The following is a 54,981-nucleotide window of genomic DNA, read 5'->3' on the forward strand; positions in this document are numbered from 1 at the left end:
TGGGCGAAGGTTTTACCTGGGAGACACAGGACAAGGCCCGTGACATTGCTGCGGCCGAGGCAGGGTGGGAAAAGGCCAAATCCCTGATTCTGGACGACACCTTGCGGATGGTCCTGCTGGACGAGATTAACATCGCCCTGCGCTATGATTATCTGGATCTGGAAGAGGTGCTGGAATTCCTGGTGGAAGAAAAGCCCCCGATGACCCATGTGGTTTTGACCGGGCGTAATGCCAAAGAAGAACTGATCGAGATTGCCGATCTGGTCACCGAAATGGGCCAGATCAAGCACCCGTTCCGCGCTGGTGTTAAGGCGCAAAAAGGCGTGGAATTTTAAGTTCATATCAGCCCAGGGGGTGCTCTGGGCTGATACTGCCAATTGGTGTGGTTACCGCGCTTAGGTCAGTTTGCTGCGAATGTAGGTGTCTACCGCGACGCGCTGATCAGGATCCAGGCGCAGGTTCAGCTTGGTGCGGCGCAGTAGGAAATCGTCGCCTGTGCGCACCCATTCGTTTTTGATTACCCAGTCCAGCTCGCGCGCGGTGATGGTTGCGCCAAACTCCTGGCCCAGATCCTGCGCGGTTTTGGCATCGCCCAACACCTCCCAGGCCTCCAGCCCATAGGCGCGCATCAGGCGGCGGTTGGCATAGGCGGACAGGAAGGGATAATCGCTGGCCAGTTTTGCCGTCAGCCTGGCCACATCCGCGACCAAAAAATTGCCACCGGGCATGGCCACCCCGGCGGTCCAGTTGTCCGAGAGCCCCGGCAGGGCCTCGCCAATCTTGGCCAGGGCGGCCTCGGCCAGTTTGCGGTACGTGGTGATCTTGCCGCCAAAAACATTGAGCAGCGGCGCCTGGGTTTGGTCCAGCGTCAGCACATATTCGCGGGTTGCCGCCGTGGCCGAGCTGGCCCCGTCATCATAGAGCGGGCGCACCCCGGAATACGTCCAGACCACATCCGCGCGGCTGATCGGCTTGTCAAAATACTGCGAGGCAAATTTGACCAGATAATCCTGCTCTTCCGGGGCGCATTCCGGTGCGACCTGTGGGTTCGGGTGGTCCGCATCGGTGGTGCCGATGAGGGTAAAGTCTTCCTCATAGGGGATGGCAAAGATAATCCGGCCGTCCTCACCCTGAAAGAAATAGCAGCGGCCGTGGTCAAACAGTTTTGGCACCACGATATGGCTGCCGCGTACCAGACGCACGGTTTCGCGGCTGTTTTGGCCCAGGGTCTGGCGCAGCAGGTCGGCAACCCATGGCCCGCCTGCATTGACCAGCATCTTGGCGTGATGCTCTGCGGTTTCGCCGCTGGCGTGATCCTTGACGGTGATGACCCAGTGATCGGCGCGTCGCTCTGCATGCAAGACCTCGGTACGGGTCATGATCGTGGCACCACGGGCCTGCGCATCGCGGGCGTTGAGCACCACCAGCCGGGCGTCTTCGACCCAGCAGTCAGAGTATTCAAAGGCCTTTTTGAATTTCGATTTCAGCGGCCGGCCCGCCTCATCCGTGGTCAGATCCACCGTGCTGGTGCCCGGCAGGATGCCGCGCTTGCCCAGGGAATCATACAGGAACAATCCCAGGCGGATCAGCCAGGCCGGGCGCCGCCCTTTCATCCAGGGCATAAAGGTTGTCAGCAGTTTTGAGGTCGGCGTGTCGTTGTCGAACCGCATGTCCTTGTGGAAGGGCAGCACAAAGCGCATCGGCCAGGAAATATGCGGCATCGCCTGCAGCAGAACTTCGCGTTCAATCAGGGCTTCGCGCACCAGCCGGAACTCAAAATACTCCAGATAACGCAAGCCGCCGTGAAACAGCTTGGTTGAGGCAGAAGAGGTGGCCGAGGCGAGATCGTTCATCTCGGCCAGGGTGACAGTGAGGCCACGTCCGGCAGCGTCGCGGGCGATGCCGCAGCCATTGATGCCGCCGCCAATGATAAAGAGATCGGTGATTTTGGGCTCAGTCATTTTGGATCCGGTCATTTTCGCTGCTTTCGTTTTTGATCTCCTGCGATTCCGTGCACAAGATTTGCGTGCCCGCCGCACGGGCGGCTTCGCAGAAGGGGGCGGGGGGCCGTTGATCGGTGATCACCACATCCAGATCGGCCAGACCGCAGATCCGCACGGGCGCGGAGCGGGCAAATTTGCTGCCATCACAGAGCAGGATGGTGCGCCGTGCGTTTTTCAGGATGGCACGGGCGACGGAGACTTCACGGGCATCATGGTCCAGCACGGCGCCGTCCTCATCCAGCGCTGAGGCACCGATGATGGCGTAATCGACCTTGTAGCGAGAGATGAATTCAACCGCATCTTCGCCGATGATCGCCCCGTCGCTTTGCCGGACGGTGCCGCCAACCAGGATCAGCTCTTTTGCCTCGCCACCCATCATCAGATTTATAATGTTGATATTGTTTGATAATACGGTAAGGCCGCGATGGTTTTCCAGGGCCCGTGCCGCCTGTTCGGTCGAGGTGCCGATGTTGATCGCCAGCGAACAATTGTCGGGGATAAACTCGGCCAGGAGGGTTGCCATGGTCTGTTTTGCGGTGGCGTTTTGCTTGCGCCGGTCGGCATAGGCACGATTGGCGGCAGAGCTAACCCGCACCGCGCCCCCATGCACCCGCGACAACACTCCGCGCGCAGATAGATCCCGCAGGTCGGTGCGAACTGTCTGCAAAGACACCCCAAAGCGCGCCGCGAGGTCCTCAACCTCTACCCGTTCCTGGCTGTTCAGCAGGTCTAGAATCTTGCTGTGGCGACTCGTGGCGTCCATGGGCTTTCCTTTTTGTGGGAATGCCTATCGGATCATATGAGTTTTGTCACCATATGTTTTCGTTTTGCTTGCGATATATGAAATATCGAAAACACATGGGTGTGTATCCCTGCTTTCAGGCGGGGGCATCAGGTCAGGCGGATCAGGTGGTTGTCCCAGGCCAGATCGTGGTGCTGCAGTGGTTTTGCTGTGCCTTCGGTCAACGCCAAGATCTGGCCAAGCCCGGTGCTGGCGATCAACCCAGTGCTGGCGGTGGCCAGGCCGCAGACATCCTGCAGGGGATATTGGCGCATGATTTCACCACTGCGGGTGTCCAATACCTGCACCAGCCCGCCTCTGGGGGAGGACACCGCGATGGATTGGTCGTCGGCGGCAAAGGCAACAGAGCCGCCATAGCCGCGCATATTGCGCAGCCGGGGGTCGCCCTCTGCCAAAAGCTGCGGTGGGGAGCCGGGTTGATACAGCCCCAGCAGCGGCAGCTCCGCACCGGGATCCCCCTGCCATTGCATGGCAAAACCCAAGATGCCCGTTGATGACAGGGCAAGGTGGCGGATCGAGTTCAGGCGCAACTCTTGATTCAGCTCCATCACGTCCAGCACCTGACCCTCCAGGGACAATAGGCTGAGGTTCGGGCGCATCTGTGGCAGATTCAGCTTGGCGCGGCCGCTGTCGGGGTGCGTTTCAATGCCGCCATTGGCAATGGCCAGCTGGTCACCGCCCTGGCTGTGGCGCAGCAGCATGTCATGGGGGCCGATCCCGCCGGAGGCAAAACTGCCAATGCGGCGGTACCCCTGCGTGACCTCCCAAATGCCGATCACGCCACGGGTATTTTCATAGTCGTTCTCAGTGGTGAACAGGCGGCTGCCATCCCGCGAGAACAAGCCATGACCATAAAAGTGGTGCCCCTGCGGTGGCTCCAGACGGGCCAGATGGGTGCCATCCCTGCAGTCGATGACATCGGCAAAGCGACCAGGACGGCGGGCAAAGGCTACGGCCTCGGGGCGGAGGGGATGGGCGGCGGCGGCATGGCCGCGCCCCGGCAGCGGGCAGGTAAAACGCAGTGCCCCGGTTTCAGACAGGCCTGCCAGCAGGTAGCGCCCACCGGGATCTTTGGCAGCCGCCAGGAAGGCCGGCCCGCCAAGGTCAGCCCAGCTTGGGGCGGGGGCCAGGCCAGTGGCCAATAGGCCGGCGATAAAACCGCGTCGAGAGGTCATGGGCTGTCCTTTGTGCCGTGTGCTGTTCCGTGTTGACGGCTGTCAGTCGCCGTCCAGTGCGTTAAAGCCGGCCAAAACCCCCAGCGCGGGCCCCAGATCGCTCTCAATCAGCGCCTGCAGATCGTTGACCTCTTGCTGTAGCGCCTCGATGCGGAACCGTTTGGCCGGATCGGCAACCCCTGCGAGGCTGGGATCTTCCAGACGCAGGGCGCGCAGGATCGGTTTTTGAAAGGCGGCTTCCAGTCGCGCCACCAGATCGTCGTCATCCTGCGCCAGCGCGACGGCCAGCGGCTGCAGCGCTTGCAGAGCCAGGACGATATGGTGCTGGCTGCGGCCCGAGCGCCAGGCCTCGGCGCGTTTGGGGCGGGGTTTGTCAAAACTGCCCAAAGGGCGGCCCAAACGCATATCCGCCAGCATCTGCAACCCTGTGTGCAGCGACTTGAAAAGCTCTTGCTTGACCTCGGTGTTATCCTGATAGCGCCCGGTGGCACTGCGCATCTGCGCCGCATAGGATTGTTGCCAGTCCTGCTGAATGGCCTCAGCCGTGGCGGCAATATCGCGGGCCATGGTGGCAATCAGGGCGCAGCGATACTCCGAGGGTTCGGCGCTGGAAAAACTGGCATCGTAGAGCATGAACTCCAGCGCATAGAAGCCACGTCCGGCAATTGAGGACTGAGCAAAACCCTGCGGCGTCAGCAGGGCGGGATCGGCGTCACGCAGGTGTTTGGCCAGGGTTTTGGGTGTCTTGCCGCGACTGTCGGGCCAAAAAGCCAGGGCAAAGGCGCGATTGTCCGTCTCAGTAGGGCCAAAGCGCAGGTGGCTGACCCGAGTCCAGTCGTCAAAGGCCTGGCTGTAGGCGTTTTGCAGTGGGGCGGCATCGGGCTGGCATGTGCGACCGGCGGTTTCGGCCAGATCCTGGCTGCTGTCGACCAGGGCCTGCATGGCGGGCAGGATCTGATCGTCGAGGATTTCATCCACCACATCCGCGTGCGCGGCAGTGGTGACAAGCGCGAGGCTGGCGGCAAGCGCAAACAGAAGATGTTTCAAATCAGAGGCTCTCCAGAAAACGAATGAGGGTGGCGCGGTCATCGGGTGACAGCGAGATAATATGATCACGTGCGGGTTTTGCCTCGCCGCCATGCCAGAGAATAGCCTCCAGCAGGCTGCGGGCGCGGCCGTCATGCAGATAGGTCGCGTCCGGGTTTACCTGCTGGGTCAACCCGATCCCCCAAAGCGGGGCGGTGCGCCACTCGCGACCCGTGGCGCGGCCTTCGGGGCGGTTATCGGCCAGCCCTTCGCCCATGTCATGTAGCAGCAGGTCACTATAGGGCCAGATCAGTTGAAAGCTGTTCTCGGGCCGATCCGCCAATCGCTGGGTGACAAATTTGGGCGTGTGGCAGCTGGTGCAGCCGCTGGCGTAAAACAGCTCCTTGCCGCGTAGCACCTGAGCATCATCGCTGTCGCGGCGCGCAGGTACGGCCAGGTTGCGGGAATAGAAGGTCACCAGATCCATATTGGCCTGGTCAATTTCGCTGCCACGGACATCGCCATCCCCATGGGGGGCGCTGAGGCAGCGGGTTTGTGCTGTGGTGCAATCCCCCGCTGGGCTGGGGAACAGCGGTGTCGAGATGCCGATATCACCGGAAAAGGCCGCTGCCGATTGCTGGTGCAGGGTTGGCATGCCGGCCTTATAGCCAAAGCGCCCCAGCATGATCTGCTGATATTCGCGCGACCAGCTGAGGTTGGCACGCCCGGATATGCCGTCACCATTTCTGTCACCCTCATCGACATTAGCGAGGATATCCGCTGTCGAGATCGCCTCCAGCAATCCCAGACCAATCATTGGCGGTGCCATGCGGGGCGACAACATGGCGTCTGGGTGCAGCGGGCCATAGCCAAGTTCCGCGGCGCTGTAGCTGGGGATGCGCAGCTCGGCCGTTTCGGCACCTGCCAGGGGGATGGTCGATGTGCTGTAGTCCACCCCCAGCCGGTATTCCGGCGCGATGCCGGGTGGGGAAAAATCCTGCAACTGGCCGCCATAGGTGGGGTCAGGGGCGGTGCCGATGTAATCTGTCACCGCCTGCAGGTTCTGTGGCGTCTCGCCGGGGACGGAAATGCGCAAAAACATCGAGGCCGAGCGGTAGTCCGGGCCTTTGGGAACCGCGCCGCGCCCATCCTTGATGTGGCAGCGCTGGCAGCTGCGGGCATTATAAAGGGGTCCCAGCCCGTCGGAGGCCAGCGTCGAGGCAGGCGCGAACACCCAGATCTTTTTGAACAAGCCGTTGCCGAGCTTGAATTCCAGCTCTTGTTCAAAGGAGAGATTGGCGCTGTGCTGGGAAAAAGCCTCATCATCGCGGCGCGCCCGAACAGTGGCGCTGCCGCCGGGGTTGTCCTCAAACGCTTCGGGGGCGGTAAAATCCTGGGTCGCTGCGGTCACATTGGCCACGCGGGCCTGCTCTGCAGCGCTGCGCGGCAGGGTGTTTAGGTGGGGATCCCCCAGCGACAGGGCTGACAAATCCAGGGGTGGCGCAGGTGTGGGGTCCTGGGCCAAGGCGGGAGAGGCCGCCGCAAGCGCGGCAGCCAGAAGGAGCTTACTCTTCAACCGCTTCCATTTTGGTGGCGTTGAGTTGTGCATAGTTTTCGGCACCAATCCGGTCGTGGAGGTCAAGCTGGGTTTCGAGGAAGTCGATATGGCCTTCTTCGTCTGCCATCAATGTTTCAAACAGCTTCATGGTGACGTAATCGCCGGCCTCGTTGCAGACCTCGCGCGCCTCTTTGTACAGCGCCCGGGCGCTTTCTTCGGCGGCAAGATCGCATTCCAGCGTTTCCTTAGGCGTCTGGCCGATGCGCAGCGGATCCAGCTTTTGCAGGTTGGGGTGGCCGCCCAGAAACAGAATTCGTTCAATCAGATTGTCCGCGTGCTGCATCTCTTCGATGCTTTCCTCGCGGCTTTTCTTGGCCATGCTGCCCAGGCCCCAGTCGTCCTGCAGGCGATAGTGGAGCCAGTATTGGCTGACCGCTGTCAGCTCATGACGCAGCGCTTTGTTGAGATAGTCGATGACTTTGGGGTCGCCCTTCATTGGTGCTCTCCTGAGTTGTTCTGCGGCGTAGGTTCTGCAGCTCTGCCGGTACGTTCATTCTATCATTGCTGCGCATGGTGTCGAGGAAGAGCGGCATGCATCCGCCACAATCGGCCGCTTTGCCAAGCGCGTGATAGATTTTTCCAGGGGTGATAATGGTTTCCGGATCCGCGCTGCGCATCCAGTCAATGGCGGCATGGATATCGTGGTCCGAAATTGAAGTGCAGTGGCAGATGATCATGCAAAAGACCCCTGAGAATGTGTGGCACCGTGGTTCTATCGAGTCGATGCAATATCTGACTAAAACAATCAGAATACAAGGGTTAAATCTGATTGTTTCTATCGGGTAATAGGGGTTTGCAAAAAAATATGGGCCGCAAAGCTGCGGCCCATTTGCCGTGTGGCGATTCTGGCGGGGTCCGAGGGAAGGCGTAACCCGTCAGATCAGCTGCAATTGCGGTGTTGAGCCCGCAGGTATCCTCGCTATTAGCCGCCGAGTGGAATGATCAGGTTGAGACCAACAATGGTATCTTTTACGCCACCATCATCCTGCCGCGCCAAAGCGCCGCCCAGAACCATGCCGTTGCTGAACTCGCGCTCCAGCGCAATCGAGTGCAGGTCGGTTTTGCCGGAACTGTCCAGGTCACGCTGCGACAGGGTGCCCGACAGGGTCCAGTCGCCCATGGCATAGGCCGCGTTCAGGGTCACAAAAGTCGCGTCATCGGCTGTGCCGCCAAAATTGCTAAAGCTGGCAACCTCAGCAAAGACATCCAGGCCAGCGTCAAAAGAATGGCCAAGACCGGCAACAAAGCCCTGTTCGTCATCCACGTCGCCGACACTGGCGCTCAGGTGCCGCGCGCCGATGTGGAAACGGGTGTTGTCCACCTCGTGGTTCCATTGAATGGCAAAGCTGTCCAACTTACCGGTGTTGCCCGCGCCGCCGGTATCGGAGCGGTTGCGGCCGCGATCCGTGCCCCAGGAGCGGCTGAGCGAGGTGTCATCGGCAAAGAACAGGCCAAAGGACAGGGTGCCGGCACCGTTCAGTTCGACATCGGCCAGGATGCCCAACTGTTCTGTCAGCTCATAGTCTTCGGCAAGCGTGCCGCCAAAAAAGCCAGCGGTGTCATCCCAGGCGGAGCCAAAAACCGGGTGCAGCTTACCAATGGCGACGGTGGTGGATTCACCGATGCCAAAGCTAAAGCCGAGCTCTTCGACATAGAGCCCAAGGTCGTCAAAGGTGCGATCGGCGGTTGGATCGGTGACGCTCTCACCGGTCAGGGTCGAAAAGATCGCCATGCCATTGCCAAAGGTATAGGTGCCGGTGGCGGTGATGATGGCATAGGTGTTGCGGATTTCATTGGCGGCACATCGGAGGAGACAACCTGTTCGTTGCCAATTTCGATTTCACCTTCCCAGGTGAAGCCTTGTTCGGCAGCGGCAGCATTTGCGCACAGCAATAGGGGCGCGCTGAAAGCCAGCGCGGCTTTGGTCTTGGTATTCATGGACGGTCTTCTTTCTGGTGGGGAGGCCTGGCTGTTTGGATTTGCCAGGCCTCTTGGGTCTTAGCTCTGATGGAGTGTTATGATATTACGTTGCAGATCTTTATTCGAAGACCGCCGAAGGATTGTCAAGACTGTCTGAGCCTTCAAATTCCAAACCATTCAGATTGAGCAGTTTGACCACGCGCTCGATTGACCGGGTTTGATCCACCAGCCCATTGACGCCCCCCATGATCAGGGCCTCGCCTGCGGCATTGCCCTGTTGCAACATCTGGTCATAGGAAAAGCCGGCTTCGGCAGTGGATTTGATCCGCCCCAGGGCCCGCATGGTAGTGGACAGTTTGGTCTGCATTTCATGGTCCAGGCTCGGCTCGGCGGCGGCGACCAGATCGGACAGCGACGGGCCAGAGATCAGCGCGCCATTCACCCGTACATATTCACCGAGGTAGACGTTTTGCACGCCGAGGCCATCGTAGTAATGGCTGTTATGGGTATTGTCGGAAAAGCAGTCGTGCTCTTCTTCGGGATCATTCAGCATCAGGCCCAGGCGCATGCGCTCGCCCGCTTGTTCGCCATAGGACAGAGATCCCATGCCAGTGAGCATGGCAGAAATCCCGGCGCCTTCATTGGTCAGCAGGGTGGAGCGGGCTGCGCCGGTCGCGTCCCATTGGGCTGCCATCCATTGCAGATCAGAAACCAACAGGTCGGTGGCGGCTTTCAGGTAGGCGCCACGGCGGTCGCAATGACCATTGGTGCAGCTGTCACCTGTCGCATAGTCGGTCCAGGGGCGGTTGCCTGCGCCGTGGTCGGTGCCGTTCAGATCCTGACCCCAGAGCAGAAATTCAATGGCGTGATAGCCGGTGGCCACATTGGCCTCGACGCCATCGGCCTCGTGTAGCGTATCGGAGAGCAGCGCCGGGGTAATGGCACTGGTGTCGATGGTTTTGCCAGACAGATCAAAGCTCGGATTGGCGATCACGTTCAGCGCTGCCAGAGCGTTTTCATCGCTGGGGCCACCATAGGCGGTATCCACATAGTCGATCAGGCCTTCATCCAGCGGCCAGGCGTTCACTTTGCCTTCCCAATCGTCAACAACGGCATTGCCAAAGCGGAAGACTTCGGACTGCTGGTAGGGCACGCGGGCGGCCAGCCAGGCGTGACGGGCGGCGGTCAGGGCCTCGGCGGAGGGCGCGGCGACCAAGGCATTTACGGCACTTTGCAGCGTCTGGGCGGTGGCGAGGCTGTCTTGGTAGGTGGCTTCGGCGATATTGGCATAGTTGGCCAGAACCTCGGCCTTGCTCGCGGCCAGAACTGGTGCCGCGCCGAGGGCGAGACCTGCCAGGGCAGAGCCCGTCAAAAACAGATTTTTCATTGTGAAATCCTTGGATAGTGTCGCTTGAGGGGGTCTATGAAGGGTCACCGGAGCCGCGCCGGCAGGGGGCGCAGTGCTGCCACGTCTGCAGACCTGCGGTAGGCTCATTTGGTCAGAATCAGCTTTCCGGCGCGGGTGATGCGCAGGCTGTAGACCTGGCCGTTGAGCAGAATGCGGGCCTGAATGCCCCCACGGGTAAGATCCTCAGCGTGGTAGGTTGGGAATACTTCGGGAGATGCTGCGGTGGTTGGCACTGGGTTTGATGTCATCTGGTTCATGTGGGTCGCCCATTGTTGAATTCCGCCTTGTCCAAAAGCCATTCCAGGCACAGGCCGCTTAGGGCGCCGCTGGGGGCAAAAACCGGGGCCCAAATTGCCTCGCGCTCCACCGCCGTTTCAGGATTGGGGCAGGGGGAAGGCGTGCGGGTCTGGTGGTTTTTGATCGACATGGTGGCAATTTCTATTTGTGTGATGTGGCTCCGGGCTGGCCTGTCGAGTCAGGTTGGCTGCGGGCTTTATACCTGATTAAATCTATCAGAAAACCCTTTCTGACTATTTTTGTCGGAAAATATTACTTCGCGATGTATTATTCTACAAACGGGAAACAGTGTTGGTGATTTTCCCGGTCTGAACCAAGGGAGGCAGAAGCGGCGCTGCCAAAAGGAAAAGCCCGCCTTGAATAAGGCGGGCTTTGCAGGTTTTGGCGCGCTTGCGCGCGCCGGATTGGCACCTTGAGGAGGCGTTGTTAGTCGCGGGTCCCGGCGAAGCGCTCTTGCCAGTCTTCCCGTTGTTCGTCGGTGATTTTGGCAAAGAGATTTTCCGGTACGCTAAACCCATGGCCCACAGGCAATGTGGACAGCGCGGCCTCTACATCAGTCGGCCAGCTGCTGTCGTCGCAGTTCAGCGCCTGCATCAGCGCCTCGGAGGCGGTGGGAATAAAGGGCGCGCTCAGCACCGCATAGAGCCGGATCAGGTTGAGGCCAAGACGCACCTGGGTGGCAGCCAGTTCGGGGTTGGTCTTGAATGTCGACCAGGGGGCGGTGCTTTGCAGGTATTCGTTGCCGGCAACCCAGATCGCCCGCAGCTCCTGAGCGGATTTGCGCACTTCCATGTTTTCCATGTGCTGCTCATAGGCACGAATGCGGCTGGTAAGGTCCGCAATCAGCGCCTGCTCTGGTTCGCCATAGGGGGCGGATTCGGGAACAGCTTCGCCAAATTTGGAGCGGCAGAACTTGGTGATGCGGCTGACGAAGTTGCCCAGCACATCCGCAAGGTCCTTGTTCACGGACTGCTGGAAATTCTCCCAGGTGAATTCGGCGTCAGAGCTTTCGGGGGCATGGCTGAGCAGCCACCAGCGCCAATAATCGGCCGGCAGGATTTCCAGCGCCTGATCCATGAAGATTCCGCGCCCCTGGCTGGTGGAGAACTGGCCGCCGTCATAGTTCAGGTAGTTGAAGCTTTTGAGGTGGTCGACCAGCTTCCAGGGTTCACCAGAGCCCAAGATGGTGGCCGGGAAGGACAGGGTGTGGAAAGGCACGTTGTCCTTGCCCATGAACTGGACGTATTTCACATCGTCGGCGCCCATGTCGGTGCGCCACCAGCGTTGCCAATCGGCATCCGTTTTGCCATTGGCCTCGGCCCATTCGCCAGCGGCGGCGATGTATTCGATGGGTGCGTCGAACCAGACGTAGAACACCTTGCCTTCCATGCCGGGCCAGTCCTCGGTGCCTTTTTTGACCGGGATCCCCCAGTCGAGATCACGGGTGATGCCGCGATCCTGCAAGCCGTCGCCGTCATGCAGCCATTTTTTGGCGATCGAGGTGGTCAGCACGGGCCAGTCGGCTTTGCTGTTGATCCAGGCGTCCAGTTGGTCCTTCATCTGGCTTTGGCACAGGAACAGATGTTTGGTGGCGCGGACTTCCAGATCGGTAGAGCCGGAGATCGCCGAGCGTGGATTGATCAGATCGGTGGGGTCCAGCTGCTTGGTGCATTCTTCACATTGATCGCCGCGCGCCTTTTCAAAGCCGCAGTTGGGGCAGGTGCCTTCGACATAGCGGTCGGGCAGGAAGCGGCCATCGGCGTGAGAGTAGATCTGGCTGTCGTCCACTTCGCGGATCAGGCCTGCCTCGGCCAGCTTGCCGGCAAAATGCTGGGTCAGCGCGTGGTTCTGTGGGCTGGAAGAGCGGCCAAAGTGATCAAAGCTGAGGCCAAAGCCCTTGGCAATTCCGGCCTGGACCTCATGCATTTCGGCGCAGAATTCCTCGACGGGCTTGCCCGCCTTGGCGGCGGCGAGTTCGGCGGGGGTGCCGTGTTCATCGGTGGCACAAAGAAACAGCACCTCGTTGCCGGTGGCACGCTGGAACCGGGCATAAAGATCCGCTGGCAACTGACTGCCTACCAGATTTCCCAGGTGCTTGATCCCGTTAATGTAGGGAATTGCCGAAGTGATCAGAACGCGTGCCATGCCATCCACCCATGTGTAAAGTCAGAGCTCCGTCTACCCCATGCGGCGCGACACGAAAACCCCGGCTGGACCTTTCAGAGCATTTTTGAAAGCGCTCCTGGGGTCAGGCCCCATTTACACCGCTTTTACATGTCTTTGCGATTTGTTACGGCGCAGCTATAACGTGTGTCATTCACCGGATGTCTTGAAATATCCCTGATAAAATACCAGATACACTGCATACCATTGCATACTGAACGATTTTTTGCTTCGAGGATCTTGCCATAGATGTTTGACTACCTGCTTGATCCCGGGTTTTTGCCCTTCACCTTTGCGCTGGCGCTGCTCTTTGGCCTTGCCGGGTTGGAACTGGCGGCCCTGCTTATCGGTGCGAGTTTCCTTGGCAGCGGCGAGGCCGAGGCGGGGCTTGATGGCGCTGAGGGGCCTGAACTGGGTGACATGGGTGATGTGGCGGGGGATCTGGCCCTAGACGCGGATGCACTGGGCGATCTAGGAGATCTGGGCGATCTTGATCTTGCGGATATTGATGGCGTTGACCTGGCCGAAGACCCGCTGCCGGTTGATGCCTCTGGCGGGGTCGGCAGCTGGCTGGGGCTGGGAAAAATGCCGATGCTGATCTGGCTTGCCGTGTTGCTACTGGGTTTCGGCCTGAGCGGTATCGGGCTGCAACTGGGGGTGAAATCCCTGTTGTCCGCTACGCTGTCGGCCTGGTTGGTTGCGCTTCCGGCGGGGGCCTTTGGTCTGTGGTTTGCCCGCAGCTTTGGCGCTGTTTTTGCGCGGGTTTTGCCGCAGACCGAAACCGAAGCCCTATCAGATCGTAGCCTGGGGCGGCGGCGGGGGGTCATCACCCAAGGCACTGCTGCCACAGGGCGCGCCGCCGAGGTGCGGGTGATGGATCGTTATGGCAATGCGCATTATCTGCGCGCCGAACCCTTTGCCAAGGGCGAAGAGATTACACAGGGCACCGAAGTGCTGGTGATCCGGGACAGGCGGCAGGATGCCTATGTTCTGATCCCATTGTCGGAATGACGCCTATTGCAGCCATTCATCTGCTGACACAAAGGCGGGTTTGATATGGCCAAGAAAACAACCGAACAATTACTCGAACAAACAGCTGAACAACCGGCTGAACAAACAACCGAACAAACGGCTGAACAAACAACCGAACAAACGGCCGAAATTTTATTGGACGATGGAGAAATTCAAATGGATTTTCTGATTATTGGTGTGCCCAGTGTACTGGCACTGCTTCTTGTTATTGGCCTGGTGCTTGGGCGCTTGTATCGGCGCTCAACCCGCGAAGTTAGCCTTATTAGAACCGGTTCAGGCGGTAAGAAGGTTATCATGGATGGTGGCGTTCTTGTGGTGCCTTTGCTGCATGAAGTCAGCCCGGTCAACATGAAGACCCTGCGCCTGGAAGTGAAGCGCGACGGCGAGGCGGCCCTGATCACCCAGGACCGGATGCGGGTTGACGTTGGCGTGGAATTCTACGTCTCGGTCATGGCGACCTCTGAGGGGATTGCCCGCGCAGCCCAGACATTGGGGGATCGCACCTTTGATGTGGAGCAGCTGCGCGAGATGATTGAGGGCAAGCTGATTGATGGTCTGCGCGCGGTTGCAGCACAGATGACCATGGATGGATTGCACGAAAACCGGGCTGATTTTGTCCAGGAGGTGCAAAATGCCGTTTCCGAGGATCTGACCAAAAACGGTCTCTCACTGGAATCCGTGTCACTGACAGCGCTGGACCAGACCCCGTTTGAAGCGCTGGACGAAAACAACGCCTTTAACGCTGTTGGTATGCGCAAGCTGGCCGAGGTGATTGCGACATCAAAGATGGAGCGCGCCCAGATTGATGCGGATGCTGACGTGTCGGTGCGCCGTGCGGCGATGGAGGCCCAGCGTCAGAAACTGTTGATCGAACAGGACGAAGAGCAGGCCCGCATCGAACAGAAGGAACGGGTGGAAACCCTGCGCGTGGCCCAGGAGGCTGAGATTGCTGCCCGGACTGAAGATTCTGTGCGCGAAACTGAACGCTCTCGTATTGCGCGGGAAGAGGCCATTCGTTCCGCCGATATTGAGCGTGAGCGCAAGATCCGCGTCGCTGAGATCACCAAAGAGCGCGAGCTGGAGGTGACCGAGCAGGAACGCCAGATTATCATTCAGCAAAAATCGGAAGAAGAAAGCCGCGCCCGTGCCTCTGCCGATCTGGCCCGCGCCGAAGCGACCAAGGCAACCGAAGCCGTGGCAACCGCCCGTCAGGTGGCTGAAGCCGAGCGTGAAAAGCAGATTGTGCTGATCCAGGCCACCCGCGAAGCCGAGCGCCAGGCCACAGGCATCCGGCTTGCGGCCCAGGCAGAAAAAGACGCCGCCGCCGACCGGGCGGAGGCCCGCCGCGAGGAAGCCCAGGCCGAAGCAGATGCGCTCAACATTCGCGCTGAGGCGAAAAAGAACGACATGTTGGCCGAGGCCGAAGGGAAGCGCGCCATCGTTGACGCTGAAAATGCGCTCTCGGCTGAGCTGATCGGCATGAAGATTGACCTGGCCCGTCTGGAGGCGATGCCTTTGATCGTCGCTGAGATGGTGAAACCTGCTGAAAAGATCGACTCGATCAAGATCCATCAGGTTGGCGGTATTGGCCCAATGGGCGGCGCTGGCGGCAATGGCCAGGCCGTGCAGGGTGGTAGCGGTGAAAAGCCGGTGGTGAACCAGGCGTTGGACTCGATCATGGGGATGGCGGTGCAGATGCCGGCGCTGAAAAAGCTGGGCGAAGAGCTGGGCCTGTCAATGGAAGATGGCGTCAGCGGAATCGCCAGTACGGCACTTGGGGTTGAGGCACCCAAACCCTCCTCTGCTGATGAACCATCTGAGGGGGTGGCTGAGGCATCAGAGGTCGAGCCGGGCTCCGCCGCCTGATCAATCTAACAGATTTTGGAAAGAGGGCCGGGAGTTTCCGGCCCCTTTTTATTTGCGCTCCCGCGCCCGTTTCAGCAATCGCCCAATGGTGAAAGAGGTGCGCGGCGCATAGACATAGCGGGTCCGGTCTTCGACATTTGGCGCAGGCCGCGCTTGCATCCGGGTCAGGCCAAATATCATCAGCAGAATATGACCCACAGCGACAAAGGCAAACAAGGCTGATGGCCCATAATTGCTGATCAGGCTGGAGGCCACATAGGGGGCCGCAATTGCGCCAAGGGCAAAAAAGAACATCAAAGCCGCCGAGAGCTCAACCCGTTGTTCAGAGGTGGCAAAATCATTGGCATGTGCCGAGGAGAGCGAGAAAATCGGAAAGGTGGTGAGGCCAAAGAACCCTGCTGCCAGCATCACCCCAAGGGTGCCGGTTTGACTGGCCATCATGGTGATGAGGCAGCTGATCACCGCCGCCGCCGACAGCCAGATCAGCACCCAGCGGCGATCATATTTGTCGGCCAGCCAACCCATTGGATACTGCGCCAGCGCACCACCCAAAACGAATGAGGCCAGGAAAAAGGCAATCTGGTCGATTTCCAGCCCGACCTCTTGTCCATAAATCGGCCCAACCATCCGAAAGGAGGCCGAGCTGAGCGCCGCGACAATCACCCCGGCGACCGCCAGCGGGGAGCACTGCCAGGCCAGTTTAGGCCGCAGGCGCGGGGCCTTGGGGGTCTCGGGCTGGCTGGCGCGTGTCAGGGTGAGCGGCAGCAGGGCGGCACAGCACAGCAGCGCCAACAGGTTGTAAGAGACATAATAGGCAGGCGGCAGCACCGCGATGAACAGCTGCGCCCCCAGTGACCCGGCCATGTCCACCAGCCGGTAGGTGCCCATGGCGCGGCCGCGGGTTTCATTGGTGACCTTGGCGTTGAGCCAGGCTTCGATCACCGTATAGCTGCCAGCCACACAGACCCCGGAGGCGATCCGCATGGCGGCCCAGGCATAGGGGTCGTTGGTCAGCGTATGGCCAATCAGCCCCATGGCTCCCAGCGCGGTGCAAACGGCAAAGCTGCGCGAATGGCCGATGCTGCCCAGCAGGCGCGGCGCCCACCAGCAGCCCACAAAAAAGCCCAGAAAATGCGCCGAGCCCAACAGGCCGATCTGTTCTTTGTCAAACCCCAGGGCAAACCCGGACAGCGCATCAAGCGGACCGACGCCTCCGGTTGCAAACTGCAACAGCACGACCGACAGGAACAAGGCAGCAAAGGAAATGATCATACGCATAACAGGCACTCAATGCTGTATGCCGGGGGCGTTGCAAGAGGTTTTTCGCCGCAAATGTCGTATCCAGCCTGTTGGGGACACTTTAAGCGAGCTGATGCAGACCGGCGCGAATGTCCAGACGCACAGTGTCGCCAACCAGCCCCGCATAGCCCGATGCGCCATAGGCGGCACGGCTCAGGCTGCCCTGGAGGGTGACATCCAGACGGCTGAGATCATCCACTGCGCTACCGGTGCGACGAAACAGGGCGATCTGCAGCGAAAGCGGCAGGGTTATCCCGCGCAGGGTGAGGTCACCGATGAGCTCAGCGCCATTGGACAGGCGCCCTTCGGGGCCGAGCAGGACGCGGCGGGTGACAAAGCGGATGGTCGGAAAATGCGCGACATCCAGAATTTTGGGGCCGGTCATGGCCTTGGTGGCAAAGATCAGACCAGTTCTGGCGGCCCTTGCATCCAGCGAAACCGCAACCCGGGTGTCGGTCAGCTGTTTGGGGTCCAGCGCCACCTGGGAGCTGGAAATAGGCATCGTGCCGTTTTGCCAACTGCCATTGAGGCGAAAACCAAATGTTACCTTTGTGGTGGCAAGATCCAGGGCATAACCCGGAGTCTGGGCCCGCGTCTGGCTGGCCGCCACGAGCCGCCCCGGCACCGTGGAGAGCCCGGTGCCTGCAGCCAGGCTCACCAAGGCCAGAAGGATTTGTCGGCGTGACGGCACGATATGGTCCCTGCTCTGTCTGGGCCGTGAGGGCCGTGGTTCAGTTTGAAACAAACCCCTCCTTGAACCCATAGCAGGTTCTGCCACCAGTGCTAGCAGTCGCGTGCGGCCGGGTGTAATTGCCGGGATGGCTGGGACATCAGGTTGTCCGTGGCACGATAGGCCCGCCGGCCTTCTCCCAGGCGGTAAAGCCGCCTTCGAGATGCATCACAGGTTTCAGCCCCATTTCCATGGCGATCTTGGCACTCAGGGCGGACCGCCAGGCGCTGGCGCAGTAAAACACATAGGTCTTGTCCTGATTGAACACCGGCTTGTGATAGGGGCTGTCGGGATCAATCCAGAACTCCAGCATGCCGCGGGGGCAGGAAAAGGCGCCGGGGATCAGGCCAGAGCGTTGCAGTTCGCGGATGTCGCGCAGATCGACAAAGACATAGGCGGGGTCTTGCGCCTTTTCCTTGGCTTCAGAGATCGACATGGTGGTGACGGTCTCATTGGCCTCGGCCAGCAGGGCCTTGACGCCCTTGGTGATGTTTTGTGCCAATCCGGCGCCCTCCAGTTCCTATAGGTCGCTGTAAGGGTGGTCCATTTCGGCGGGATCTACAAGGGAGGCTTAGTCTGCGGTGGCGGTCCAACGCAGGGGTTCGAGCCGACGTCCGGCCTCAAGCCAAGCTTCAAGCCCACCAGAGAGGCAGAGCACGTTCTGCAGGCCGAACTGCATTGCCAGTTGCGCCGCAAGGGTGGAACGCAGGCCGTTGTCACAGTAGAAGATGTAATTTTTGTATTGTGTAAACACCTCCCGGAAATAGGGGCTCTCGGGGTCCATTGCGAATTCAAGCAGTCCACGTGCGCAGCAATGCGCCCCTTGGATGCCACCGAGACGTTCAATTTCACGGACGTCGCGCAGATCAACAAACAAAGTGTCAGGATCGTCCAGAAGGTTGCGTGCGTCTGTCACTGAGATTTGAGTGATCACAGCCTCTGCTTCGGACAGGATCTGGCTAAGGCGTTTGGGTGAAATAACGTTCATTGCGCGTCTCCATTTGTGTCTCGGTATATCTTTGCATACCATTGTATGCGCGTTCGAAATACGACCAATTTAAAAGATAGTTAACATAAAGATTGTTAACATAGCGGGCTGCGAGGTATCTGCTTGAATTGGTTCTTCAGTCGCATAATCTGGCGTTGATTTTGGACATTGGATGAACGCGCGATGAAAATGAACCCACTTGGAACCACCGGGATGGTCGTCTCAGAACTCTGCCTGGGTACGATGACCTATGGCACCCAGACACCGGAAGATGACGCGCATAGGCAGATCGAAACCGCGCTGGCGGCCGGGGTGAATTTCATCGACACCGCTGAGATGTATCCGGTCAACCCGGTGCGGGCGGAAACCACAGGGCGCAGCGAAGAAATCCTGGGGACCTGGAACAAAAAGACCGGACGGCGGGGTGACTATATTCTGGCCACTAAACATTCCGGCGAAGGTCTGGCAGCGGTGCGGGACGGGGCGCCGATCTCGTCCAAGACCATCGCCAGCACCGTGGAAGGATCCTTGAAGCGATTGCAGACAGAGTACATCGACCTCTACCAGTTTCACTGGCCCAATCGCGGCAGCTACATGTTTCGCAAGAACTGGAATTTTGACCCCTCAACCCAGAACCGTGAAGAGACCCTGGACAATATGCGCGACTGCCTGGAGGCGCTGCAGGGGCAGGTGGACAAGGGCAATATCCGCGCCTTTGGACTGAGTAATGAAAGCGCCTGGGGCACCGCGCAGTGGCTGCGTCTTGCCGAGGAGGGGCTGGGGCCAAGGGTTGCTTCGATCCAGAATGAGTATTCGCTGATTTGTCGGATGTATGACACCGATCTGGCCGAGCTGAGCGTCAACGAGGATGTGGGGCTATTGGCCTTTTCACCTCTGGGCACCGGGCTGTTGACGGGCAAGTATCAGGAGGGCGTGGTGCCGGAGGGGTCGCGCAAATCCATCGTGCCAGAGCTGGGCGGGCGGCATTCGCCACGGGTTTATAGTGCGGTTGCGGCCTATCTGGACATCGCCGCGCGGCACGGGCTGGACCCGGTGCATATGGCCCTGGCCTGGTGCCGCACCCGGCCCTTTATGGCCAGCGCCATCTTTGGCGCCACAACGCAAGCACAGCTGGAACATGCGCTCAAATCAGTGGCGCTGGAGCTTTCGGCGGAGGTGCTGGAAGAAATCAACCAGGCCCACCGCGCCCATCCCATGCCGTACTAACCCGGCAAGGGGGCGCTCCCGCCTGCGCCAGAGGCATTAATATGCCTCTTTGCAGTTGGGCCGGGCGCCGCGCTTCGCGCGGCGGAAACAGGCAGTAAATTTGCTGAGATACCTCTCAGGAGCAGGTGTGCCCCTGAGAGGCCATAACGAGTCTATTGCCACAGGCTCCGCCTCAAGGGTGAACCCTGCTGCGCAGGGCCGACAAGCGGCCCTTGACCCGGAACCTGCGGGGACAAAAGGTCAATGAGTGGTGGGCCGGGGCGATTCCGGGCGGGACTGGCCTGAACCACCAAAGCTGGCCTTTTCAGGCGTATTGCGCATTTGGCGCAGCTCTCGCGCCGAGGTGCCATGGGCCACACGAAAGGCGCGGGCAAAGCTGGAGGGCGAGGTAAAGCCGGTGGCCAGAGCCACCTCCATCAGTGACAGATCGGTGTCGCTGACCAGACGGCGGGCCTCTGCCAGGCGCAGGTGCAGGTAGTGGTCCTGCGGCGTGGTATTGAGCCGCAGGCGAAACTGCTGTTGCAGGCTGCGCGGGCTGGTGCCCAGGCGTTCGGCAATTTTGGTCAGGGTCAGGGGCTCATCCAGGGCGGCTTCCATCAATGCGTTGGCCTTGGCGGTGAGGGCGTTGTGTTTGTGCCCACCCAAGCGGCTTTGCGGGCGGGTCGGAACTGCGGGGCCATCATAGAGGAACAGGCCGGCCACACGGGCGGCAAAGCCGGCGCCATGGCGGGTGCTTATGATATGCAGCATCATTTCAATCGCCGGGGTGGCACCGCCTGAGGTCAGGCGTTCGTCCGAGACGGTGAAGCGGTCATTGCGGCAGTCCACCTCGGGAAAGCGGCTGGCAAAATTCTCCAGATCCTCCCAGTGGGTGGTGGCGGGATGGCCCTGCAGCAGGCCGGCCTCGGCCATCAGCCAGGGGCCGCCATCGATGCCGGCAATCGTCGTGCCTTGCGCTGCGATGCGCCGCAGACCGGCCAGCAGACTGGGGGTGGCTTGCTGGGCCAGTTGGAAGCCGGCCACGACAATCAGCAGCTCACAGTCTTCGAGCCGGGCCAGGGGAAAGCTGGGCACCGAAAGGCCACTGGTCAGCATTGGCTGGTCTTCGGTGGCACTGACATAGTCCCAGTCAAAGACGCAGCGCCCGGCCAGCCGGTTGGCGGCGCGCATCGGATCGACGGCGGCCGCAAAAGAGAGCGTGTTGCATTCATCAAGCACCAGCACCGCTGTTTTCAGCGGGCGATGTTCGGGTTGCAGGATGTTTTTTGCGGATTTCATCAACTTCGATTCGCTTAGTGTAAACTGTCTCTGCAAAGGCTGAGGCACAGTAGGCCGTGACGCAAATAGGAATCTGGGGAAGAGCCTGGGGATAACTCTAGGCACAACCCTGTACATTGCCGGGAAAACCAAAATGCCTCTGAAAATGAACAAAAACGTCTTTATTACCTGCGCGGTGACCGGCTCTGGCACCAGCCAGGATCGCAGTCCGCATGTGCCGCGTTCCCCCCAGCAGATCGCCGACAGCGCCATTGCCGCCGCCAAGGCCGGCGCCGCTGTGGTGCATTGCCATGTGCGCGATCCCGAAACCGGGGTGCCGAGCCGTGATCTGGGACTTTACCGCGAAGTCACCGATCGCATTCGCGACAGCGAAACCGATGTGGTGCTGAACCTCACCGCCGGCATGGGCGGCGACATCACCTTTGGCGATGTTGAAAACCCGCTGCCGGTCAATGCGGCTGGCACCGATATGATTGGCGCCACCGCCCGCATGGCACATATCGCTGAATGCCTGCCCGAGATCTGCACCCTGGACTGCGGCACCATGAACTTTGCCGAGGCGGATTACGTGATGACCAACACGCCGGGTATGTTGCGCGCCATGGGGCAGATGATGGCGGATCTGGGCGTGAAGCCCGAGATCGAAGCCTTTGACACCGGCCATCTGTGGTTTGCCAAAGAGCTGGAGAAAGAAGGTATCCTGCAAAGCCCCGCTTTGGTTCAGCTTTGTATGGGGGTGCCATGGGGCGCGCCCAATGATCTGAACACATTCATGGCCATGGTCAACAATATACCTGAGAGCTGGAACTGGTCGGCCTTCTCGCTGGGGCGGGATCAGATGGCCTATGTGGCGGCTTCTGTGCTGGCGGGTGGCAATGTGCGGGTTGGGTTGGAAGACAATCTCTGGCTCGACAAGGGCGTGCTGGCGGAGAACTACCAGCTGGTAGAGCGCGCAGGCACCATTATCGAGAACATGGGCGGCAAGCTGATGGGACCGGCAGAGGTGCGCGAGCAGCTGGGGCTGACCAAACGCGCGCCGGTGGCAAAGTAAATACAGGTATTAAGGGTAGCGTGACATGAGAGAATTTTTAATATCCATAAATGGGTATCCATTTTATTTTCTCATTCGTCGCTGCCTGCATTCTTGCTCTTGTAGCCTATCTGCAATCTGAAGCCAGTTGGTGGAAGGGGCCCTTGGCCTCGATTGCTCTTTTTGCGTCTGGGGTGGGCATCATCGCCCTTATCCCAGAAGGCGCACTGAAGAACAGCATCTTGCCGCCGGTCGTCTTTCTCTCTGGTGCAGCCTGGTATTGTGCTGGACTGGTTGGTGTAGGGGCTTTAGCGGCTCTGATTTTGCGCAGATTTGTTCCCAAGGGCAGGATCGTCAAATTGATTTTGGCGGCGGCTGGGGTTTGATGTTTATTGGACTGCTGTCGTTTGCCTCATGACTTAAGGAAGATACAAATGTCGAAGATAGCAGCAATCATTGGTGGTGGTGTAATTGGCGGCGGCTGGGCCGCGCGGTTCTTGCTTAATGGCTGGGATGTGCGAGTGTTTGACCCGGATCCCGAGGCCGAGCGCAAAATTGGCGAAGTGCTGGACAATGCGCGCCGCTCCTTGCCGGGGCTGGGCAATGTGGCGCTGCCAGATGAGGGCCGCCTGAGTTTTCACGCGGAACTAGCCGAAGCGGTGTCTGGCGCGGATTGGATTCAGGAAAGCGTACCAGAGCGGCTGGATCTGAAGCAGAAAGTCTATGCCGAGCTGGAAAAACACTGCGACGCGGATGCGGTGATCGGCTCCTCTACCTCGGGGTTCAAACCCTCCGAGCTGCAAAAGGGGCGCGGCAATGGCGGCCAGATCGTGGTGGCGCATCCCTTTAACCCGGTCTACCTGCTGCCGCTGGCCGAAGTGGTCACCACCGCTGCCAATTCGCAGCAGGTGATCGCGCGGGCCAAGGAGGTCATCTCCTCCATTGGGATGTACCCGCTGCATCTGAAGAAAGAGATCGACGCCCATGTGGCGGATCGTTTCCTCGAGGCGGTCTGGCGCGAGGCGCTGTGGCTGGTGAAGGATGGCATCGCCACCACCGAGGAAATCGACAATGCCATTCGCTATGGCTTTGGCATTCGCTGGGCGCAGATGGGTCTGTTTGACACCTACCGGGTTGCCGGTGGCGAAGCGGGCATGAAGCATTTCATGGCGCAGTTTGGCCCCTGTCTGACCTCTCCATGGACCAAGCTGATGGATGTGCCGGAGTTCACCGATGAGCTGGTGGATCTGATTGCGGGCCAGTCGGACGCGCAATCAGGCCACATGTCGATCCGCGAGATGGAGCGCATTCGTGACGATAACCTGGTGGGCATGATGCGTGCACTTGGCGCCAATGACTGGGGCACAGGGGCGCTGCAAAACGCCCATGACAAATCGCTGGAAGGTGAGGCCGGGCTGGTCAATTCCATTGATGACATTGCCGACCTGAGCCAGCCGGTGTTGACGCAAAGCCGCGTGGTGCCGCTGGATTGGACCGATTACAACGGCCATATGACCGAGAGCCGCTATCTGGATGCCTTTGCGCAGTCCACCGACCGGCTGATGGCAATCATTGGCTGCGATGCCGAGTATATCGCAAGTGGTGGCAGCTACTTCACCGCCGAAACCCATATCCGTCACATCGACGAGGTGCATGCGGGTCATCCGATTCAGATTAAAACCCGGGTGATCATGGGGGCAGGCAAGAAGATGCACCTGTGGCATGACATGTATGAGGGCGACCGTCTGCTGGCCACTGGCGAGCATATGCTGCTGCATGTGGATCTGAAAACCCGCCGCTCGGCGCCGCCTGCGGCCCATATTGAGGCCAATCTGGTGAAGCTTGCGGCGGCACATGCCGCGCTTGCAGCGCCCGATGGGCTGGGCCGCGCCATTGGGGCACCTCGGTGAGCGCCCTGTCAAAACAACGGGTGCTGATCACCGCAGGCGGGGCCGGGATCGGCCGCGCCATGGCAGAGGGCTTTGCTGCGGCCGGGTTTGAGGTCTGGATCACGGACCTTAATCCCGACACGGTGGCCAACCTGCCTGCGGGCTGGCGCGGCAGTGTTACAGATGCCGCGGATGAAGCCTCGGTGCAGGCGCTGTTTACTGAGATCGCCAGCGTTTGGGGCGGGATAGATGTGCTCTGTGCCAATGCCGGCATCGCCGGGCCAACGGCCCTGGTCGAGGATGTGGCATTGGAGGACTGGCGCGCCTGCGTCAGCACTAATCTGGAGGGGGCCTTTCTGGCGGCCAAATACGCCACCCCGATGATGAAAGCGGCCAAGTCAGGGTCGATCATTGTGACCTCGTCCACCGCCGGGCAATATGGCTATCCCAACCGGGCACCCTATGCGGCGGCCAAATGGGCCATGATCGGGCTGACCAAAACCCTGGCGATGGAACTGGGCCCCTATGGCATTCGCGCCAATGTGATCTGCCCCGGCGCCGTGGAGGGCCCGCGTATGGAGGGGGTGTTGCACCGCGAGGCGGCGGCCAAGGGCATGACCCGCGATCAGGTCTATGATGGCTATGCAGCTGGCACCTCGATGCGCAGTTTCGTCGAGGCGGCGGATATCGCCAATATGGCGGTTTTCCTGGGCTCGGATGCGGCGCGTCTGGTGTCCGGACAGGTGATTGCCGTGGATGGCCATACGGAAAATCCGGACCCCAAAGTGTAAGCGCAGTGTTTTCTGCTCAGGCTCAAACCGTTGCCACGGCTTGAGCCTGAGCGGCGCGCGTAGCGCGCCTGACGCCAGAAACGGGATCACAGCAGAACGCACAGCGCGCGATGCGCCGCAAAAGAGCCAGGAAAAGAGTCAGGCGCTGATCGCCGCCCGCAGGGCGCGAAAGCGACCAGAGACCTGCCGCGCGGTGATATCTGCTTCGCGGATCAGCTGATCAAAATGGCCAGTAAAGGCCTCGATCCGATCACGATCGCGAAAGGCGATATAGTGGCTGCCGCCATAGAGCACGCAGAGCAGGGGGCCAAAGAGGGTCAGCGGCGAGGAAAACAGCCGCTTTGCATCAAACAGGTAGATCCGCAGCCGTGGATAGAGCTGAGTGGTGAGCCGTTCGAACTGGTCCAGCTGCTCCAGCCGAATGTCCAGCGGCAGACCGGAATAATAGCCGGTGGCATGGGCAAAGCTTTCAAGCTCGTAGATCGGCATGGCGATCTCATAGTCCGACTGCGACTGACGCATCCAGGACAGGCGATCCTCGGAAGCGCCAATGGCCTGATCCGCAGTGCGCCCCAGATGCGGCGCGTATTCCCATTCCAGCAGCGCCCGCGTCTTGAGCATATCGGGCAGCGCCGCAGGCACATGGCGGATTTTGTAGCCTGCGGCCTCGCGGTGCCAGTCAAAGATCCGCTGATCCACCAGCGCCCTGGGCGCCTCGCTCAATGACAGGCTGGAGGCCATCAGCTCTGCCGCGCTTTCGGGCCGGTCCGACAGCGACAACAGCCAGTCGGCCGAGACGCCGAGCACAGAAGCGCAGGCACCAACAACATGAGCATTGGGCAGGCGGGCGCCATCATCCTTGAGCAGCTGCGATATGGTGGAGCGGTCAACGCCGGTGCCCCGCGCCAGGGCGCTTTGGCTCAGCCCGCTTTCGCTGAGTGCCCGGATGAGGCGGCTGCGGAACTGTTCGGCTCGAAGGCGTTTGTCAATTTTTTGCGGCATACGATGACAAATATCACCATTGCTGAGAAAAGTTAACCACATTCAGAATTCTGCAAAGCGCCTTGTCGCCCTACTGCTTGTTCAACCGCATCAGGAGGAGCACCACCCAAATGGAAACTGGCAAACGATCACTTGTGAAGGCGTTGATCAATAGCGCACTGGGGTTTGGCAGTTATCTGATCTACGAGCGGGTTTGGACCCGGATCAACTGGGGACGTCACAGCGCGGTTGCTCGTCCGGTAGTAGGTCCGGGTGGAGCGCGCGCCAATGTCTGATCCGCAACAAGAAATCGACTGTGGTATGATGATGCCGCGCGGTGTGGAGTGGGGTACTCTGGGGCTGATCCTGGCGTGTTATGCTCTGTGGCTGTTGGTGTTGACCCTGCTGCCAGATCTGAGCCTCAGCCTGACGGTGCTGTGTCTTGGCATATTGGCAGCGCTGCATTCGTCGCTGACCCATGAAGCGCTGCATGGGCATCCGTTTCGCAATCGGCTGCTGAACGAGGCGCTGCTGTTTTTGCCGCTGACCCTGTTCATTCCCTATGGCAGGTTCCGCGACACCCATCTGGCGCATCACCGCGACGAGCGGCTAACAGACCCCTATGATGACCCCGAAAGCAACTTTCAGGATCCCGAAATCTGGGCGCAGATGCCTGGCTGGCGGCGGGGAGTTTTGCGGCTCAACAACACCCTGTTGGGGCGGGTGCTGCTGGGGCCGCTTTTGGGGCAGATCTGTTTTATCGCAGAAGACTGGCGGCTGGCGCGGGCAGGGGAGGCAGGCGTGATGCGCGATTGGGCGCTGCATGGGCTGGGCCTGGCGCTGGTGGTCTGGATCACCCTGGCAACGGCAACACCCATTTGGGCGCTCTGTCTGGGGGCCTATATCGGGTTGGGGCTGGTGAAAATCCGCACCTTTCTGGAGCATCGCGCCCATCAGGATTGCCACGGTCGCACCGTGGTGATTGAGGATCGCGGTCCGCTGGCCTGGCTGTTTTTGCACAACAATCTGCACGTGGTGCATCACCTGCATCCGGGCGTTCCCTGGCATGCGCTGCCACGGCTGTACCGCAAAAACCGCGACAGCTATCTGCAGTCAAACCAGGGCTATCACTACCACAGCTATGGCGAGGTCTTTGCCCGGTATCTGCTACGCAGCAAAGACCCGGTGCCACATCCGCTCTGGTCTTCCAAAGACTAGCTCTGCATAAGAGCGGTTATGTTGACCTGGATACCCGTCACAATTGCCGCCGCCACCTTTCAGACCTTCCGCTTTATGCTGCAGAAGGTGCTGAGCGCGGTCACCCTGTCCCCCGGCGGCGCAACCTTTGCCCGCTTTGCCTATTCCGCGCCTTTTATCCTGAGCGGCCTGGCAATTTATCTTTATGCCAGCGGCCAGAGCCTGCCGCACCTAAGTGGGCAATTCTGGGGGTTTGCCCTGATCGGCAGCGTGTCGCAAATTCTGGCAACGATCTGCGTGGTTTCCCTGTTCAAACAGCGCAATTTTGCCGTTGGCATCACCTTCAAAAAGACCGAAGTCATCCAGACCGCGATTGTCGGGTTGGTTGTACTGGGGGATGCGATCAGTGCCTGGGGCTGGGTTGCCATCCTGTTGGGGCTGAGCGCAGTTCTGGTGCTGTCCAAGCCACCAGATGCCACCGGAGCCTGGTGGAGCCACCTCACCAACACGGCCTCAAAACTGGGGCTTGGGGCCGGGGTTCTGTTTGCCTTTTCGGCGGTTAGCTATCGCGGGGCCTCGTTGCAGCTGGGGGATCTGGCGCCGGTGTTCCGGGCGGCTGTGACCCTGGCTTCGGTGGTCAGCTTGCAGACCTTGCTGATGGTGATCTGGCTGGCCTGGCGCGAAAAGGGCGAGATCACCCGCGTCTGGCAGGCGCGGCGGGTGGCGATCTGGGTGGGTCTGACCAGCCTGGGGGGATCGTTCTGCTGGTTCTGGGCCTTTACCCTGCAGAATGCCGCCTATGTAAAAGCGCTGGGGCAGGTGGAGCTTCTGTTGTCCATCCTGGCCTCGCTGTTGTTCTTCAAAGAAAAGATCAGCCGCCGCGAAGTGGTTGGTATGGGCCTGCTGGTGTTGTCAATTCTGGCGCTGGGATTGGCGCTTTAGACTGCAGGCCCTCTGGGCCTGTCTTAACCCTCGCTGGGCATCGGCTGTCCCTTGAGGCGCAAAAACAGGCTCTCTTCGTCGTTGTTGCAGAAATAGGGCACGCTTGTTGGTGGGGTGCGATCCTTCAGGCGTCCGGTGACTTCGGCCAGAACCACCTCGGTGATAAAGGGCAAATCAAAGCTGCGCACCTTGCTCAGCGGGATCCATTGCAGGTGCGACAGCTCGTCCGAGGCGCGGGAAAAATCATCCAGATCACCGCTGATTTCGTCGGCATCAATCAAAAAGAACCGCGCATCAAAACGCCGGGGGCGACCGGGAGGCGTCAGGGCGCGAAAGACAAACTGCAGGGCGCGCGCCGAGGGCAGATGGCCGGTGGCGGCAAAGTCCTGCCAATCCTCGGCAACATCGTCCGGCCAGTCGCCGGGATGCCCCAGGACCAGCCCGGTTTCTTCCCAAAGCTCACGAATGGCAGCAATGGCCAGGGTGTGATCCAGCCCGCCGCTGGCCTGTTCCGCCAGACGCAGGCGGCAGACTTCGGGCAGGGGCTGGGCCAGGGGCACAGTGGCATCAGCCAGATCAACAGCGCCGCCGGGAAAGACAAATTTGTTGGGCATAAAGGCGGCCTTGGCACCGCGCTGTCCCATCAAGACCTTTGGATTGTCCCCCATCCGGTCCCGCAGGGCAATAATTGTTGCCGCATTGCGGATCGCGCTGCGGTCCTCGGATGTCACGCCCTGAATTGCTGTATCGCTCATAGACTGGCCTCTCCCGTGTGTTGTTATTGGGGCCGCGTGTGTTGCAAATGCGGGATGTCAGTTTTTTGTATCAAAGCCATACATCCGGCGGGCCCATTGATAGGCGACCACAACCCCTTTTAGTCTTGGCAAAAGATAGAGAGAAGAGACAATACAGCCAATCGAGAAAACAGAAAACGTTACGAGAGGTTCTGGCCGCCAGGTGAAATAGACCACATGCAGGAGCGGGGCCATCAGGTGGCCAACCAGCAGGATTGTCAGATAGGCAGGCCCATCATCGGCCCGCGCCTGGGTAAAGTCGAGGTCGCATTGCGAGCACCTGTCGTTGAGTTTAAGGTAGGAATGCAGCACTGCCCCCTTGCCGCAGCAGGGGCATTTGCGCCGCCAGCCTTTGGCAAGCGCAGGCCAGGTGGGACGCTCTGCGCGGGACTCACTCGCGAGGGTGCCTGAAAGTGCATCGGAGGCCGGGGACTGGGTCATGGGAAATCCTATGGTTTTGCCGCAATGATCTTCGGTCTTGGGCGTAAAGAAAAGCCAAAGGAAAACTCTGCGGCCCGATGCCGCAATGTTGCGGCACCATTTTTTTGCGACAGGCAGCGACGGAAACGCCGTATCGTGTCGTTTACTCTGTGTATCCGGCAGCAAAAAGCTGCTTTAGGAACGCATAGGAGAGCAGACATGACACAGACCAAAATCCTCGCCGTGATCCTTGCAACCGCGGGCGCAGTGGCAGCAACCACAGCTACGGCCCAGTCGGGTGGCGGTGCTATGCGGCCAATGATGTCGTTCGAAGCGCTTGATACTGATGGTAATGGTGAAATCACCAAGGCCGAGATGCAGGCCCACAAGGCCACCCGGTTCGGCGCCTCTGACAGCAATGGAGATGGCAAACTTTCAACGGAAGAGCTGCTCGTCAGGGCGCAAAAACGCGCCGCCAAACGGGTTGAACGCATGATCAACCATCTTGATAAGGATGGCGACGGCATGCTGAGCCAGGACGAAATGGCCAATCGCGGCGGTCGCCACGGGGATATGTTCAAACGCGCCGACAGCGATGGCAATGGCACGATCTCCAAAGAAGAGTTCGAACAGGCCAGACAGCATCGCCGAGGCAAACACCGTGGTGGCCCAGACGGTGCATGTGACCGTGGCGGCAAAATGGAGCAAAACTGATTAACCCCCTGTGTTACCCTTTGACCAAATATTGCCAGCGCAGCCCCTGTCCCAGGGGCTGCCAGCGCGGGATATGTGTTCGGTGACTGGGGCCTCTGCAGAGGGCAACCCGAACAGGCCGAATAACGGGCCAAGCAACGGATCAAGCAACGGGCCAAGCAACGGATCAAGCGATGATGCGCTGCTGGTGCTCTACGCCAATGGCGACCCCTCTGCCGCTGCTGAATTGATGCAGCGCTTGGCGCCGCGCGCTCTGGGCGTTGCGATCCGTGTTCTTGGCAACAGAGCCGAGGCCGAAGACGTCACCCAAGAGGCAATGATGCGCCTGTGGCGCATGGCGCCGGATTGGCAGCCGGGTAAGGCAAAGGTCTCGACCTGGCTGTACCGTGTGGTGATGAACCTTTGTATCGACGTGAAACGGCGCAAACGGGGCAGAGATGTGGATCTGGATGCGATACCAGAACCACCGGATCCGGGGTCCTCTGTCACCGATCGGATGCAGGATCTGGCGCGGCAGGATGCCCTGCAACAGGCCTTGATGCAGCTGCCAGAGCGGCAGCGCCAGGCCGTGGTCTTGCGCCACTTGGAAGAACTGACAAACCCGGAGATTTCCGGGATCATGGAGATTAGCGTTGAGGCCGTCGAAAGCCTGACCGCGCGCGGCAAACGGGCGCTGGCCAAATGCCTGGCCAACCGTCGAGAAGAACTGGGGTATAGCGATGACTGACACAGACAAGTCTTTGAGCGATATGGACCACCTGGAGGATCTTTTTGCCGCTGCCCGCAGTGAACCCGCCCAGCTGCCACAGGCGTTGCAAGCCGCGATGCTGGCAGATGCGCAGCACGTGCAACAAGACAGGGTCGATGCCAGGGTGCCTGGTGGCTGCGAACCGGGGCTTAACCCGCAGAGCCTGTCCACGCGGCTCTGGCAGCAATTTATTTCTGCAGTTGGTGGCTGGCCTGCCTTGGGGGGCCTGGCGGTCGCCAGTCTGTCCGGGCTCTGGATTGGCCTGGCTCCGCCCTCTTTCCTCCCCGACCCGGTGGAGAGCTTTGCCTCATATTCCAGCGGATCGCTGCTGGGGTCCGACCTAGACTATGATGTGAGCTTTTTGATGAGCGATGAGGTGTTCGAATGAGCAATGACCAAAACTCCCGCCAGCGGAGCGGCATGCGCCCTTGGCTAAAGGTCGTTCTGGCCCTGTCGCTTGCTCTGAACCTTGCGGTGATCGGCATCGCTGCTGGGACCGCCTGGCGGTTCCACGGCAAAGAGGATCATCACAGGGGAAAGCCTCCGATGCTGAGCCGGTTCATTTTTAAGGATATGGGGCGCCAAGAGCTCCGCCGTCTGGTCAAAGACCACGGCGGTGAAACCGGAGGCCTGCACAACCGCCGCCACAATGAAATGGAGCAGATGATTGCACAGATGCGAGCGGATGAGCTGGACACCGCAGCAGTCCGTGCCATTGTTGACGCCCATCTTGTTGAGACCCACAGCTTTATGCGCGGTGTCGCAGATGCCTGGGAACGGCGTCTTGAAGGGTTGCCTCTGAAAGAGCGGCGCGGGCTGGCGGACCGAATGCAACAGCAATTGGACAATCGTCCCCGCCATCCCAAAGGCCCCGATCACTAAATCGGCATTCTCCGGTTGGCCTGACGCAATCCGCAAGGAAAAAAGCGCCCCCAACCGGGGCGCCCTTTCTTTTGAGCCGGTGTTTGATTTAGGGTCCTGACCCTAGGCGGCAGCGGTTGAGTTTTTGCCCAGCGTCACCTGGTTGCGGCCGGAATTTTTGGCATCATACAGCGCCCGATCCGCCAACGAAATCAGCTCGGTCACATTGCTTGCGCCCCTGTCCTGGCCGCGTTTGTCAGCGGCATCAGCCCAGTCGCTGCGGTCTTCTTTGCGGCTCAGATCGTGGCCAACCACAGCGCCAATGCTTATGGTCACCTGGATTGGCTCGGAGCTGCCAGGTACATAAAAGGGCTTGCTGTTGATGGCGTTGCACAGCTCCACGGCGGCGATGCCGGCGCTGATTTCATCGGCGCCGGGCAGCACGATCATGAATTCTTCGCCGCCCACCCGCGCCACCAGATCGACGGGCCGCATCTGGGCTTGCAGCCGCCGGGCGGCCTCGACCAGCACCGCATCCCCGGCGGGGTGGCCATATTGGTCGTTGATCTGCTTGAAGTGATCCAGATCGGCCAGCATCAGGGCAAAGCTGTCGTTGCTTTCGGCGGCGCGTTTGGCGGTGCGATCCAAAAAGGGCTTGGCGTAGCGACGATTGTACAGCCCGGTCATCGGATCCTCTACCGCGGCGCGCAGCCCATTGCGGACGCTGTCGCGCAGCCGGTCATTGCGGGATTTGTATTGGAGTTGTGTGGTCAGGCGCAGGGCCAGCTCATCCACGTCAAACCCAGCCTGCAAGACATCATGGGCGCCGCGATCCAACGCTTCGGCGGCGATCATTGGATCCGCTGGGTTTGGCACTGCAATCACCACCGACTGCCGGGTGGCGGCACGGGCGCGCAGATCCGCCAACAGCCGCAGGCCGGGGCCGGCGGAAATCTCGTTCAGCTCGATGATAAACACATCTGCCACCGGCGCGCTCATCATCAGTTTGATGTCGTCCAGATCATGGTAGCGCAGCGCGTAGGGGACATGATCACCCAGCCGTTTGGCCCAGGCCTGAGCGGTCTTGCTATCCTGGGCAATCAGGGCAACGCTGGCGCTGCTGCATTCTTCATGGCCGGCACGGTCGGAAAGCGGCAGCACAAACCCATGGGAGGCGTCTCGCTGCATATGCAATTCTTCGTTTGCGCTGCGGGCGCGCAGCAGGCTGCGAATACGGGCCTGCAGAATGACATCATCCACGGGCTGCGGCAGCACATCATCAATCCCGGCCGAAAGTGCATGCAGTCGGCGTTCCGGGGCATTGGACTGGGTGATGGCGATAACCGGAATATCCGCGAGCATCTCGTCCTGACGCAGGGCGGTCTTCACATCCGCAGCAGTGCCATCCGGCAGGCTCATGGCGCTAAGCACCAGATCCGGGCGGCAATAGCGCGCTGCCTCCAGCACATCGGCGACACAATCGGCCTGTTCCACACCATAGCAGGCCTCCGCAAGCTGAACCTTCAGCATGATGCGGTTGGTAGAAATACCATCTATGACGAGGATTGTTCCTTGCACGCGGATCGCCTTTCGAACCTTTTGATCGTTACACTGGAAGTTTCCGCCAGACTGGTTAATAAACTGTTTCGGGTTTTTACTAATTTGTCCGCAACATGTCAGGAATGAGGTCATCATGCAGGTTTCCGCCGATCAGGCAGAGGTGATCGCGCTTAAGGCGCTCGCCTGGCTGATGACAAATGATGAGTTGTTACCAGTGTTTATGGGCGCCACTGGCGCAGCAGAGGCGGATCTGCGGGAAAATGCCGCTGATCCTGCGTTTTTGGGCTCGCTGCTCGATTTCTTAACGATGGACGATGCCTGGGTGGTCGAATTCTGCGATCAGGCAGGAATCGCCTATGAGCTGCCGATGCTGGCGCGGATGGCGCTGCCGGGCGGCGCACAGATACATTGGACCTGAGGCCACAGGCCCGACCAGAAAAAACTTGCGCCACCCAATTTTGCCGATACGGTCCGCGCCAGATGACCCTGATGACTAGGCGCAAGGAAAACCCATGCCGGTAGATGCTTTTCTCTTCGACAAGGACGGAACCCTGTTTGATTTCTCCGCCACCTGGAATTCCTGGGCGGCGGATATGCTGGCGCAGCTGAGCCAGGGAGATCCGGCGCGGGCGGCGGAGATGGCCGATGCGGTAAGTTTTGACCTGGCGCAGCAGGCTTTTCGGGCGGACAGCCTGGTCATTGCCGGCACCAATGGTGAGGTGGCGGCTGTGCTGGCACCTTTTGTGACACAGATGCAAGAGGCCGAGCTGGAGCGGTTCCTGGCCCAGAGCGCAGCCACCGCCGCGCTGAGTGAGGCGGTGCCATTGGCGGCCTTTCTGGATGGGCTGCTGGCCCGTGGCAAGGTGCTGGGGGTGATGACCAATGATGCAGAAGTTTCTGCCATCAGCCAGCTTGAACGCTCTGGCGTGCTGGATCGTTTTGCCTTTGTCGCCGGGTTTGACAGTGGCCATGGGGCCAAACCGGATGCGGATCCTCTGCTGGCCTTTTGTGCGGCAACGGGCGTCGCCCCAGAACAGACCGCCATGGTGGGGGACAGTCTGCATGATCTCATCGCCGGCAAGGCGGCCGGCATGACCCGGATCGGCGTGCTGACCGGTATGGCAGCGCATGGCGATCTTGCGCCTCATGCGGATGTGGTGCTGCCGCATATCGGTCATATCCCGGAATGGCTGGACCGCTAACGGCGCGCGGCAGGCCTTTTCCTATCTAAGCTTTTGCACTTCGGCGGTCGGCGCTGCCGACCTCTGCCTGCTGTGGGGCGGGCAAGTCTGTTTAGAACGGCCCTGTTTAGGATTGGGCTGTGGAGAACTGGGCACATCTGTACAGAAAAGAGTGTTTCGACTGGTCTGAGGTGGAAAAACGACAGGAGATGTCGTGAACTGGCAGCCGCTACCCGCCGGGATTGGGCCTGCTGCGACTCTAGCCGGGGGGTGCCCGGTGGCGCGCGGCACAGGTCGGGGCGTTCGCTCAGAACCACCAAGGAGAGGCTCATGGCACGGGATAAAGGTAGACGAGGGGGCGGGCGTGCAGGCGCGGCAGCACGGCGCGGCACGGCAGCCTTGCAGCAGATGCCCTGGCGCATTCCGCAAAATATTGACCGCCCCATTGAGCCCCTGACCGAAGAAGGTGTTGCCGCAATCCACGATGGCGCCATGCGGATCCTGGAAGAGATCGGGATTGTCTTTCTCAACCCGGAAGCGCTGGAAATCTTGAAACAGGCCGGCTGCCGCGTCGAGGGCGATCTGGTGCGGATGGACCGGGCGTTTGTCATGGAGATGGTTGGCAAGGCACCAGATCAGTTCACCATCACCCCACGCAATCCAGACCGCACAATCCCGATCGGCGGCAACAACCTGCTCTTTGGCAATGTCTCCTCGCCGCCGAACTACTGGGATCTGGATCTTGGCAAGAAGGTCGCAGGAAATCGCGAACAGTGCCGCAATCTGTTGAAGCTGACCCAGTATTTCAACTGTATCCACTTTGCCGGCGGCTACCCGGTGGAACCGGTGGATATCCACGCATCAGTGCGCCATCTGGACGTGCTCTATGACAAGCTGACGCTGACCGACAAGGCCATGCATGCCTATTCGCTGGGCAAAGAGCGAGTCGAAGATGTGATGGAAATGGTGCGCATCGCCGGGGGGCTGACGGATGAAGAATTCGAAGCCACGCCGCGGATGTATACCAATATCAACTCCACCTCGCCGTTGAAGCACGACTATCCGATGATTGACGGCTGCCTGCGGCTGGTGCGTCGGGGGCAGGCAGTGGTGGTGACGCCCTTTACCCTGGCGGGGGCGATGGCGCCTGTCACCATGGCTGGAGCGGTGGCGCAAAGCCTGGCCGAGGCGCTCTGTGCTATTGCGCTGTTTCAATATGTCCGCCCCGGCACCCCCTGTGCCATTGGCACCTTTACCTCAAATGTGGATATGAAATCCGGCGCCCCGGCCTTTGGCACCCCTGAATACATGCGCGCCACCCAGATGACCGGGCAAATGGCGCGCCATTACGGCCTGCCGATGCGCTCTTCCGGGGTTTGTGCTGCCAATGTGCCGGACGGGCAGGCCATGTGGGAGACCTCAAATTCGCTCTGGGCGGCGGTGCAGTCGGGAACCAATATGGTGTACCACGCAGCCGGTTGGCTGGAAGGCGGGCTGATCGCCAGCCCGGAGAAATTCATTATGGACTGCGAAGTCCTGCAGCAGCTTCAACGCTATATGCAGCCGGAAATCTGCGCCACCGGACCGGATGAGATTGCCTTTGATGCCGTGCGCGAGGTTGGAAACGAAGGGCATTTCTTTGGCATCCAACACACCCAGGACCGCTATGCCACCGCCTTTTACCAGCCCTACCTGAGCGATTGGCGCAACTATGAGGCCTGGGAGGCGGCTGGCGCTGTTTGGACACCGGAACGGGCCAACAAGATCTACAAGGATATTCTGCAGGAATTCACCCCACCGCCGCTGGACGACGCCCTGCATGAGGAATTGAAGGATTTTGTTGCGCGTCGAAAATCAGAAGGCGGGGCGCCAACTGATTTTTAAAATTCCACAGGTAGGCGACCTCAAAAATTTGGGAGCTGTTGTTCGGCACAGTCCCAAGGTCGTCCTAACAGCTGATTTTGGGATCTCTGGGGTAGGGCGAAGAGCCTGCAGGTCAACGGCTTTCAACCTATGATTTATAGTACTTTCTTATCTCAATTGAAGCTAAGAGCCTTCTGTCAAAAAAACCCAATTTTTCAATAATGAAATTAGTAAGTTAGCATGTTTAGCAGCTGAGCGCCGTTACGCGCTCCCTGTTGAAAGCCTCTTTTTTGGGGACTTCCTTGCCACAGCTGGGCCGCTGACCTGTGGTTTTTCTTCCCTGCTCCGGCGTAAAAGGGTATGTCCCCCATGCAATATGTGTCGAGCGACTCGGAAGGGGGGCTCGCGCTGAGCAACGGAGCGAATGTCAGTACTGTTTGCGGTGCGCCTTTTTTTTGAGGACTGCCCGGCAAATGTTACTGTTGAAAAACCAGAACACGGGGCGCTCCAAAACAGGAACTGGATCTGAAATTCCGTCAAACTTTATTTGTTCGGCGTATCTTAACGATCCGGAGCCAAATATGGGTAAGGTGTAACAAGGGGCCAATTTATGCATGGTCTGATCAACAGAGCGATTCAGGCATTCGTCGTTAGTACCTACGGGGAAGAACGGTGGAGTCATATTATGGATACTGCGGATCTTGGCTTTGCTCAGTTCGAGGCCATGTTGTTCTATACAGAAGAGCAATCCAACAAGATGCTCGCCGCTATGGAAAAACAGCTTGAACGCCCGCTGCCTGAAATTCTTGAGGACACTGGCACTTTCCTGGTGTCAAACCCGCAAGTGGAGGCACTGCGGCGGCTGCTGCGATTTGGCGGCGTCAACTATGTGGAATTCCTGCATTCGCTGGATGATCTGCCAGACCGCGCCCGCTTGGCCGTGGCCGATCTGCACCTGCCTGCGATTGAACTGGTTGAGAATTCACCAGGGCAATTTGATCTGGTCTGCCAACCGGGCCTGCCGGGGTTCGCCCATGTCTTAATGGGCGTTCTGCGGGCAATGGCAGATGATTATGGCGACTTGGTTATACTGGACCATCGCGGCACCCAAGACGGAGCAGAGGTGATCTCGATCACGCTGGTTGAAACGGATTTTGCCGAAGGACGCACTTTTGACTTGGGAGCCCATGCCCTATGATGACCGCGGATGAGTTGACCGGTATCATTGACCAAATTTGCCCGATGTACCTTGTCGTAGACGCCGGCGGGCGCATTCACTTTGCAGGACCGACGTTGAAAAAACTCCGCCCTGACATGAGTTGGAAGGGCGTGAAGTTCTTTGAGGTTTTTGACCTGTTGCGCCCCCGTTGGGTCAATTCCATGGACGACCTCCTCAAAACTGCGGGCGCCAAGTTGCACATGCAGTTTCGCGAGTCACCGCAAACAAGCCTCAAGGGCGTCTTGGCACCGCTGCCAGGTGGCAAAGGCGCGCTGATCAACCTTTCGTTTGGTATTTCCGTGCTTGAGGCCGTGCGCGACTATGATCTGACCAGCGCGGATTTTTCCCCTACGGACCTGACAATCGAAATGCTATATCTGGTGGAGGCAAAATCGGCCGCCATGGAGGCATCGCGGCAGTTGAACCTGCGGCTGCAAGGGGCCAAGATTGCCGCAGAAGAACAGGCCTTTACCGATACCCTGACCGGTCTCAAGAACCGGCGGGCCATGGATCATATCCTGGCGCGCCTGATTGGATCTGGCACAGATTTTGCCCTGATGCATGTGGACCTTGATTATTTCAAAGAGGTCAACGACACTCTCGGGCATGCAGCCGGGGATGCAGTTTTACAAAGTGTTGCTCAGGTGATGGTCGATTGCACCCGTCATACCGACACCGTGGCCCGTGTTGGCGGCGATGAATTTGTGATCATTTTTGAAGGCGTTAATGAGCCAAAAGTCCTTGAGGCCCTGTCAAAACGTTTGATCCGTCGCCTGGAAGAGCCTGTGCCCTACGGCGGCAAGCTGTGCAAGATTTCCGCCAGTGCTGGCACCACACTGTCGTCCTGGAATCCAGCCCCGATTGAGGCTGCCGCCATGTTGCATCAGGCAGATATGGCGCTTTATGCCGCAAAACGGGCAGGGCGCTCGCAGCATCTGTTTTTTGAGCAGGGCATGCAAAAAGACGAGCCGCAAGTCGCCGCACAAAGCCAGGCCTGAACCACCACAAAGAACAAGGTCCTGTGAAGCTGAGCCCAAGCCTGAGCGGCCCTGGGTGGCCCGCCAATTTTCTGCACCGGGTTTGGCCTCGACTGCGGCGGCCAAACCCTACTCACGCGCCCGCTGAATTACTTAAAGGGCAAGGCGCGAATGGTGACCCTGCGCGGTGTGTGATCCAGCATGACCTCAAGGTCTGCGGCGTCATCCGATATCTCCGCGGCGATCATTCCAACCCCGATATTTCCCTCAAATCGCGGCGAATGGATCGCTTCGCTGAGCAGGCCGACAATCTGGCCATCTGATGTCTGAACCGGCAAGGAATGTTCAAAGCCCTCTAAAGGAGCCCCGGAAATCATATAGCCCACACGGCGACGCTTGACGCCCTCTGCTTTGATCTTTTGCAGCGCGGCTTTACCAACAAAGTCATCCGGCCGGTCCAGATCCACCAGTTTTCCCAGCGATATTTCAAACGGATTACAAGGATTTACTTGGATGCGCCCATCTGCACCATAGGACACCAACCCGCTTTCGATACGCTCCAGATCATTGGGAGCGCCAGGGCGAATGCCGTAGGCTGCGCCGGCCTCTTTCACGATGGCCCACAACTCGGACCCGCGACTGCCGTCTTGCAGGTAGAGCTCAAATCCCCCCTGTTTTGACCAGCCGGATCGGGACAGGATCAGGGGAATGCCCTTTAGATCAGTCTGTTTGAAACCGAAGTACGCAAGATCTTTGATCCAATCGCCAAACAGCTCTGCCACCAGCGCTTCAGCCTTGGGGCCCTGAATCGCCAGCGGCGACACATCCGGTTCATGCACCTTCACATCCAGCCCGCGTTCGGCAGTAATGGCGCTGGCCCAAAGCCCGATATCGCTGTCAGCAATGGACAGCCAATAGCGGTTTTCCGCCAGCATCAGAAGCACCGGATCGTTAATCAGCGTGCCTGCGTGATCGCAGATCGGCACATAGCGGCCTTGGCCGATCCTGGTTTTACCCATGTCACGGGTGGTGAGGTATTGGATCAACGCGCGGGCATCGGGCCCGGAAATTTCAATCTGCCGCTGCGCAGCCACGTCCCACATCGAAACTCCGGTCATCAGGCTGTCATATTCCGCCTGCGGATTTCCAAAATGTGCGGGTATAAGCATGTGATTATAGACAGAAAAACTTGCCACCCCATCTGCAAGGGTTGCGTCAAAATACACAGATTTGCGTGTATTCGGGCCGATGCCGATCTGCAGTGTCATGGCGTCTCCTGTTGCGCTAGATACCCAAGGTATTAGCCAGAAACAGTGGGTTTTCCAGCCCCAAAGCAGCGCAGTGACCGAACAACAGATGCGCTCTGGTTCACACCACTGAAAGTGGTCTCGCCCGAACAGGTAATATTCTGATGAAAGGAAGGAAAGTGGCAGCCCGTAGGGGAGTCGAACCCCTCTTTTCAGGTTGAAAACCTGACGTCCTAACCGATAGACGAACGGGCCACTGTTGGTGTCGGTGTATTACTTAGTCACTGGCAGTTGCGCAAGGGCTAAAATTTTAAAATGGCGGGTTTTCTATCCACCTATACAATTCGGGTTAAGCACCTGAACAAACGTGAATAATCCCCAAATCAAGGGGTTTGACGCTTCTGCATATCTCAGATTTTTTTGATCGGGCAAAACACCCCATGGCACTTTGCGCCGCGCCGGCGTCGCCAAAGGGGCAGGCCGTCCAGGGTCAGCGCCCTAAAGAACCAGATCTCTAAGCCATAAATCACGGCCGCCTCCTACCTCGCCCGGCCAGGCTTCTCTCTGTGTGCTTTTTTCCCAAAATCCCTTTATTTCCTTTCACCCCCCCTGCCAGACGCACTAGGCATCCCTATCTTCGCTATATCGGGGCAAACCATGGCGCAAAAATCCACCATCTACAAAGTTGAACTGTCCGTATCCGATATGGATCGTCACTACTATGAGACCCACAAGCTGACCGTCGCCAAACATCCTTCGGAGACGGATGAACGATTGATGGTGCGCCTTCTTGCCTTTGCCTTGAACGCACATGAGCACTTGGAACTGACCAAGGGGCTGTCCACAGATGACGAACCGGACATCTGGCAGAAAAGCCTCAGCGGTGAGCTGGAATTATGGGTCGCGCTGGGACTGCCCAGCGACAAGGTGGTGCGTCAATCCTGCGGCAAAGCCAATGAGGTGATTATCTATTGCTACGGTGGCAGAACAGCGGAAACCTGGTGGGACAAGATCAAGAACAGCACCACCCGGTTTGATAATCTGACGGTTATCAATCTGTCGGAGGCGGACACCCAGGGGCTGGAAAAACTTGCAAGCCGCTCCATGAAATTGCAGGTGAATATTCAGGACGGCGAGGTAATGGTGAGTGTTGATGATGCCATTCTTTATCTGACCCCGACCACATGGAAAGATGCTGGTCATTAAGCTCCGGGCAGCAGTCCAGACGATCAAGGTTCTGCAGCCTGTCAGGACGTACCGCTGCTGCAGGGTCCACGACCTGTTTCACCCCCCTGCGCCAGCTGGCTTGTCAGGGGTCCTATCCTGCAACTGACCAGCTGCAACAGCGCTGAGAACAACCATTGCCGCCGCAGTGGCGAGGCAGGCTGCCAATCCGCCGAGCTGATAGGTCAGCCCAGACAGCACAGTGCCGGCCAATCGTCCTGCGGCGTTTGCCATATAGTAGAACCCCACATCCATCGTCACCCGCTCGGCCTTGGTGAAGGCAAGGATCAGATAGGAATGCAGTGAAGAATTGACCGCAAAGATGGCGCCAAATGCCAGCAAACCTGCAACCAGCGTCACTGTGAGCCAAAGCATCGGCTCCCCGGCCAGCAACACCGCCAGGGCAAGCCCTGCAGGCACCACGGCCAGCGCCATGGCCCAGGTCCGGGCTGCTGCGATCAGCTCGGCTTCACTGCGCGTTGCCGCCTGTAGAATACGCGGAGCAGAGGCCTGAATGGCACCGTACAAAATCGTCCAGACCGCCATGAAGCTGCCTATCAGGAAAAACGCTGCCCGGTTGCCCGCCTCGCTGCCATCCGAAAACACCGCGTAGAAATAGACCGGAATGCCGACAACAAACCAGATGTCACGCGCGCCAAACAAAAACACCCGCGCGGCAGACAGCCAGTTCACATTGCGCGACTTTGAAAAGACCTCGGTGAATTTTGCCCCCTTACGGCCCACTGGCAAGCCCTGCGGCATGGCCAGCAGAACCGCAGCAAGGATCACCGCGAGGATCACCGCCATGCCAAGGACAGCCCAGGTAAACCCGGCAAAGGCAAGCAGCGCAGCCCCCAGCAAAAAGCCAAGGCCTTTGACCGCGTTTTTTGATCCGGTCAGCACCGCAACCCAGCGAAACAGCCCGTCGCCCTGGGTAGGGGCGAGCAGCTTGACTGCGGATTTGGACGACATCTTTGCCAGATCTTTGGCCACGCCTGACAGGCCCTGCACCAGCATCACAAAGGTGACAGAGGCACCGATCTGCCAGCTCGGGTCCAGCTGTGTCAGCAGCAACAGGGCAACCACCTGCAGGGAAAGCCCCGCATAAAGCGTCGCCGCCAGCCCAAACCGCGCCGCGATCCAGCCCGCTGACAGATTGGTCACCATGCCGGCAATCTCATAGAGCACAAAGAGATAGGCCAGCTGCACCGGCGAAAAGCCGAGGCTGTGAAAATGCAACAGCACCAACATCCGCAAGGCGCCATCGGTCAACATAAAGGCCCAATACGAGGCCGTGACCGCGATATAGGCCGCCAATCCGGTTTTCTGTGTCACAGCTGATCCCCAACCATGCGGGCCACATCAACCAGCCGATAGGCATAACCCATTTCATTGTCATACCAGGCGTAGATCTTTACCTGGGTGCCATTGATCACCATGGTCGATGGCGCGTCCACAATGCTGGAGCGCTGGTCATTGGTGTAATCCGCAGAGACCAGCGGACGGGTCTCATAGCCGAGAATTCCTTTGAGCGGGCCGTCTTCGGAGGCTGCCTTGAACAGGGCATTGACCTCTTCTGCGGAGGTTTCGCGCTCCACCTCAAACACACAATCGGTGATCGAGGCATTCAGCAGTGGCACCCGTACCGCATGGCCGTTCAGCTTGCCCGCCAGCTCGGGGTAGATCAACGTGATCGCCGTGGCGCTGCCCGTGGTGGTCGGGATCAGATTGGTCAGCGCAGAACGCGCCCGGCGCAGGTCTTTGGCGGGCCGATCCACAATGGTCTGGGTGTTGGTGACGTCATGGATGGTGGTGATCGAGCCGTGTTTGATGCCAAGCGTTTCGTGGATCACCTTGACCACCGGGGCCAGGCAATTGGTGGTGCAACTGGCGGCGGTGATGATCCGGTGGCGATCGGGTTGGTAGCTGTCAACATTTACCCCAACGACGATATTGGCGGCATCGCCATCCTTGACCGGGGCAGAGACCACGACCTTTTTGACGCCGGCCTCAAAATAGGGTGCCAGCTTGGCCTCTGTTTTGAATACGCCGGTGCAATCGATCACCACGTCGACACCTTCCAGCGGCAAATCCTCAAGGCGGCGTTCACAATGGGTTGGCAGGCGGGTACCATTGATGATGATGGAGGTCGCATCATGGCTGAACGCGGCGTCCCAGCGACCATGCACCGAGTCAAATTCCAGCAGATGCGCATGCATCTCAGGACTGCCGATAGCATCATTGATCCAAGCGATTTCAGCCCCGCTCTCCAGCAGTGGTTTCAGCGCAAGTTTGCCCATTCGGCCCAGGCCGTTCAGTGCATAGGTGGTCATGGTTTGTCCTACTCGGAAGTCAGCGCGATCTTATCAACGGCGTTTTGCAGGGAAATACGATCCAACTGGCCAATCGGCAGGGCAGCAAACCCCTGCAGCCGGTGCAACAGCACCCCATAGGCCTGATGGAAGGCGAGGCTCTTTTCGGCATCGGTGCCTGTGGCCTTGACCGGGTCGGGCATACCCCAATGGGCGCTGATCGGCTGACCCTCCCAGGTGGGGCATTGCTCATTTGCGGCCTGGTCACAGACGGTAAACACAAAGTCGAACTGCGGCGCATCCTCGCCCATGAACTCCTCGATGTTCTTGGACCGCAGACCGCTCACATCGTGGCCTTTGGATTTAAGCATCTCGACCGCAATAGGGTTGAGGCTGGACTGCGGCGTGGTGCCGGCTGAATAGACCTGGAACCGATCCTGGCCTTTTGCGTTCAGGATGGCTTCGGCAAAAATGGAGCGGGCGGAATTGCCCGTGCAAATAAAGAGAACGTTGTATTTCCGGTCAGTCATTTGTCTTTCCTCTGACGCAGCAGACTGCTGAAAGGATGTGCACAAATCCGGGCGGCCCCTACAGCAGTCCAGATATAGCGCGTCGAGCGTTTTACGTGTCGTGTCAATGTTGACCTGATACCGCAGCCAGGTGCCGGTGCGGGTTTTGGTCACCAGATCCGCCTGCATCAAAGCAGAAAGATATGACGATAATGTGCTGGCCTTGATGTCCAAAGCCGCGCTGATCTCGCCGGCGGCGACGTGATCGGGGTAACGCCGCATCAGCAGGCGAAACACCGCAAGGCGCTGGGGGTGCCCTAGGATGGACAAGCGGAGGGGAATCTCTTCTTCCATATTTCACGTATTATCGAAATAGATAATCTGTGGCAATGGTTTTATGTCCCAAAAGAACGGACACCGCAGGACCGGTAAGGAAAGGGGGGCCTCGGCACAGCTCTGATCAAGATTGCCGATCAGGGCTGCCGCCGATCAGGCGTTAGCTATGGGACGGGAACCTGCTGCGGGTCCGATTGGCAAAAGCCACCAGCGACAACATGACAGGCACTTCGACCAGCACGCCGACAACGGTGGCCAGTGCGGCCCCAGAGTGCAGGCCAAACAGGCTGATCGCAACCGCCACGGCCAGCTCAAAGAAATTTGAGGTGGCGATCATTGCACAGGGGGCTGCGATGCGGTGGGGAACCTTCAGCACATGGGCGGCCCCATAGGCGAGCGCAAACATACCGTAACTTTGAATAAGGATGGGCACAGCTATCAGCGCGATCACCATGGGCTTGGCCAGAATCACCTCTCCCTGCAAACCAAACAGGATCACCACGGTGGCAATCAAACCGATGATGGACAAAGGTTTGACGCGGGCTTTAAAGGCATCAATCGCCTCTTGCCCGCCCAGAATGCGCCGGGTGATGAGGCCGGCAATCAAAGGCAGCACCACATAAAGCAGGGTGGCCAGAACCAGAGTGGACCAGGGCACCGAGATCTCTGTCACCCCCAGCAGAAAGGCCACGATTGGGGCAAAGGCCACCACCATGATCAGATCATTCACCGAGACCTGCACCAGCGTATAGGTGGCATCCCCACGGGTGAGCTGCGACCAGACAAAAACCATGGCAGTACAGGGCGCTGCCCCCAACAGGATCAGCCCGGCGGTATATTGCGCCGCATCCTCAGGCGCGATCCAGGGGGCAAACAGGGTGTCAAAGAACAACACCGCCAAAAAGGCCATGGTAAAGGGTTTGATCAGCCAATTGACCACGAGCGTCACCAGCAAGCCCTTGGGCTGGCGGGCAACGCCAGAGACCGCGCCAAAATCAACACCAACCATCATCGGATAGACCATGGCCCAGATCAGCACGGCCACAACCAGATTGATCGAATAGACCTCAGCTGCGGCAATGGCATTGACCACACCCGGCGCAAAAGACCCCAGTGCAATGCCTGCGGCCATCGCAAGCGCAATCCAGACGGTCAGGTAGCGTTCAAAAAATCCAATAGCAGAATCGGTCGGGGCAGGGGTGGTGCTCATAGATAGGTCCTTTGTGGCCAGGGCGGCCCAAAGACAGCCCGCTCACCTCCCGCATGCAGATACAAGCACAGAGGATCCAAACCAAGGTTTTTATGCAGCCTTGTTCAGGCATCCCCTGCAAGCGGGTGACCCACAGCCTGATCGCTTCCCGGCTGACAACCACGCCCCGCTCTGCCATCAGGTCTTCAACATCTGCCGTCGCTCGCGTCAGAAGGAACGCTGGATCTACCGCGACAGCTCGATCCACGCACCACCCCCGCCGGTATGTGGATCAAGTCACATCATGTTTCTCGGAAGCAAGCCAGGTTGCACGCGTTCGCAGGTCAGTCCATCTGCGTTTTGCTTATCTTATCCTTCGGCATCAGCCCGCCCCGGTGACCGACGACCTGCCGGGCAATACAGTGGCCTGAAGCGACGGCCGCGTGCAGCGGCTGGCCGCTTGCCAGTGCGGCCAGGAAAGCTCCGTTGAAACTGTCCCCCGCCCCGGTCGTGTCCACCGGTGTCACCCGCGCGAAACCATCGAACTCGCTTCTCCTGCCCCCGTGCGAGGCCGCGATCCGTCCGCCGCCGTTCTTGACCACGACAGTGTCGACGCCCAGGGCGACATAGCGCATGACCGTGTCATCCGGCGTCGCGTCGCCAAAAGCCGTCCGCTCGTCGTCAAAGGACGGCAGGACGATGGTGGCGACACGCGCCATCTCGGTCAGGGCCTCTACCGCCGATTGCGGGTTTTCCCATAGCCGGGGTCTCAAGTTGGGATCGAAGGAGATCGTGCACCCCTCGCTGCGGCGTTGACGCAGAACCTCGATGAGCGCAGCACGTCCCACAGGCGGCAGGATCGCAAGGGTTATCCCGGAGACATGCAGAACATTTGCGTCTGCGGTCAACGCCAGAAGCCGGTCCGGATCGCTCGCCAGGGTTCGGGCAGCGGAGGTGTCGCGCCAGTAGGTAAAGCTGCGCTCCCCATCGTGCAGCGAAATCATGTACAAGCCGACGGACCGGGTCGGGTGGGTCAGCACCCGATCGGTCTCAAGCCCGTTTTCGGCCAAAAAGGTCGGAATGCGCTGCGACACCTCGTCGGTGCCGATGCAGGTCCCATAGGCCACGACCCAATCGGCGGGCAGGCAGGCGCGCGCGTACCATGCGGTGTTCAGCGTATCGCCGGCTATACCCATACGCCAAAGATCGCCTTTGGCAGCGGACAGCTCCAGCATACATTCCCCGATCGAGACAAGGCGCTTCATGCAACCTCCTGTGCGATGACATCCGCCATGGGACGGGTCAGCATTGCGTGAAGCAGCTCTTCGACCTGAGCCCAGAATACGTCGTCCCGCGTGAGCGCGGTTGGCACGAAGGATGCGTCGCGCAGCGCGAAAACGATCTGTGAAGCGGGCTGACCCCGTGTCATAGCACGCAGGTCTTTCGCGCGCGGGTCGCGCACCTCGTAAGCTGCACAGTCGTGGGTCGACCCGGTCAGATGGCGCATCCAAGCTGCCGTGGCAAAGGCGAACGGACGGAGGTCCTGACCTGTGCTGCTGGCGTACTGCGCGGGGGCGAGGATACGCTGTGTGATCTTCTCCGACCCGTCCATGGCGATCTGGTAGGTCTCATGCGCCAGATGCGGATTGCAAAACCGCTCTTCGAGCTGGGCCGCGTAACCGGCGAAATCCACACCCGGCAAGGGCCGCAACGTCGCGGCGGCGGCGTAGAGGTGGCGCGAGACGAGGCGCGACAAGGCAGGATCGGCCATGACATCGCGCACGTAGCGATGCCCTGCTGCAAAACCGGTGTAGGCCAGCATCGAGTGGGCACCGTTCAGCATCCGCAGTTTCATCGCCTCGTAAGGGCGCACGTCATCTGTGAAGATCGCGCCGCCCGCCTCCCATTTCGGGCGTCCTGTCGGGAACGAATCTTCGATCACCCATTGGTGGAACCCTTCGGTCTCGATAGCGGCTTCGTCGGCATGGCCGGTCATCCGGCTTGCAAGCGCGAGGGTTTCGAGCGTGGGGGCAGGGGTGATCCTGTCCACCATGGTCGCGGGAAAGGCCACGTCGAACGTGATGTGATCGACCAGTTCGGGTGCCGCATGGCGGCAAAAATCGATCAGCAGGCTGCGCAACACGGGACCATTGTCTGGAAGATTATCACAAGACAGAACAGTGAAGGGCGGCACGCCCGCCGCGCGGCGTTGACCTAACGCGCGGACCAGAAGACCGGCCAAACCCTGTGGTTCGGCTGGATGGGACAGGTCATGCGCGATGGCCGGGTGATCGATTGCTATGCCCCCCGTCGCCCGGTCCAGCCCGTAGCCCTTTTCCGTCACTGTGATCGAGACGATCCGTGTGGCGGGATCCTGAAGCGCGGCCTCAATCGCGGCGCGGTCGGTCTTGAGACAATGGGCCGCTGCAATGGACCCAATCACACGCGCGCGGCTGCCGGAAAAGTCCCGTTCGATGACCGTGTAGAGCCCGTTCTGCGGCTGCAGTTCGCGCGATGGTGCCTCGCTGCGCAGGCTGACCCCGACGATGCGCCAGTCGCCGCCCGAATGCTCTATCGCGTCGTCAGTATAGGCGGCTTGGTGTGCCTTGTGGAACGCGCCCAGACCCAGATGGACGATCCCCGCACCATGATTTTCACGCCGGTATGCGGGAACGCGCACGTTGTCCGGCATGCCTTCGAGTGCCATCAGCCGTGTCATCATGTTTGGGGTCGCCCGTGCTGCAGCCCTGCGATTACACCGCGCAATTCGGCCAGCCCCTTTAGTCGACCGATGGCCGGATAGCCTGGCTGCGCTTTGCGGTGCAAGTCATCAAGGATGTCCTGGCCGTGATCAGGACGGAACGGGATCGACCAATCGTCGCGACCCTGCGCGCGGCGCTTGTCCTCTTCGTTCAAGGCAGCGGCGATCAGGGCCACCATGTCCGTGTCGCCCTCAAGGTGTTCATCCTCAAAGAAAGATCCGAACAGGGCATCGCTTTCGCGTTTCACGTTGCGCAGATGCAGAAAGTGTACACGGTCGCCCAACCGTTCCATCATCCCCGGCAGGTCATTGTCCGACCGCGCCCCGAGCGAGCCGGAACACAAGGTAATCCCGTTGGCGGGCAGATCGACGGCCTGCATGACCTTCCTGTACTGCGCCTCGGTGGACATGATGCGCGGCAGGCCCAGCAGCGGCACCGGCGGATCGTCGGGATGGCAACACAGGCGCAGGCCTCTGGCTTGCGCAACGGGGGCCACTTCTTCAAGAAAATCGATCAGGTGCCGACGCAGACGGTCTTCGTCGATGGCGCTGTATTCGGCAACATGCCGGCGAACATCGTCGAGCGTGAAGCTTTCCGCCGCGCCGGGCAGGCCGAACACGACATTCTTGGCAAGATCTTCGCGGTGTGCCTCGCTCATCGCCTCGAAACGTGCCGTTGCCTCATCACGCAGGGCATCGTCGAAATCATCGGCGGCCCCGTCACGTTTCAACACGTGCAGATCGAAGGCCGCGAAATCGACGAGGTCGAACCGCATGCATGTGGCACCAGAGGGCCGCGCCCATGCGAGATCCGTGCGGGTCCAGTCGAGGACAGGCATGAAATTGTAGCAAATCACCGACAGGCCGGCGTCTGCCAGATTATGAAGGCTTTGTTTATAAGCCTCGATATGGTCGCGCCATTGGCCCGTCTGTTTCTTTATATCCTCGGACACCGGCAGGCTTTCGACGACGTCCCACGCAATGCCGGAGGGGCTGCCGTCCTTCATTGTGGCGATGTCGCTTTGGCGCGCGGCAATCTCGTCCGGCGACCAGACCGCGCCTGTCGCTACGTGGTGCAAGGACGAGACGATCCCCGTCACCCCCGCTTGTCGCGTGTCGTCGATCGACACGAGATCCTTCGGCCCGAACCAACGCCATGTCTGTTTCATCTCTTATCCTCCCGAGTCGCTTGGCACGGTCTTAACATAACCAACTGTTGCTGACTAGTATGGAAGTATGGTAGATACTGTGAGGGAGGAGACGAATCATGACGGCACATAGCCCTATTGCGAATGACCTGGATCCATCTGCGGCAATCTCACCGCAGATCCATGTCCGCTTGCGCGAGGCCATCATTCGCAATCGCTATTCCCCTGGTGATAACATTTCCGAAAGCGAAATCGCGCGGGCATGTTCGGTCAGCCGCCAACCTGTCCGCGAAGCGTTCATCAAGCTGTCCAGCGAAGGTCTCGTCGCTATTCGGCCGCAGCGCGGTACCGTCATAACGAAGATCGGCTACGGCGCGGTGCTGAGTTCGCGATTCCTGCGCGAGGCGATTGAGGCGGACATCGTGGCGATCCTAGCCGCGACCCCGGATCCCGCTGTTGTCCAGGACCTTCGCGCCCAGCTTAAGGCGCAGGCGGCGGCGGTGCATGGCGATCCGCACAACTTCATCGGCATGGATGACCGCTTTCACCGCACCTTGGCCGACGCCGCCGGCAAGGCCGATGCCTGGCGCCTGATCGAGGGGCTGAAGTCCCAGATGGATCGGGTCCGATTCCTATCGCTGGGTCACTTGCCTGTCCTGAAACTGATCGAACAACACAAAGCGGTCGTCGACCGCATAGAGATCGGCGATTGCGCGGGGGCCAATGCGGCCATTCGGGGCCACCTGCGCGAGATTCTCAACGACCTGCCGCAGATCCTAATGGCAAATCCCGACTTTTTCGACGTGCCGGACGGGCCCATTCCCGAACCGGTCAACGCACCCATCCAAGGAGGAGACGACACATGACATTCAACTGGAAAACAACCTTCGCAGCGGCATCCGTCGCGGCAATGTCGGCCATCCCGGCCTTCGCGCAGGACATGACACTGCAGCTGGGCCACCTCGCTAACGAGGACAACCCGTGGCACCTGGCCTCCGTCAAGTTCGGCGAGGAACTGTCCGCGCTGACCGACGGCCGTATCGCGGTCGAGGTGTTCCCGAACGAAAGCCTCGGCAAGGAAATCGACCTGATCAACGGCATGCAACTGGGCACCGTCGACATGACGATTACCGGCGAAAGCCTGCAAAACTGGTCACCCATGGCCGCCCTGCTGGCCGTGCCCTACGCCTACCGATCAATCGAGCATATGGACGAAGTGGCGTCCGGTGACATCGGCGACCAGATCAAGGCAGAGATCATCGCGAACGCGCAGATCCGCCCCATCGCCTATTTCGCACGCGGCCCGCGCAACCTGACGTCGAACCGCCCCATCGCCAGCCCCGACGATCTTCAGGGTCTGAAGATGCGCGTGCCGAACGTGCCGTTGTTCGTCGACACTTGGCAGGCGCTTGGCGCGAATCCCGGTCCGATGGCGTTCTCAGAGGTGTTCACCTCGCTTCAGAACGGCACTATCGAAGCGCAGGAAAACCCCCTTGCCCTGATCCGGTCCGCCAGCTTCGCCGAGGTGCAAAGCCACGTGAACCTGACAGAGCACGTACGCAGCTGGATCTATCTGACCATCGCTGAATCCAAATGGAAGCAGCTGAGCGAAGAAGATCAGGGCCACGTCATGGAAGCCGCTGCGCGTGCACAGGAGTACGAGCGTGAATTGTTCGAGCAGTCCGTCGCAGACGACCGTGCCTACCTTGAAGAGCAGGGCATGACCTTCGTCGAGGTCGACGGAGCCGCGTTTCAGGCGGCAGCCAAGGATGCGGTCTTGATGAATGTCAGCGACGAAGTCCGGCCCATCGTCGAAGGCCTCTTTACCGAGTGATCCCTCCCCGCGGCGCCGCTTCGGTGGCGCCGCAACCGCCACATTCACTTGCCAAGGATGTTTCATGAAACCCCCCGATACGATCATTCATCTTGTGACACGGCTGGCCCAATGGGGCACCGGATTGTCCTTCGCGGTTCTGATCGTCGCCGTCCTTGTGCAAGTCACCGGTCGCCTCACCGGCATCGCCTTTGTCTGGACCGAGGAGCTCACCCGCTATGCTTTGCTGTTCATGGTAGCCTTTGGGGCGGGGCTGTCTTTCCGCTCGGGCGATCTGGTCAACGTCGATGTGATCTGCGAAAGCCTGCCCGGACGCGCGCCCTGGAACCTGCGGCTGATCGCGGCCTTGGCGACAAGCGGGCTGGCACTGTATCTGCTGCCGCACGCCTGGCGCTATACCAGCATCGGATCGATGCAGACATCCCCTGCGCTGGGTCTGCGCATGGATTTCGTTCACGTTACCGTCTTCTTGTTGCTGGTCTTCCTTCTGGTGTTCGCTGCGTTGCGTGTGCTGGGTATGGTGACTGGCAAGGAAAACGGCCTTCCCGTCAAACCCGAAGAGGACCTCTGACACATGGGCGTCACCGTACTGTTCCTCGTTTTCATCGGCGGCCTGATCGTTGGAATCCCCGTTGCCATCACGCTGGGCATTTCTTCGCTTGCCTATTTGCTTTTGTCGGGCATCCCCGCCGTCGTGATGCCGCAAAAGATGTATGCCGGCATGGATGTCTTCGTGCTGTTGTCCATTCCGGGCTTCATCCTGGCAGGCAATCTGATGAACCGCGGCGGAATCACACAGCGCATCATCCGCTTCGCCAATTCGCTGGTCGGCTGGATCAGGGGCGGCCTGGGTTTGACCAACATTGCGGCCTCCATGCTGTTCGGCGGCATCACCGGCACGGCCGTGGCCGACGCCGCCTCGATCGGGGGCGTCATGATCCCTGGTATGAAGAAGGCCGGCTATCCGGCTGATTTCTCCGCCGCTGTCACGGCTGCCTCCTCTACCGTGGGGCCGATCATTCCGCCATCCGTGCCGATGATCATCGTGGGGGCGCTGTCCGGCATATCCGTGGGGCAGATGTTTCTGGCCGGCGCCATTCCCGGCATCCTGATGGGGCTGGCGATGATGGTCACGGCCTACGTCATCTCCCGTCGCCGCAATTTCCCACGCCAGCCGTGGCAAGGGTTCAAAGAGGTCGCAAAATCCTTCGCCGGGGCGTTCTGGGCGCTGGCAATGACGTTCCTGATCATCTACGGCTTGCTGTCCGGCCTTGCCACGCCGACTGAAACCGCCATCGTGGCGTCGGTCTATGCCTTCATCGTCGGCGCGTTCATCTACCGTGAATTGCCAGTCCGAGAACTCCCCGGCATCGTCGTCGAAAGTGGCACCTCTGCTGCAGGTATCTTGGCGCTCGTCGGGTTCGCCAACGTGTTTGGCTGGATCCTGGTGTCGGAACGCATCCCGCAGACCATCGCGGACGGTGTACTCAGCTTCACCGACAATCGGTTCCTGGTCATTCTGCTGATCAACCTCCTGCTGCTGTTTGTTGGCATGTTCATGGAAACCATCGCCGCCCTTATCATCCTATTCGTACCGCTTCTGTCCCTGGCTGAAGCCGTCGGGATCGAACCATTGCACTTCGCTACCTTTGCAGTGCTGAACCTGATGATCGGCCTGACCACCCCGCCCGTCGGTGTCTGCCTTTTTGTTTGCGCGGGGATCGCACGGCTGCCGCTGATGCCGGTGGTCAAAGCAATCCTGCCGTTCCTGCTGACCAACATCGCGGTACTTCTGGCGGTGTCCTACATTCCTGCCCTGGCAACATGGTTGCCGTCCCTTCTGATAAAGTGAGGTTCCCGATGGAAACCCGAGTTTGCCGCCTCCACGGTCAGGACGATCTGCGCATTGAAACCGATGTCGTCGAGGCTCCCAGCGAAGGTCAAGTCCTGCTGGCCATGGCGTCAGGCGGTATATGCGGGTCGGACATGCACTACCTGTCACAAGGCGGAATTGGCACGATCCGCGTGCGCGAACCGATCATTCTGGGACACGAAGCGTCTGGCCGCGTTTTGGCCGTGGGCCCGGGAGTCGACGGCTTGGCCGAAGGAGACGGTGTCGCCGTAAACCCCAGTCGCCCCTGCGGCACGTGCCCGTATTGCCTCGACGGGCTGACCATGCACTGCTTGAACATGCGGTTCAACGGATCGGCCATTCGTCTACCGCACGAACAGGGGTTATTCCGCTCCCGAATAGTCGTGAGTGCCGCGCAATGCGTCAAGGTCCCCCCCGAGGCCGATCTTGGGGCCGTTGCCTGCACCGAACCCCTCGCTGTGTGCCTGCACGCCGCCCGTATTGCGGGTGATCTCGCCGGCAAGCGGGTCCTGATCACCGGCGCGGGGCCCATCGGCGTTTTGTGCTCGGCAATCGCCGCAAAGGAAGGCGCGTTTGAAATCGTGGTGACCGACCTTCAGGACGAAGCTCTTGCTGTCGCGTCCCGAATGGGGGCGACGCGCTGCATCAACGTGATGCAAGACGCCGAAGCGATGACCGTGTTCGCTGCAGACAAGGGCCACTTCGATGTGGTTTTTGAATGCTCTGCGGCCGAACCCGCGATCCGATCCGCCATCGCGGCCTTGCGCCCGCGTGGGACGCTAGTGCAGGTCGGTGTCGCAGGCGACACACCGCTCCCTTTGAACGCGATCGTAGCAAAAGAGCTGCGCGTTCTGGGCACTTTCCGTTTCGACGCCGAATTCGCTGAAGCGGTCGAAGCGATTGTCACGGGCCGGATCGACGTTCGCCCGATGATCACCCAGAATTTCCCGCTGGAGCAGGCGCTGGAGGCCTTCCGTGCCGCCACGGACCGTTCAAAGTCGGTGAAGGTGCACCTGATCCTGTCGGAGTAGCGAACCCTCGAGGTGAGCGATACTTGATCCGCGACTCGTGTCGGTGTCAGGTTAGGGGTGTCATCGCGTTTCCCCCACATTCTTTTCGCGGAAGACCTCGGCAGGGGTCTTCCACCCAAGACACTTCTGCCGTGTGTAGTTGAAGCGATCACAGATCACCTTCATATCGTGATCTGTGCAATGCCGGATGTCGCGCTCGCAGGGCAGCCACCTTTGAAGGCGTTGGTTTGTGTTCTCGACTGTGCCTTTCTGCAAAGGGCTGGACCTTTGCCTGCATCCAGCGCTCAATCTTGCGTCGTTCTGTGATACTCAGTTGTGTGTAGACGGTGCCCATGCCGATCCCTCGCGTTAGGTAAGATGCTGTTTTCTAACAAGAGTCGTAGTTGGTGGTAGCGTGCACCCGATGTGAACTCACGGTGAAGTGCAGTTCTTGATATCTCGTTTTACTCCAACCGGTTCTGAATTTCCATCAGGTTGCTTTCAAAGACCTCAGCGGGCGTCCGGTAGCCAAGGCACTTGCGCGGCGTTTCGTTGAGGCGGTGGCAAATCGACCTCAAATATCGATTTGTCAGCGCCGTCGGTGCGGTTGATCTTGGCAGGTATCGGCGCAGCCTGTTGTTCGTATTCTCAACAGTGCCTTTCTGATAGGGCGCTTGCGGGTCACAGAACCAGGCATCCGCACCAATCCCGGCCTTGAGATGTTTCCAGGCCGAGAACTCGGTGCCGCGGTCGAAGGTGATCGACTGGCGCGCGTCGGCGGGCAGGGGAGCCAGCCCTTGGATCAGCGCCTCCATAATCGGCTTTGATGTTCGATCCTCGTTGCGCATGACGACAGCGTACCGGCTGACGCGCTCGACCAGTGACGTCACGTTTACCTTCCCATGCTCCTTGCGGAACATCATCAAGTCGCACTCCCAATGGCCGAATTCTAAGCGTTCTGAGACGCGCTCAGGCCTGTGTGACAGGCTTTGAACGTCGAATATGTGGGTTCTGTTGTGCCTGCGGTAACCACGCGGCCGACGGCGGCGGCGATGCTCAGGGAGATGGCGGTAGAACTGTTCCTCGCGACCGTCTTTGGAATAGGCAAAGCGATAGATCGTCTCGTGGCTCACGCGGATCGGGTGCCGTTCGAGCCGCATCCGGCCGGCGATCTGTTCGGGCGACCAGCCAGCCTTCAGGCGGTCTTCGATGGCGGCTTTCAAATCAGGGTGAATGATCATCTTGCGATGGATCGCGCGGCGCTGCTCATATTTGTCCTGAGCGACGAGCGCGTGATACCCACTTAACTCAGGCAGTTCGTCGTCCGTGTACCGATTACGCTTAATGTCTCGGTAGATCGTGGACGGGTCGCGACCCAGTCGATCCGCGATCTCTGAAATCGGCATTTTGGCTTCAAGCCACTTTGCAAGCTTGCGACGTTCGTCCAGCTTCAGGTGACAGTAGTGGGTTCCCATTCTTCATCCTCCGTGCAACTCTCTGTTTTAGTAAAGAATTTGCACTTCGTTTGTGAATCCACCC

At 59.6% G+C, this 54,981-nt stretch carries 57 protein-coding genes, 1 tRNA gene and 2 pseudogenes; 26 read left to right on the forward strand and 34 right to left on the reverse strand.

Annotated elements, in window-relative coordinates; all coding sequences use genetic code 11:
• Positions 1 to 335 (forward strand): cob(I)yrinic acid a,c-diamide adenosyltransferase (locus QZ268_RS07965; protein ID WP_295450649.1); only part of this gene is annotated, 335 nt, incomplete at its 5' end.
• A 60-nt stretch (positions 336 to 395) separates the two neighbouring features.
• Here the strand turns inward: QZ268_RS07965 and glpD are convergent.
• From glpD to metG, 13 genes are all read right to left on the reverse strand, one after another.
• A complete protein-coding gene (gene glpD, locus QZ268_RS07970) occupies positions 396 to 1,961 on the reverse strand; it encodes a glycerol-3-phosphate dehydrogenase (RefSeq protein WP_295450652.1) in 1,566 nt (521 codons plus the stop codon).
• Positions 1,954 to 2,766, reverse strand: coding sequence for a DeoR/GlpR family DNA-binding transcription regulator (locus QZ268_RS07975; RefSeq protein ID WP_295450655.1), 813 nt, complete (start codon positions 2,764 to 2,766; stop codon positions 1,954 to 1,956). The genes glpD and QZ268_RS07975 overlap by 8 nt, the downstream gene beginning before the upstream one ends.
• Before the next feature lie 128 nt (positions 2,767 to 2,894).
• Positions 2,895 to 3,980, reverse strand: coding sequence for a DUF1513 domain-containing protein (locus QZ268_RS07980; RefSeq protein WP_295450658.1), 1,086 nt, complete (start codon positions 3,978 to 3,980; stop codon positions 2,895 to 2,897).
• A 42-nt stretch (positions 3,981 to 4,022) separates the two neighbouring features.
• The gene (locus QZ268_RS07985) at positions 4,023 to 5,027 is read right to left on the reverse strand and encodes an imelysin family protein (protein WP_295450661.1); all 1,005 of its coding nucleotides are present in this window, start codon (positions 5,025 to 5,027) and stop codon (positions 4,023 to 4,025) included.
• Between the two features lies 1 nt (position 5,028).
• Positions 5,029 to 6,582, reverse strand: a complete 1,554-nt coding sequence (locus QZ268_RS07990) for a di-heme oxidoredictase family protein (protein ID WP_295450664.1) — start codon at positions 6,580 to 6,582, stop codon at positions 5,029 to 5,031.
• The gene (gene bfr / locus QZ268_RS07995) at positions 6,572 to 7,060 is read right to left on the reverse strand and encodes a bacterioferritin (RefSeq protein ID WP_295450667.1); all 489 of its coding nucleotides are present in this window, start codon (positions 7,058 to 7,060) and stop codon (positions 6,572 to 6,574) included. The genes QZ268_RS07990 and bfr overlap by 11 nt, the downstream gene beginning before the upstream one ends.
• Positions 7,008 to 7,301: a (2Fe-2S)-binding protein gene (locus QZ268_RS08000; protein ID WP_295450670.1), complete on the reverse strand. Its 294-nt coding sequence runs from the start codon at positions 7,299 to 7,301 to the stop codon at positions 7,008 to 7,010. Before QZ268_RS08000 ends, bfr begins: the two co-directional genes overlap by 53 nt.
• Positions 7,302 to 7,546: 245 nt before the next feature.
• Positions 7,547 to 8,356: a hypothetical protein gene (locus tag QZ268_RS08005; RefSeq protein ID WP_295450672.1), complete on the reverse strand. Its 810-nt coding sequence runs from the start codon at positions 8,354 to 8,356 to the stop codon at positions 7,547 to 7,549.
• Positions 8,335 to 8,562 carry a hypothetical protein gene (locus QZ268_RS08010; protein ID WP_295450674.1) on the reverse strand — a complete coding sequence of 76 codons (228 nt, stop codon included), beginning with the start codon at positions 8,560 to 8,562 and terminating at the stop codon, positions 8,335 to 8,337. The genes QZ268_RS08005 and QZ268_RS08010 overlap by 22 nt, the downstream gene beginning before the upstream one ends.
• Positions 8,563 to 8,662: 100 nt before the next feature.
• Positions 8,663 to 9,931 (reverse strand): imelysin family protein, encoded by a 1,269-nt coding sequence (locus QZ268_RS08015; protein ID WP_295450676.1) that lies wholly within the window; start codon positions 9,929 to 9,931, stop codon positions 8,663 to 8,665.
• Between the two features lie 104 nt (positions 9,932 to 10,035).
• Complete coding sequence (locus tag QZ268_RS08020; RefSeq protein ID WP_295450679.1) at positions 10,036 to 10,209, reverse strand: hemin uptake protein HemP; 174 nt, start codon at positions 10,207 to 10,209, stop codon at positions 10,036 to 10,038.
• Positions 10,206 to 10,379: a hypothetical protein gene (locus tag QZ268_RS08025; protein ID WP_295450682.1), complete on the reverse strand. Its 174-nt coding sequence runs from the start codon at positions 10,377 to 10,379 to the stop codon at positions 10,206 to 10,208. The genes QZ268_RS08020 and QZ268_RS08025 overlap by 4 nt, the downstream gene beginning before the upstream one ends.
• Before the next feature lie 296 nt (positions 10,380 to 10,675).
• A complete protein-coding gene (metG, locus tag QZ268_RS08030) occupies positions 10,676 to 12,394 on the reverse strand; it encodes a methionine--tRNA ligase (protein WP_295450686.1) in 1,719 nt (572 codons plus the stop codon).
• 267 nt (positions 12,395 to 12,661) lie between these two features.
• On the opposite strand from metG, the gene QZ268_RS08035 reads away from it, so the two are divergent.
• Together QZ268_RS08035 and QZ268_RS08040 are read left to right on the forward strand one after the other, a co-directional pair.
• A complete protein-coding gene (locus QZ268_RS08035; RefSeq protein ID WP_295450688.1) occupies positions 12,662 to 13,423 on the forward strand; it encodes an OB-fold-containig protein in 762 nt (253 codons plus the stop codon).
• 177 nt (positions 13,424 to 13,600) lie between these two features.
• Positions 13,601 to 15,310 carry a flotillin domain-containing protein gene (locus tag QZ268_RS08040; RefSeq protein WP_295450691.1) on the forward strand — a complete coding sequence of 570 codons (1,710 nt, stop codon included), beginning with the start codon at positions 13,601 to 13,603 and terminating at the stop codon, positions 15,308 to 15,310.
• 48 nt (positions 15,311 to 15,358) lie between these two features.
• Here QZ268_RS08040 and QZ268_RS08045 read toward each other — a convergent pair whose 3' ends face one another.
• The 4 genes from QZ268_RS08045 to QZ268_RS08060 all read right to left on the reverse strand — a co-directional run bounded on the left by QZ268_RS08045 (position 15,359) and on the right by QZ268_RS08060 (position 18,327).
• Entirely contained in the window at positions 15,359 to 16,588 is a 1,230-nt protein-coding gene (locus tag QZ268_RS08045; protein ID WP_295450693.1) for an MFS transporter, read from the reverse strand.
• A gap of 82 nt (positions 16,589 to 16,670) precedes the next feature.
• Positions 16,671 to 17,300 (reverse strand): YceI family protein, encoded by a 630-nt coding sequence (locus tag QZ268_RS08050; RefSeq protein ID WP_295450695.1) that lies wholly within the window; start codon positions 17,298 to 17,300, stop codon positions 16,671 to 16,673.
• A gap of 139 nt (positions 17,301 to 17,439) precedes the next feature.
• On the reverse strand, positions 17,440 to 17,841 hold the full coding sequence (locus tag QZ268_RS08055; RefSeq protein WP_295450697.1) for a rhodanese-like domain-containing protein: 402 nt from the start codon (positions 17,839 to 17,841) through the stop codon (positions 17,440 to 17,442).
• A gap of 69 nt (positions 17,842 to 17,910) precedes the next feature.
• On the reverse strand, positions 17,911 to 18,327 hold the full coding sequence (locus tag QZ268_RS08060; RefSeq protein WP_295450699.1) for a rhodanese-like domain-containing protein: 417 nt from the start codon (positions 18,325 to 18,327) through the stop codon (positions 17,911 to 17,913).
• A gap of 183 nt (positions 18,328 to 18,510) precedes the next feature.
• On the opposite strand from QZ268_RS08060, the gene QZ268_RS08065 reads away from it, so the two are divergent.
• The gene (locus QZ268_RS08065) at positions 18,511 to 19,554 is read left to right on the forward strand and encodes an aldo/keto reductase (RefSeq protein WP_295450702.1); all 1,044 of its coding nucleotides are present in this window, start codon (positions 18,511 to 18,513) and stop codon (positions 19,552 to 19,554) included.
• A 240-nt stretch (positions 19,555 to 19,794) separates the two neighbouring features.
• Here the strand turns inward: QZ268_RS08065 and QZ268_RS08070 are convergent, their stop codons facing one another.
• A complete protein-coding gene (locus QZ268_RS08070; RefSeq protein WP_295450705.1) occupies positions 19,795 to 20,832 on the reverse strand; it encodes a GlxA family transcriptional regulator in 1,038 nt (345 codons plus the stop codon).
• 133 nt (positions 20,833 to 20,965) lie between these two features.
• Here QZ268_RS08070 and QZ268_RS08075 point away from each other — a divergent pair, with 133 nt between their 5' ends.
• The 4 genes from QZ268_RS08075 to QZ268_RS08090 are packed head-to-tail and all read left to right on the forward strand — an operon-like array spanning position 20,966 to position 24,542.
• The gene (locus QZ268_RS08075) at positions 20,966 to 21,883 is read left to right on the forward strand and encodes a 3-keto-5-aminohexanoate cleavage protein (protein ID WP_295450708.1); all 918 of its coding nucleotides are present in this window, start codon (positions 20,966 to 20,968) and stop codon (positions 21,881 to 21,883) included.
• Between the two features lie 50 nt (positions 21,884 to 21,933).
• Complete coding sequence (locus QZ268_RS08080) at positions 21,934 to 22,248, forward strand: hypothetical protein (RefSeq protein ID WP_295450711.1); 315 nt, start codon at positions 21,934 to 21,936, stop codon at positions 22,246 to 22,248.
• Positions 22,249 to 22,296: 48 nt separating this feature from the next.
• The gene (locus QZ268_RS08085; RefSeq protein WP_295450714.1) at positions 22,297 to 23,772 is read left to right on the forward strand and encodes a carnitine 3-dehydrogenase; all 1,476 of its coding nucleotides are present in this window, start codon (positions 22,297 to 22,299) and stop codon (positions 23,770 to 23,772) included.
• On the forward strand, positions 23,769 to 24,542 hold the full coding sequence (locus tag QZ268_RS08090) for an SDR family NAD(P)-dependent oxidoreductase (RefSeq protein ID WP_295450717.1): 774 nt from the start codon (positions 23,769 to 23,771) through the stop codon (positions 24,540 to 24,542). Before QZ268_RS08085 ends, QZ268_RS08090 begins: the two co-directional genes overlap by 4 nt.
• Positions 24,543 to 24,680: 138 nt before the next feature.
• Here QZ268_RS08090 and QZ268_RS08095 read toward each other — a convergent pair whose 3' ends face one another.
• The gene (locus tag QZ268_RS08095; RefSeq protein WP_295450720.1) at positions 24,681 to 25,544 is read right to left on the reverse strand and encodes a helix-turn-helix transcriptional regulator; all 864 of its coding nucleotides are present in this window, start codon (positions 25,542 to 25,544) and stop codon (positions 24,681 to 24,683) included.
• A 110-nt stretch (positions 25,545 to 25,654) separates the two neighbouring features.
• On the opposite strand from QZ268_RS08095, the gene QZ268_RS08100 reads away from it, so the two are divergent.
• The 3 genes from QZ268_RS08100 to QZ268_RS08110 are packed head-to-tail and all read left to right on the forward strand — an operon-like array spanning position 25,655 to position 27,662.
• Positions 25,655 to 25,819: a hypothetical protein gene (locus QZ268_RS08100; RefSeq protein ID WP_295450723.1), complete on the forward strand. Its 165-nt coding sequence runs from the start codon at positions 25,655 to 25,657 to the stop codon at positions 25,817 to 25,819.
• Positions 25,812 to 26,741 (forward strand): fatty acid desaturase, encoded by a 930-nt coding sequence (locus QZ268_RS08105; protein ID WP_295450726.1) that lies wholly within the window; start codon positions 25,812 to 25,814, stop codon positions 26,739 to 26,741. The genes QZ268_RS08100 and QZ268_RS08105 overlap by 8 nt, the downstream gene beginning before the upstream one ends.
• An 18-nt stretch (positions 26,742 to 26,759) precedes the next feature.
• A complete protein-coding gene (locus QZ268_RS08110; RefSeq protein ID WP_295450728.1) occupies positions 26,760 to 27,662 on the forward strand; it encodes a DMT family transporter in 903 nt (300 codons plus the stop codon).
• A 23-nt stretch (positions 27,663 to 27,685) separates the two neighbouring features.
• Here the strand turns inward: QZ268_RS08110 and QZ268_RS08115 are convergent, their stop codons facing one another.
• Positions 27,686 to 28,417, reverse strand: coding sequence for an NUDIX hydrolase (locus QZ268_RS08115; protein ID WP_295450730.1), 732 nt, complete (start codon positions 28,415 to 28,417; stop codon positions 27,686 to 27,688).
• A gap of 57 nt (positions 28,418 to 28,474) precedes the next feature.
• Positions 28,475 to 28,897 carry a DUF983 domain-containing protein gene (locus tag QZ268_RS08120; RefSeq protein WP_295450732.1) on the reverse strand — a complete coding sequence of 141 codons (423 nt, stop codon included), beginning with the start codon at positions 28,895 to 28,897 and terminating at the stop codon, positions 28,475 to 28,477.
• Positions 28,898 to 29,095: 198 nt separating this feature from the next.
• Between QZ268_RS08120 and QZ268_RS08125 the strand changes: the two genes are divergently transcribed.
• The 4 genes from QZ268_RS08125 to QZ268_RS08140 all read left to right on the forward strand — a co-directional run bounded on the left by QZ268_RS08125 (position 29,096) and on the right by QZ268_RS08140 (position 31,220).
• Positions 29,096 to 29,590, forward strand: coding sequence for an EF-hand domain-containing protein (locus QZ268_RS08125; RefSeq protein ID WP_295450735.1), 495 nt, complete (start codon positions 29,096 to 29,098; stop codon positions 29,588 to 29,590).
• Between the two features lie 181 nt (positions 29,591 to 29,771).
• On the forward strand, positions 29,772 to 30,317 hold the full coding sequence (locus tag QZ268_RS08130) for an RNA polymerase sigma factor (protein ID WP_295450825.1): 546 nt from the start codon (positions 29,772 to 29,774) through the stop codon (positions 30,315 to 30,317).
• Positions 30,310 to 30,726 (forward strand): hypothetical protein, encoded by a 417-nt coding sequence (locus tag QZ268_RS08135; protein ID WP_295450738.1) that lies wholly within the window; start codon positions 30,310 to 30,312, stop codon positions 30,724 to 30,726. The genes QZ268_RS08130 and QZ268_RS08135 overlap by 8 nt, the downstream gene beginning before the upstream one ends.
• Complete coding sequence (locus tag QZ268_RS08140) at positions 30,723 to 31,220, forward strand: periplasmic heavy metal sensor (RefSeq protein ID WP_295450771.1); 498 nt, start codon at positions 30,723 to 30,725, stop codon at positions 31,218 to 31,220. Before QZ268_RS08135 ends, QZ268_RS08140 begins: the two co-directional genes overlap by 4 nt.
• 102 nt (positions 31,221 to 31,322) lie before the next feature.
• Here the strand turns inward: QZ268_RS08140 and QZ268_RS08145 are convergent, their stop codons facing one another.
• Positions 31,323 to 32,777 carry a diguanylate cyclase gene (locus QZ268_RS08145; RefSeq protein WP_295450773.1) on the reverse strand — a complete coding sequence of 485 codons (1,455 nt, stop codon included), beginning with the start codon at positions 32,775 to 32,777 and terminating at the stop codon, positions 31,323 to 31,325.
• A gap of 115 nt (positions 32,778 to 32,892) precedes the next feature.
• Here QZ268_RS08145 and QZ268_RS08150 point away from each other — a divergent pair, with 115 nt between their 5' ends.
• The 5 genes from QZ268_RS08150 to QZ268_RS08170 all read left to right on the forward strand — a co-directional run bounded on the left by QZ268_RS08150 (position 32,893) and on the right by QZ268_RS08170 (position 38,020).
• Positions 32,893 to 33,177 (forward strand): DUF3572 domain-containing protein, encoded by a 285-nt coding sequence (locus QZ268_RS08150; protein WP_295450776.1) that lies wholly within the window; start codon positions 32,893 to 32,895, stop codon positions 33,175 to 33,177.
• A gap of 94 nt (positions 33,178 to 33,271) precedes the next feature.
• Entirely contained in the window at positions 33,272 to 33,961 is a 690-nt protein-coding gene (locus QZ268_RS08155) for an HAD family hydrolase (protein ID WP_295450778.1), read from the forward strand.
• A 309-nt stretch (positions 33,962 to 34,270) separates the two neighbouring features.
• Positions 34,271 to 35,824, forward strand: a complete 1,554-nt coding sequence (locus QZ268_RS08160) for a trimethylamine methyltransferase family protein (RefSeq protein ID WP_295450781.1) — start codon at positions 34,271 to 34,273, stop codon at positions 35,822 to 35,824.
• Between the two features lie 589 nt (positions 35,825 to 36,413).
• On the forward strand, positions 36,414 to 37,001 hold the full coding sequence (locus QZ268_RS08165) for a heme NO-binding domain-containing protein (RefSeq protein ID WP_295450785.1): 588 nt from the start codon (positions 36,414 to 36,416) through the stop codon (positions 36,999 to 37,001).
• The gene (locus tag QZ268_RS08170) at positions 36,998 to 38,020 is read left to right on the forward strand and encodes a GGDEF domain-containing protein (protein WP_295450788.1); all 1,023 of its coding nucleotides are present in this window, start codon (positions 36,998 to 37,000) and stop codon (positions 38,018 to 38,020) included. Before QZ268_RS08165 ends, QZ268_RS08170 begins: the two co-directional genes overlap by 4 nt.
• Positions 38,021 to 38,148: 128 nt before the next feature.
• Here QZ268_RS08170 and QZ268_RS08175 read toward each other — a convergent pair whose 3' ends face one another.
• Together QZ268_RS08175 and QZ268_RS08180 are read right to left on the reverse strand one after the other, a co-directional pair.
• Positions 38,149 to 39,267 (reverse strand): glycine cleavage T C-terminal barrel domain-containing protein, encoded by a 1,119-nt coding sequence (locus tag QZ268_RS08175; protein ID WP_295450790.1) that lies wholly within the window; start codon positions 39,265 to 39,267, stop codon positions 38,149 to 38,151.
• A gap of 159 nt (positions 39,268 to 39,426) precedes the next feature.
• Positions 39,427 to 39,501 (reverse strand) — tRNA-Glu (locus QZ268_RS08180).
• Between the two features lie 402 nt (positions 39,502 to 39,903).
• Between QZ268_RS08180 and QZ268_RS08185 the strand changes: the two genes are divergently transcribed.
• Complete coding sequence (locus tag QZ268_RS08185) at positions 39,904 to 40,452, forward strand: YaeQ family protein (RefSeq protein WP_295450791.1); 549 nt, start codon at positions 39,904 to 39,906, stop codon at positions 40,450 to 40,452.
• Between the two features lie 78 nt (positions 40,453 to 40,530).
• Here the strand turns inward: QZ268_RS08185 and arsJ are convergent, their stop codons facing one another.
• From arsJ to uxuA, 8 genes and pseudogenes are all read right to left on the reverse strand, one after another.
• Entirely contained in the window at positions 40,531 to 41,805 is a 1,275-nt protein-coding gene (arsJ, locus tag QZ268_RS08190) for an organoarsenical effux MFS transporter ArsJ (protein ID WP_295450793.1), read from the reverse strand.
• Positions 41,802 to 42,803, reverse strand: a complete 1,002-nt coding sequence (locus tag QZ268_RS08195) for an ArsJ-associated glyceraldehyde-3-phosphate dehydrogenase (RefSeq protein WP_295450795.1) — start codon at positions 42,801 to 42,803, stop codon at positions 41,802 to 41,804. Before QZ268_RS08195 ends, arsJ begins: the two co-directional genes overlap by 4 nt.
• Before the next feature lie 8 nt (positions 42,804 to 42,811).
• Positions 42,812 to 43,645 (reverse strand): helix-turn-helix domain-containing protein, encoded by an 834-nt coding sequence (locus tag QZ268_RS08200; RefSeq protein WP_295450797.1) that lies wholly within the window; start codon positions 43,643 to 43,645, stop codon positions 42,812 to 42,814.
• Between the two features lie 142 nt (positions 43,646 to 43,787).
• A complete protein-coding gene (arsB, locus tag QZ268_RS08205; RefSeq protein WP_295450800.1) occupies positions 43,788 to 44,837 on the reverse strand; it encodes an ACR3 family arsenite efflux transporter in 1,050 nt (349 codons plus the stop codon).
• A gap of 121 nt (positions 44,838 to 44,958) precedes the next feature.
• Positions 44,959 to 45,039, reverse strand: a pseudogene (locus QZ268_RS08210) (IS6 family transposase); the annotation flags it as partial.
• A 121-nt stretch (positions 45,040 to 45,160) separates the two neighbouring features.
• The gene (locus tag QZ268_RS08215) at positions 45,161 to 46,081 is read right to left on the reverse strand and encodes a sugar kinase (RefSeq protein ID WP_295450802.1); all 921 of its coding nucleotides are present in this window, start codon (positions 46,079 to 46,081) and stop codon (positions 45,161 to 45,163) included.
• On the reverse strand, positions 46,078 to 47,523 hold the full coding sequence (locus QZ268_RS08220) for a mannitol dehydrogenase family protein (RefSeq protein WP_295450805.1): 1,446 nt from the start codon (positions 47,521 to 47,523) through the stop codon (positions 46,078 to 46,080). The genes QZ268_RS08215 and QZ268_RS08220 overlap by 4 nt, the downstream gene beginning before the upstream one ends.
• Before the next feature lie 11 nt (positions 47,524 to 47,534).
• A complete protein-coding gene (uxuA, locus tag QZ268_RS08225; RefSeq protein ID WP_295450808.1) occupies positions 47,535 to 48,746 on the reverse strand; it encodes a mannonate dehydratase in 1,212 nt (403 codons plus the stop codon).
• Positions 48,747 to 48,844: 98 nt separating this feature from the next.
• On the opposite strand from uxuA, the gene QZ268_RS08230 reads away from it, so the two are divergent.
• The 5 genes from QZ268_RS08230 to QZ268_RS08250 all read left to right on the forward strand — a co-directional run bounded on the left by QZ268_RS08230 (position 48,845) and on the right by QZ268_RS08250 (position 53,463).
• A complete protein-coding gene (locus tag QZ268_RS08230; protein WP_295450810.1) occupies positions 48,845 to 49,591 on the forward strand; it encodes a GntR family transcriptional regulator in 747 nt (248 codons plus the stop codon).
• Positions 49,588 to 50,559 carry a TRAP transporter substrate-binding protein gene (locus tag QZ268_RS08235; RefSeq protein WP_295450812.1) on the forward strand — a complete coding sequence of 324 codons (972 nt, stop codon included), beginning with the start codon at positions 49,588 to 49,590 and terminating at the stop codon, positions 50,557 to 50,559. Before QZ268_RS08230 ends, QZ268_RS08235 begins: the two co-directional genes overlap by 4 nt.
• Positions 50,560 to 50,623: 64 nt before the next feature.
• Complete coding sequence (locus QZ268_RS08240) at positions 50,624 to 51,130, forward strand: TRAP transporter small permease subunit (protein ID WP_295450814.1); 507 nt, start codon at positions 50,624 to 50,626, stop codon at positions 51,128 to 51,130.
• Positions 51,131 to 51,133: 3 nt separating this feature from the next.
• The gene (locus QZ268_RS08245) at positions 51,134 to 52,411 is read left to right on the forward strand and encodes a TRAP transporter large permease (protein ID WP_295450816.1); all 1,278 of its coding nucleotides are present in this window, start codon (positions 51,134 to 51,136) and stop codon (positions 52,409 to 52,411) included.
• A gap of 8 nt (positions 52,412 to 52,419) precedes the next feature.
• Positions 52,420 to 53,463, forward strand: a complete 1,044-nt coding sequence (locus QZ268_RS08250) for an L-idonate 5-dehydrogenase (protein ID WP_295450819.1) — start codon at positions 52,420 to 52,422, stop codon at positions 53,461 to 53,463.
• 60 nt (positions 53,464 to 53,523) lie between these two features.
• On the opposite strand, the pseudogene QZ268_RS08255 reads toward QZ268_RS08250, so the two are convergent.
• Positions 53,524 to 53,724: pseudogene (locus QZ268_RS08255) on the reverse strand (IS30 family transposase); the annotation flags it as partial.
• Between the two features lie 182 nt (positions 53,725 to 53,906).
• The gene (locus QZ268_RS08260; RefSeq protein WP_295450822.1) at positions 53,907 to 54,917 is read right to left on the reverse strand and encodes an IS30 family transposase; all 1,011 of its coding nucleotides are present in this window, start codon (positions 54,915 to 54,917) and stop codon (positions 53,907 to 53,909) included.
• Between the last annotated feature and the right edge of the window lie 64 nt (positions 54,918 to 54,981).

The organism is uncultured Pseudophaeobacter sp. (genome assembly GCA_905479575.1).
Taxonomy (GTDB): domain Bacteria; phylum Pseudomonadota; class Alphaproteobacteria; order Rhodobacterales; family Rhodobacteraceae; genus Pseudophaeobacter.

Coding starts and splice junctions, on each gene's coding strand:
- glpD (WP_295450652.1), bottom strand. CDS start 1,961: ATGACTGAGCCCAAAATCACCGATCTCTTTATCATTGGCGGCGGCATC.
- QZ268_RS07975 (WP_295450655.1), bottom strand. CDS start 2,766: ATGGACGCCACGAGTCGCCACAGCAAGATTCTAGACCTGCTGAACAGC.
- QZ268_RS07980 (WP_295450658.1), bottom strand. CDS start 3,980: ATGACCTCTCGACGCGGTTTTATCGCCGGCCTATTGGCCACTGGCCTG.
- bfr (WP_295450667.1), bottom strand. CDS start 7,060: ATGAAGGGCGACCCCAAAGTCATCGACTATCTCAACAAAGCGCTGCGT.
- QZ268_RS08000 (WP_295450670.1), bottom strand. CDS start 7,301: ATGATCATCTGCCACTGCACTTCAATTTCGGACCACGATATCCATGCC.
- QZ268_RS08005 (WP_295450672.1), bottom strand. CDS start 8,356: ATGGCGATCTTTTCGACCCTGACCGGTGAGAGCGTCACCGATCCAACC.
- QZ268_RS08010 (WP_295450674.1), bottom strand. CDS start 8,562: ATGAATACCAAGACCAAAGCCGCGCTGGCTTTCAGCGCGCCCCTATTG.
- QZ268_RS08015 (WP_295450676.1), bottom strand. CDS start 9,931: ATGAAAAATCTGTTTTTGACGGGCTCTGCCCTGGCAGGTCTCGCCCTC.
- QZ268_RS08020 (WP_295450679.1), bottom strand. CDS start 10,209: ATGAACCAGATGACATCAAACCCAGTGCCAACCACCGCAGCATCTCCC.
- QZ268_RS08025 (WP_295450682.1), bottom strand. CDS start 10,379: ATGTCGATCAAAAACCACCAGACCCGCACGCCTTCCCCCTGCCCCAAT.
- metG (WP_295450686.1), bottom strand. CDS start 12,394: ATGGCACGCGTTCTGATCACTTCGGCAATTCCCTACATTAACGGGATC.
- QZ268_RS08035 (WP_295450688.1), top strand. CDS start 12,662: ATGTTTGACTACCTGCTTGATCCCGGGTTTTTGCCCTTCACCTTTGCG.
- QZ268_RS08040 (WP_295450691.1), top strand. CDS start 13,601: ATGGATTTTCTGATTATTGGTGTGCCCAGTGTACTGGCACTGCTTCTT.
- QZ268_RS08045 (WP_295450693.1), bottom strand. CDS start 16,588: ATGCGTATGATCATTTCCTTTGCTGCCTTGTTCCTGTCGGTCGTGCTG.
- QZ268_RS08060 (WP_295450699.1), bottom strand. CDS start 18,327: ATGAACGTTATTTCACCCAAACGCCTTAGCCAGATCCTGTCCGAAGCA.
- QZ268_RS08065 (WP_295450702.1), top strand. CDS start 18,511: ATGAAAATGAACCCACTTGGAACCACCGGGATGGTCGTCTCAGAACTC.
- QZ268_RS08070 (WP_295450705.1), bottom strand. CDS start 20,832: ATGAAATCCGCAAAAAACATCCTGCAACCCGAACATCGCCCGCTGAAA.
- QZ268_RS08075 (WP_295450708.1), top strand. CDS start 20,966: ATGCCTCTGAAAATGAACAAAAACGTCTTTATTACCTGCGCGGTGACC.
- QZ268_RS08080 (WP_295450711.1), top strand. CDS start 21,934: ATGGGTATCCATTTTATTTTCTCATTCGTCGCTGCCTGCATTCTTGCT.
- QZ268_RS08085 (WP_295450714.1), top strand. CDS start 22,297: ATGTCGAAGATAGCAGCAATCATTGGTGGTGGTGTAATTGGCGGCGGC.
- QZ268_RS08095 (WP_295450720.1), bottom strand. CDS start 25,544: ATGCCGCAAAAAATTGACAAACGCCTTCGAGCCGAACAGTTCCGCAGC.
- QZ268_RS08100 (WP_295450723.1), top strand. CDS start 25,655: ATGGAAACTGGCAAACGATCACTTGTGAAGGCGTTGATCAATAGCGCA.
- QZ268_RS08105 (WP_295450726.1), top strand. CDS start 25,812: ATGTCTGATCCGCAACAAGAAATCGACTGTGGTATGATGATGCCGCGC.
- QZ268_RS08110 (WP_295450728.1), top strand. CDS start 26,760: ATGTTGACCTGGATACCCGTCACAATTGCCGCCGCCACCTTTCAGACC.
- QZ268_RS08115 (WP_295450730.1), bottom strand. CDS start 28,417: ATGAGCGATACAGCAATTCAGGGCGTGACATCCGAGGACCGCAGCGCG.
- QZ268_RS08120 (WP_295450732.1), bottom strand. CDS start 28,897: ATGACCCAGTCCCCGGCCTCCGATGCACTTTCAGGCACCCTCGCGAGT.
- QZ268_RS08125 (WP_295450735.1), top strand. CDS start 29,096: ATGACACAGACCAAAATCCTCGCCGTGATCCTTGCAACCGCGGGCGCA.
- QZ268_RS08135 (WP_295450738.1), top strand. CDS start 30,310: ATGACTGACACAGACAAGTCTTTGAGCGATATGGACCACCTGGAGGAT.
- QZ268_RS08140 (WP_295450771.1), top strand. CDS start 30,723: ATGAGCAATGACCAAAACTCCCGCCAGCGGAGCGGCATGCGCCCTTGG.
- QZ268_RS08150 (WP_295450776.1), top strand. CDS start 32,893: ATGCAGGTTTCCGCCGATCAGGCAGAGGTGATCGCGCTTAAGGCGCTC.
- QZ268_RS08155 (WP_295450778.1), top strand. CDS start 33,272: ATGCCGGTAGATGCTTTTCTCTTCGACAAGGACGGAACCCTGTTTGAT.
- QZ268_RS08160 (WP_295450781.1), top strand. CDS start 34,271: ATGGCACGGGATAAAGGTAGACGAGGGGGCGGGCGTGCAGGCGCGGCA.
- QZ268_RS08165 (WP_295450785.1), top strand. CDS start 36,414: ATGCATGGTCTGATCAACAGAGCGATTCAGGCATTCGTCGTTAGTACC.
- QZ268_RS08170 (WP_295450788.1), top strand. CDS start 36,998: ATGATGACCGCGGATGAGTTGACCGGTATCATTGACCAAATTTGCCCG.
- QZ268_RS08175 (WP_295450790.1), bottom strand. CDS start 39,267: ATGACACTGCAGATCGGCATCGGCCCGAATACACGCAAATCTGTGTAT.
- QZ268_RS08185 (WP_295450791.1), top strand. CDS start 39,904: ATGGCGCAAAAATCCACCATCTACAAAGTTGAACTGTCCGTATCCGAT.
- QZ268_RS08195 (WP_295450795.1), bottom strand. CDS start 42,803: ATGACCACCTATGCACTGAACGGCCTGGGCCGAATGGGCAAACTTGCG.
- QZ268_RS08200 (WP_295450797.1), bottom strand. CDS start 43,645: ATGGAAGAAGAGATTCCCCTCCGCTTGTCCATCCTAGGGCACCCCCAG.
- arsB (WP_295450800.1), bottom strand. CDS start 44,837: ATGAGCACCACCCCTGCCCCGACCGATTCTGCTATTGGATTTTTTGAA.
- QZ268_RS08215 (WP_295450802.1), bottom strand. CDS start 46,081: ATGAAGCGCCTTGTCTCGATCGGGGAATGTATGCTGGAGCTGTCCGCT.
- QZ268_RS08220 (WP_295450805.1), bottom strand. CDS start 47,523: ATGGCACTCGAAGGCATGCCGGACAACGTGCGCGTTCCCGCATACCGG.
- uxuA (WP_295450808.1), bottom strand. CDS start 48,746: ATGAAACAGACATGGCGTTGGTTCGGGCCGAAGGATCTCGTGTCGATC.
- QZ268_RS08230 (WP_295450810.1), top strand. CDS start 48,845: ATGACGGCACATAGCCCTATTGCGAATGACCTGGATCCATCTGCGGCA.
- QZ268_RS08235 (WP_295450812.1), top strand. CDS start 49,588: ATGACATTCAACTGGAAAACAACCTTCGCAGCGGCATCCGTCGCGGCA.
- QZ268_RS08240 (WP_295450814.1), top strand. CDS start 50,624: ATGAAACCCCCCGATACGATCATTCATCTTGTGACACGGCTGGCCCAA.
- QZ268_RS08245 (WP_295450816.1), top strand. CDS start 51,134: ATGGGCGTCACCGTACTGTTCCTCGTTTTCATCGGCGGCCTGATCGTT.
- QZ268_RS08250 (WP_295450819.1), top strand. CDS start 52,420: ATGGAAACCCGAGTTTGCCGCCTCCACGGTCAGGACGATCTGCGCATT.
- QZ268_RS08260 (WP_295450822.1), bottom strand. CDS start 54,917: ATGGGAACCCACTACTGTCACCTGAAGCTGGACGAACGTCGCAAGCTT.